Raw genomic sequence first — 57,671 nt, 5'->3', positions numbered from 1 at the left:
TTTCTCTGTTTGTGATATATTAAATTTTCAGTAACCGAAATAAATGCATGATCTCTATTTCTGTTAACTATAGCATAAGTTTAAGTTGTTTATCGATATCAGCATCTTCATTTATTTTATATTTTTATTGAAAATCTTTTGGGGATTTACCAAACATTTTTTTAAAGGAACGAAGAAAGCTAGAATAATCGTTAAATCCACAATTGGAACAAGCTTTTATAATAGGAGAACCATCTTTTATTAGTTCTTTTGCTATTAATAGTCTTTTTTGCAGAACATAATTATGAAGTGTGTAACCTGTTTCTTTTTTAAATTTGTGCATTAGATAATATTTGCTAATATAGAATTTCTGAGAAAGAAGCTCTAGAGAAAGTTTATTACATAAATTGTTATTTATATATTTTAAAATTTCTTCAATTTGTTTATCATACTTAAGAGATTCTTTATCGTCTATATACATGTTACCAAGATGTACTCTATTTAAGTAAACGAGAAGTTGAATGAATAAAGAATTACTTAGAAGTTTACTGCCAAAATCAGAAGAATCTAAAGATGATTCTAACATTTCTATAATTGCTTTTATCTTGTTTTGAAATTTAGCTTCAAGCCTAACGAGATTGAAGCTTTTTTCATTTGCTAGTTTAAAACATGTTGATAAGTCACAATTCTCATAATTATGTTTTTTTATAAAATCCGAATTAGCCCAAATAATTATTCTTTCATAAGTTTCAGAAGGATCAATAACAGGTTTATGAACGTTGTGATTGTTCACAAGTAGAATATCCCAAGGTTTTAGAAAATATGCTTTTCCTTCTATTAGATAGGTTACTTTTCCTGAAAGAAATATTATTATTTTATTAAATTCGTGGTAGTGAAATTCAAATTCTTGATTCTTTTTATCTCTTATATGAAATAATTGGAAGTCGTTATTTAAATATCCAGATTTTTTATTATGATATTTATCATCCATTGCTATATAATCCTTTCCAATTTTAGTTGAATGTATCTAAGTAAATCATATAGCACTTTTTACAACATATCAAGCAATATATGCACTATTTATAGCTAAAATGATGAGTATAATAGAAACATAAGACATCGCAAAAAGTTGTTTGGAGGTTTTTAAAATGAAGTTATATGATTTACTGGATAATATGGATTATATGATTGTAAATGGGCAGTTAGATAAAGAAATAGAAAGTATTAGTTATGATTCGAGAAAGATAATGAAAAATTCTTTATTTGTATGCATCAAAGGCAATCATGTTGATGGACATGATTTTATAAAAGAGGGGATAAAAAAAGGCGCTTTAGCAATAGTAGTAGATGAAGAAATTCAAATTAAGAATCGTGAGATTACAGTTATAAAAGTTGAAAATACAAAAATAGCATTAGCAAGTATAGCAAATACATTTTATAAATCACCATCTAATGAAATAGAATTAATTGGGGTTACAGGGACTAATGGTAAAACTACAGTTATACATTATATTAAAGATGTATTAGAGGGCTATGGAAGAAAAACAGGAATAATAGGTACTTTAGGATATGAACTTAAAGGTGAAGATATAAATATAGACAAAACAAATCCAACAACACCTGAGAGTTTGGAATTACAACAAGTATTTAGGGAGTTTATTAATAAAGGGGCTAAAGATATCGTTATGGAGGTAACGTCTTCAGCATTAGCTCAATATAGAGTTGATAATTGTGATTTTAATGTTGGAGTATTTACAAATTTCTCTCAAGATCACCTTGAAGAGCATGGAACTTTGGAAGCATATAAAAATGAAAAAATAAAGTTATTTAAAAGATGCAAAGTAGGGATTATTAATCTGGATGAGAAAATTTCTCGGGAAATAATCAGAAAATCAAATTGTGAGATTTTAACTTATGGAATTAAGAAGGACGCAGATATTAGAGCAACTCAAATTAGATATGATAATAATAAAGTAACTTTTAATGTTAAATTTAAAAATTTACGTGAAACTGTAAAAATAGATACTCCTGGAAAATTTACAGTTTATAACGCTTTAGCTGCCATAGGGGCTTGTTATGCATTAGGTATAGACATTAAAGAAATATTTAGATTGATACCCAATGTTAAACATGTTCCAGGACGAGTAGAAATACTAAAAAACAGTTTAAATAAAAATATAATAATTGATTATGCTCATACTCCTGATGCATTAGAAAAATTGTTGATGATGGCTAAGGATATAGCTAAAGGAAGAATTATTACTGTATTTGGTTGCGGGGGAGAAAGAGATAAAACAAAGAGACCAATAATGGGAATGATAGGTGGAATAATGTCAGATTATTGTATAGTAACATCTGATAATCCAAGAAGGGAAGATCCAGAATCTATAATTTGGGATATTGAAGAGGGAATGAAAATTATAAACTGTCATTATGAAAAGGTTGTTGATAGAAAAGAAGCAATAGTAAAAGCAATAAATATGTTAAAGGACGAGGATTTATTAATAATAGCAGGAAAAGGTCATGAAGATTATCAAGTTATAGGAGGCAAGAAGTTACATTTTGATGATAGAGAGGTAGTAAGACAATTTATATAAAATAATATTATAGGTTTAATAAAATGTAATTACTAAAAAGACTTGAAAAAAGTACATTAATTTTAATATTAATTTCAAGGAGGTAATAAATTTGAAGTTTATAAAAAATTATAAATCATCTTTAATTTTATTAGTTGCAATTATAATTGGAGGATGTATTGGACTTGTGATGGGGGAAAAAGCCAGTATATTTGAACCTCTTGGAAATTTATTTTTGAATTTAATATTTACAATTTTGATTCCAGTAGTATTTTTTAGTATATCATCAGCAATAGCTAATATGAATAGTTCAAGAAAGTTACGTAAAATATTAGGAGTGACTATAATTGTTTTTGGTGCTACAGCAATTGTATCAGGAATAATAGGAGTAATAAGTTTTAAATTATTTGATCCGACAAAGGGATTAAATCCTTCTGTTTTTAATGGAATAATGAGCGGATATAAACCAGAAGCAACGGAAAGTACAGGGATTTTAGAAAAGATAGTTTCAAGTATCACAGTGGGAGATTTTTCTCAATTATTGTCTAGAAGTAATTTGCTTGCATTGATATTATTTTCTATGTTAATAGGATTTGCTACTATGCTTTGCAAAGAACAAGGAGAATCATTTAAAGCTTTTTTAAATAGTGGGTGTGCAGTAACTATGAAGGTTATTACTATAATAATGTATTATGCGCCAATTGGGCTTGGAGCGTATTTTGCAAATGTTATTGGTAAATTGGGAGGACAATTATTAAGCGGATATATAAAGGTGTTCATGATATATATAGGTGTTTCTATAATATATTTCTTTGGATTTTTCACATTATATTCATATATAGCTAGAAGAAAACAAGGAGTAAAGATATTCTGGAAAAATGCTATGGAACCTTCAATAACAGCACTTGCAACATGTTCAAGTGCAGCTTGCATTCCAATCAATATAGAATCAGCTAAAAAAATGGGGGTATCTGATAATCTTGCAAAAATAATAATGCCTTTAGGTGTTAACATTCATAAAGATGGATCTGTTATTGGTGGGATATATAAGATAATGTTTTTGTTTGCTATATTCGGAAGAGATATGAATAGTCTGAGCTCATTATTAATAATATTATCCTGTGGATTATTAATTGGAGCTGTTGTAGGGGCAATACCAGGAGGCGGAGCTATAGGAGAAATGCTAATTTTAAGTATATTTGGATTTCCGCAAGGTTCTCTTGCTATAATGCTTGTAATAGCTACAATAATTGATGCACCAGCTACATTGCTCAATTCTGCTGGAAATACAGTTTGTACAATGTTAATATCAAAATTTGTAGAGCATAGTTAAATTATAGAAGCACATGATTAGGATATATAGAAATTGAATTTATATGATTAATTTATAAAGTGATTATAAAAGCTTTGATAATATTATTAGTAATGTTATCAAAGCTTTTTATTTGTAGAAGTAATAAATAAAAAAAATTCAAAAAATTGTGAGCATTTTAGCTTGTTAAATCATCTAATTATTGTAATACTTAGTCATATGAATTAAAAGGAGGAAAAAGATGGAGTTGATATCATTTTTACATTATAGAAAGAAATCAGCAGTATCTAAGGCCAAAAAGGGTAATAAAGAAGCTTTTTTGGCACTTATAGATGAAAATAGATTGAATCTTTATAGAGTAGCTAGGGGGATTTTAAAAGATAAAGAGGATATTGAAGATGCACTTCAGAATACGATAGCAAGTTCATTTCAAAAATTAAATTCATTAAAGAAAGATGAGTACTTTAGAACTTGGATAATAAGAATTTTGATTAATGAGTGCAATGAAATATTAAGAAGAAATAAAAAGACTATATCGTTAATTGAAAGCGAAGATCAGACAACATATAGTGATAGCTATGAAGATATGGATTTAACAACAGCAATAAATGAATTAAGTGAAGAACTAAGAATTACAACAGTATTATTTTATTTCGAAGATATGAGTATTAAGAGTATTGCGAGAATATTGGAAATTCCAGAGGGAACTGTGAGATCAAGACTTACGAGGGCACGAATAAAGCTTAGAGAAGTAATGAGTGAGGTGTAATATTAATGAAAATGAGTGATGATTTGTTTGATGATCAAATAAGAAAAAAATTAAAAGATGAAATTAACTGCGTTCCAGAAGATATCAATAAAAAAATTGATGAGGCAGTTAAAAGGATAGAAAAAAAGAAACTAAATTTCAAAAAAATCAGTAGTATATGTTCTATTTTAATAATTAGTACTTTATTGTTTGGAATTACAATACCAACTTATGCAAGTAATATTCCTATTATAGGTAGTATTTTTAAAATGTTTAATGATAAAGCTTATGAAAATTATGATAAATACACTTCAGATTTAAATATAACTAAAGAAAGCAATGGACTAAAAATGACAATTAATAAAGTTGTGTATGATGGATTTGAACTATCACTGCTTTACACTGTTGAAAGTCAAGAGGAAATTAAAGAAGAACCTAGATTTCCTGGGGCAGAATTAAAAATAAATGGAAAGAAAACAACTTCTGGAGGAGGAGGAACTGGCAAGTTTATAAATGATAATAAGACTTTTGTTGGTGTTATGGAATATGATGTAGGAGATAAGAATTATGGTGGAAAAGACGTAAAAGAAAAAAACGATTTAGGCGATTATGTGGAAATACCAGATAAATTTGTATTGAGTTTGAATATAAATGAGATTGGTGTAGAAAAACCAGTCAAAGGAGAATGGGATTTTAATATTCCAGTAAGTAGTGAGAAAGTTAATGGTAAAGTTAAGGAGACAGAATGCAATATAGATTTAATCGATGTCCCTGCTGGATATCATATAAATAAAATTATTACAACTCCATTGAATACATTAATACAGGGAATTAGAAAAAATGAAGAAGAGCAAAAATGTTATTTGAAATATGCTGTATTTGATAATAAAGGAAGATACATTGAACAAAAATCTGGATCAACCAGAGGAACGAAGGATGGTATGTATTTTAATGATACTTTCAAGGAAATATATGATGATACAGAGTCGCTAAGATTTATACCGTACAAACAAAAGTTTGATGGTGAATCAGAATCAGAGCATAGTGAGGATAAGATTGTTGCCAAACTTAATTTACAAGGAGAAACAAAATTATATTCTAGTGATGGAAAAGAATATGCTACAATTACTAAGATTGAATCTGAGGATGGAAAAACAAAAATATATTATAAGTCGGCATATGGAATTTGTATTGCTCCAATTAAAATTGTAAACAATAAAACTAATGAAGAAATGCTATCAATTGATGGAATAAAACAAAAAGAAGATGTTACTTATATTAATAGCAGTGATGAATATGTAATTAATTGTGATAAAGCAATTTCAGATGGAGACTTTTCAGTTATAGCTAGAGATGAATCAAAATCGATACAGCCTTATAACGAGGATAAATTTACAATAAAGATTAAATAAAAAATTATGATTAATCAAAGTGAAAAGTTAGGAATGTTGTACGAATAATGTACATTTTAATAATAATGCTGAGTTTAAATTAATGTAGTATAATGTATTTGATATAAAAAAATAATTTTCTATATATGGATAAACAAATTATGAACTAGATTTAAACTTTGAAATACATTCAATACTAGAAAGAAATGATGAGCTTTTGTGAAGTATTACATTGAGAAAAGAACGGTAAGATTTCTTTAGTAACCGGAACAACAGAACACCATTTTTTTCGGTAAGTTATAACATAAGTTTAAAATCTAAGTTGTTTATCTATAATTTAGTACAGTAATTTCAAAAAAAGGAGTACATTAATAATGAAAAAAGGCTTTAATATAGATAGATTTTTGTTAAAGTATCCATATACAAAAGAAGTGATTTTGAAAAATAATATTAGTACTGATAATCTCAAGGAAATATATGAGGATTATATAGAGTATGAAAATTCATACAAAAATCAAGCAGAGTTTATAGCTAATATATTACGTTCACAAAAGTCAGTTCATTCAGTTAAGTCGAGAATCAAAGATCCTGACAGATTAGTAGAAAAGGTTATAAGAAAAACAGAAGATAGAAAAAGAAAATATGGCGAAGATTTTGAATTTACGGTAAGCAATTATAAAAAGGAAATTAATGATTTAATAGGAATAAGAGTTATACATATATTTAAAGATCAATGGCAGGAGATACACGAATTTATTATAAAGACATGGAAAGTAATAGAGATAACTGCTAATGTTAGGGATGGAGACAACGTAAAGGTTTTTGAAGATCCACGAATTGAAGTGAGATCAAAGGCTTCTGGATATCGGTCAGTACATTATTTGGTGGAATTTTATCCTACTAATCAAAAAGTTATAGCAGAAATACAAGTTAGAACAATTTTTGAAGAGGGGTATGGAGAAATAGATCATAGGCTTAGGTATTCACATAACGAAATTCCTGAAATTCTTCAATCTAATTTACTATTATTTAATAGGATTGTAGGAAGTGCAGATGAAATGGCATCATTAATTAATAATCTTAGCAAGGAGTGGGCAGAAAAGGAAAAGAGTTATAAGAAGGTTATAGAAGAGCAGAAGTTAGAAATAGATAGATTAAAGAATAAATAATATTAATTCAATTATTAGTCAATTTAAGGGGGATTGTAAATTTAAGTTCTAAGATAGTTTAATTCTAGAATAAATATATACAAATTTGCAAAGATAATCTAGAAATGTAATTATTATCTTCATCTAGGATATAATTATTATATCCTAGATATTTTAGATTTACTTTCAACAATTATTTGAAAGTAGTTTTGGTAGAAGGCTCATCGCTTCCAAATGGACTTTTTTCATTTGCTTTATTTTTCATTTTTTTAGAATAATTTTGAGATGATGGGTCAGAATTAGGTGTTTCATGTGAGCTGTTATTATTATTGTTTTTCATTTAGAACCCTCCTTAATGTATGCATAGTTATGCTACTATAGTATTTTATCCATTTATTTTTTAAATATTAATATCTCAATTTTATTATAAATTTAATACTAAGAGTAATCATAAAGTGAAATAATTATTAGTATTTAGAGAAGGAAAGTATATTTCTAAATTAGTTAAGATAATAATTTAAAAATGTAATTTAAATTATTGTGATAAATATAACATATTATATACTATTTATAGTATATAATTAATTTAGCATTTGAATGAAATGATATTTTATTTAAAAATAATAAGAATAAAGGGGGAAAAATTAGTGGAGTTTGAGCAAAATCACTGCCACTAAAAAATGATATGAAAGAAAAAACAAGTACTATAATAAATGAGATGATTAGTTACTATGCGGGGGATGTAAGAAGGATAAATCATTTTTTGAAGGTATTTTCATTTGCAAAATCAATTGGAGAATTGGAAAGTCTAGAAGATGATACTCAATATATTTTAGAAATAGCTGCAATAATGCATGATATAGGAATAAAAGTTAGTGAAAAAAAATATAATTCATCTGCTGGAAATTATCAAGAAATTGAAGGACCACCAGTCGCTAAAAAAATTCTTACAAAATTGAATTTTGACGAAAATTTAATTGATAGAATATGCTTTTTAATTGGGCATCATCATACATATAATAATATTGATGGAATTGATTATCAGATATTAATTGAATCTGATTTTTTAGTTAATATTTACGAAGATGAAATAGAAGTAACTCAAGTTAAAACAATAAAAGATAAGTATTTTAAAACAAAAGCAGGAATTGAATTTTTAACAAATATGTATTTTAAAAAATAGATATTAGGTATATGGATTTTTTATTTTTGAATGTGCATTGTTACAAAGACATGGATTATAATGTAGAGTTTTGAAGATTATGATATATATTACAAAATCGAGATAAAAACTTTAGAAATAAGATTAATTTCTAAAGTTTTTTTATTATGCTGCTAATATTTAATAAAATCGTTGAAAATAATATTAAACTTTATTAAAATATAATGTGAGTTAAATTTTAGAAAAAAGACATATTATTTCAAACTTAATATATCTACATAAATTGATAAAAGTTTACAATTGAATCAAAATCAGGAGGTAATTAAATGGTTTTTGTGCCTCAATACAAATTAAAAAGTGGGATGAAAATAGCTTATGATATAAGATTAGATATTGACGGAAAATCAAAAGCGATTCTATTAACTAAAGGAAGTATTTTAACAAAAAATAATATTAAAAAATTAATAAAATTTCATGTGCCAGGAGCATATATTGATGATGGTGTAGAAAACATTATTTTAAATGAAAAAACAAGAAAAGAATCTCTTTCGGCAATTAAAAGAGCTTTTGATATGTGTGAAAATACTTGTGAAATTTTAGATGAAGACACTGTCAATCAAATACAAATTATCTCCAAAAATCTTGTTGATAACATATGTATGAATGATGAAATTACAGTGAGTATAAGTGATTTGCATTCATATGATGAAGATACATATTTACATTCATTAAGTGTTACACTTATATCAATTGCAATTGGAACATCATTAGGATTGAATAAAGAAAAGTTATGTAACTTAGGCGTTTGTGCTATGTTACATGATATAGGAAAAGTAGAAATTCCAATTGAAATAATATCAAAACCATCAAAGCTTACTGAAGAAGAATATAATATTGTAAAAAGACATCCGCAATTAGGTTTGAATTATATCAGATTAAGTAAGGTTATAAATAAAGATATATATTTAGGAATAGTTAGTCATCATGAAAAATTTGATGGAACAGGTTATCCAAATGGATTAAAAGGAGAAAAAATACATCTGTTTGGTAGAATAATTGCTGTTGCTGATGTTTATGATGCTTTAACTGGTAGAAGACCATATAGAGATCCGATAAAGCCATCGGAAGGAATAGAGTATATTATGGGTGGTATAGGAACTAGCTTTGATTACAATGTAGTTAAAGCATTTTTGGAGAAAATTGAACCATATCCTATTGGTTCTCATGTAATATTAAGTGATAAACGTCGTGGAATTATAATGAAAGGCAATATTGATAATCCATTAAGACCTATTATTAAAATTATAGGAGAAAATGAAGAGGTATTGGATCTTTATAATAATTTTAATCTGAAGAACATTGTAATATCAGGCATCGATTATAGTTATCTAAAAAATATGTAAAAAGGGCTATGCACATAGTCTTTTTTTGTTATAATAAATATAGAAATCAAAGTAAAGTTATAAGAAAAGTATATATTTGTGAAAAAACATTAGTATATATGCATATTTAATTCTTATATATTGTTTAAAAGAGGAGATAATTAATGGAAGTTTATTTTGATAATAGTTCAACAACAAAGCCTTATACTGCAGTTATTGATGAAGTGGTTTTTGGGCTTAAAGAATTTTATGGCAATCCTTCTTCGTTACATAATTTAGGCTTAAAAAGTGAAAAAAAATTAAGAGAATGCAGAGAAGTTATTGGAAAAACTATAAATGCAGAAGAAAATGAAATATATTTTAATGCTGGTGGTAGTGAAGGGAACAACTCAGTTCTTAAAGGAATTTTAAAACCAGGAAGTCATCTTGTTACAACACCATTTGAACATGCATCTATTTTAAATACAATAAAAGGATTGGAAACAAGTGGAGTAAAGGTTACATTTTTAAAATTAGATAAAAATGGAAAAATTGATTTAGAGCATTTAAAAAATTCCATTACTAAAGAAACAGTATTGGTTTCAATAATGCATGTAAATAATGAAATTGGTATAATTCAAGATTTAAAATCAATTAGTGAAATTATAAGAGAAAATAGTAATAGGGCTAAGTTTCATGTAGATGCAGTTCAAAGTTATGGAAAGCTTCATATAGATGTAAAGAAAATTAATATTGATTTTTTAACCGTAAGTGCGCATAAGTTTCATGGACCAAAGGGAGTTGGATTTATATATATAAAAAAACCTAATGTTTTGTTGCCACTAATAGAAGGTGGTGCTCAAGAATTCGGTTTAAGAGCTGGTACACAAAATATTGCAGGAATTATGGGACTTAAAACAGCTGCAAACATTGTTAATGATAATATAGATGAAAATTATCAAAAAGTTTTGGATATAAAAAATAAATTTATTGAAAAGTTAAAGGATATAAAAGATATAAGAATAAATAGCTTACCAACTGATGAATTCTCACCGTATATTTTAAATGTTTCATTTAGAGGAGTGCGAGGAGAAGTATTACTTCATTTCTTAGAGGAATCAGGAATATATGTATCAACAGGATCAGCTTGTTCATCAAAGGAAAGAGCAAAAATAGGTGGAAGCTATGTGTTAAAGTGTTTGGGATTATCAGCTGATGAAATTTCAGGTGGGATTAGATTTTCTTTTTCTGATGATAATAAAATAGAAGAAGTTGATTATGTAATACAAACTTTAGATAAAGGACTTAAATTTTTAAGGAGGATAAAAAAATAATGAAGGATTTAATATTAGTTAAATATGCACCAGAAATATTTTTAAAGGGATTAAATAGAGGTAAATTTGAAAGAAGATTAAGAGACAATATAGGAAAAAAACTTGAAGGTATAAAGGTTGAATTTATTCATGATAGTGGGAGATATTTTCTTAAAACTGATGAAATAGAAGAAAGTATAAAGCGAATTAGTAAAGTATTTGGAATTTTAGAAGTATGTTTAGTTAAAGAAGTTGAAATTGATATACATGAATTAGAACAAGTTGCTTTTGAAAAGGTAAAGGAAGCAGAAGGAAAAACATTTAAGATTGTAACTAACAGAGCAAATAAGAAGTTTGAACTAAATTCAATGGAAGTTTCAAGAAAAATAGGTGGATATGTTCTTCAAAATTATGAAGGAGATATAAATGTTGATGTTAAAAATCCAGACATATTGATAAATGTTGAAATAAGAAATAATTATGCTTACGTTTGGTCTAATGATGATATAACTAAGGGCGCAGCAGGTCTTCCTTATGGAATGAATGGAAGTACAATGCTTATGTTATCTGGTGGGATAGATTCCCCTGTAGCAGGTTACCTTATGGCTAAAAGAGGTGTAGAGGTGAATTGTGTTTATTATCACAGTCATCCATATACATCAGAAAGAGCTAAAGATAAAGTCAAGGAATTAGCTAAAATATTAGCACAATATACAGAAAAAATAAATTTATATATAGTTCCATTTACTGATATCCAAATGGAAATCATAGATAAGTGTAGAGAAGATGAGCTTACTATAATAATGAGAAGATTTATGATGAGAATAGCATGTAAGCTTGCAGATAAATATGGAATCAATTCAGTAAGCACAGGCGAAAGTATAGGTCAAGTTGCTAGTCAAACTATGGATGGTTTAATAGTAAGTGATGATTGTGCAGACAGACCTGCATTTAGACCATTAATTGCAATGGATAAAACAGACATTATGGATATAGCAAGAAAAATAGGTACATATGAAACATCAATTCTTCCTTATGAGGATTGTTGCACAATATTTGTTCCAAAGCATCCTAAAACTAATCCAAAACTAGATCCTATTAGAAAGCAAGAAGAAAAATTAGATATAGATGAACTTATCCAAAAATCAATTGAAAATATGGAAGTTGTAACATTTTAATCTGTTTTAGGCAAATTAAAATAAATAACAAGTCTGGCAAATGGACTTGTTATTTTTTGAATGTGCTTTATTTAAGGGGAATATGAAATGTAGTTACTGCATTTTATATTCCCTTTAATTCATAGTGATAAAAGTGTTATCATTATAAATTAAAGATTTTTTTAAAAATCAGAATTTCTAAATCTGAAATCATCTATGGTAAATAAAATAAGTGCTATAGTTAATATCATAGCTGCAAACCATATTGATTTCCCGCCTAGGCTCAAAGTTAGCATACCGCTTAGAGCACCACCAGTTATAAAAGAAAATACTATTTTTATATATCGATTTGCTTTTATTGTTAATTTCTTATCTTTTTTTCTAAATGCTGCATAAGCTGATTGACATGCAGATCTTAGATTAGCAGTACACATTGCTGTATTATAAGGTGAATCTACTAATTTTGTGAAAGAACATATTTGAACAGAGCAAACAAAGGAAATGACAACTGTAACAAATATATCTGGAACAGTATCAGGTAAAAAACCTATAGTGATAAGAACTATAATTTCTATAATTAAAATAATACGTTCTGAACCAGTAACTAAAGTAATTGAAGGTGAAGTCAACTCTTTTATAAATTCACAAACTATTGCCCCTAAAATAAATGCTAATATAGGTAAAAGTACCATAAATGCTTGTCTAAAGTTTCCCTTTGCAATATTTATTCCCAGGAGTACAATATTTCCTGTTTGAGCATTAGCGAAAACACCACCTCTGCATATGAAAGTATACGCATCTAAAAAACCTCCAACAGTAGCTAGAAGAATTCCAAGACGCATAGATTCAGCTGTTACAGTATGTACTTGTGTTTTGATTTTAGTGTTTTGGGATATACTTATGTCATTAGTAACCAAAGTAAAAATGTCTCCTTTCTTTTTAATATTCTTAAATATATATAAATTATTATAACAATAATTTATATATAAACTACCGTATATTATAGCATTAATTAATTTATATAGGGAATTATATAGGTATAATTCTTTATTATTTAATGTAAGGCACATGAAAATAAATAACGGGTTCAAAATTGTCATGAATATTTTTTATCACGCAAAGAGGCAAATTGCCCTCATAGTAGGCCTGTTAGGACAATTCACTCATGCAGGATGATAGAAAATAGTGTGGCAAATGGACTTGTTATTTTTTGAATATGCCTAAGATATTCATAAACTGTATGCAATTTATTGACAAACTATAAAAAATAATATATTATCAAGATAACGATAATTTAGCACGCTAAATTGATAAAACGATGTAGTAGTCAAGCAATAAATGATAGGCGGGTGTAAAATGAGTAAAAAGAATATACTTCCTGAGGGAACAAGAGATTTGATTTTAGATGAATGTATTATAAAAAGATTTTTAGAAAGAAATATAGATGGAATTTTTGAAAAGTGGGGCTATAAAGAAGTTATAACACCAACTCTAGAGTTTTATGAAACATTTAATTATAATTCTCAATCTTTAAAAGAAGAAGATATGTATAAGTTTTTTGATAATAGGGGACGTATTTTGGTATTAAGACCAGATATGACAATTCCAATAGCTAGAGTAGTAGAAACTAAACTTAAAGACTCAAAGATTCCAATTAAATTGAGATATACATCTAATGTGTTTAGAGTTCATGCAAGCCTTGGGGGGAAGAGAAATGAGTATACGGATTGTGGTGTTGAACTTATAGGACTTGAAGATAAAAAATCTGATTTGGAAGTATTAGTATTAGCGTTAGAAGCATTAAAGAAGTTAGAATTAAGAGATTTTAAACTTGAAATAGGTAATATAGGATTTTTTAATGGGGCATTTAAAAATTTAGATATTGATCAAGAATATAAAGAAAATATTGCACAATTTATAGAAGATAAAAACATGAAAAGCTTAGAAGACTATCTAGATACGCTAGATATCAAGGATGAGTATAAAAAATTTTTTAATAAATTACCTTGGATGTTTGGAGATAAGAAAATATTAGAGGATGCAAAAAATATAGCATTCAATGATGACATTAAGGAAAATTTGGAGTATTTAGAAGAGCTTTATGAGCAGTTAGATGAATTGGGTTATGGAGAAAATGTTACTTTTGATTTGGGGATGGTTCCAAGACTTAATTATTATACAGGAATTATTTTCAGAGGGTTTGGTGAAGGCGTAGGAAATACTGTTTTAAGGGGTGGAAGATATGACAGCTTGATACAAGCATCTAAAAAGTATATTCCAGCTATAGGTTTCTCAATAGATATTAATTCTGTAATTCCAAATGTAAATATTTATAATGATTTAAATAATGATGAAAATTTATGCAAAGTATTTTATGGGGCAGAAAATAGAATTGAAGCAATAAAAAAGAGCGAAGAACTTAGAAGAGAAGGGTTTATAGTAGAATTATTACCAACAGAAAATATAAACGAAATAAAAATCATTAAAGGTGGGGAAAAATAAAATGAGCATAAGCATAGCATTAACAAAGGGAAGACTAGAACAAGAGACAATTAAAGTTTTAGAAAAGGCTAACTTTGATCCATCAGAATTAAAGAATAAAGGAAGAAAACTTGTATTTAAAGATAAAGTAAAAGATATAAAATACTTTTTAGTAAAAGCAGCGGATTCAATAACTTATGTTGAACATGGGGTAGCGGATATTGGAGTAGTTGGTAAAGATACTATATTGGAAAGTGATAATAATTGCTATGAGGTATTAGATTTAGGGTTTGGGAAGTGTGGATTTATAGTAGCATCTCTACCACAAAATGATATTTTTAAAAAGGTTGGACATATAAAAATAGGAAGTAAATATCCACATGTTGCAAAAGAATATTTTAAAAAGAAAGATATGGATGTAGAAGTTATAAAAATAGAAGGATCAGTAGAGCTTGCACCAATTTTAGGACTTTGTGATGGAATTGTTGATATCATGGAAACTGGTACTACATTAAAAGAAAATGGATTAGTTGTCTTAGATAGAATTTGTGAAATAAGTGCAAGGTTAATTGTAAATAAGGCAAGTTTTAAAATGAAACAGAGGGAAATTGGACAGTTTATTGAAGAAATTAAAAAAGTGATTAATAATTGACAAAATTCGTAGAATGTTGATAATTATAAGTAAACTATTTTGAAAAAATAGCAATAAAATATAAAAAGATTTGATGAATTAATATTTATTAAGCAGAGCAAGGGGGCCATTTTATGTTGAACTTGATGGAAATTACAGAAAAGAATAAAAAAGTTTTAATTAATGAATTAAAAGAAAGAATTGGGGAAACAGAGCAAGAGGTAATTTTAAGTGTAACAAATATTTTATCAAATGTAAGAAAACAAGGAGATAAATCTCTGTTTGAATTTACTAAAAAATTTGATAATGTTGAGCTTAAAAGTTTAGAAGTCTCAAAAGCTGAGATAGATGATTGCTTTAATAAAGTTGAAGAAGATTTTATTAAAGCATTGGAGGAAGCAAAGACAAATATAGAAGATTATCATAAAAAGCAAAAAAGTAACGGATTTTTAATGGCTAAAGATAATGGGGTTTATTTAGGACAAAGAGTACTTCCTCTTGAAAGGGTTGGAGTTTATGTACCAGGTGGAACGGCTGCTTATCCGTCATCTGTTTTGATGAATGTAATACCTGCAAAGGTTGCAGGAGTAGATGAAATAATAATGGTTACACCACCAGATAAAGATGGTGGGATAAATCCATATATAGGAGTGGCAGCGAGAATTGCTGGAATAACTAAGATATATAAAGTTGGAGGAGCACAAGCTATTGGTGCATTAGCTTATGGTACAGAAACAATTGAAAAAGTAGATAAGATAGTAGGACCGGGAAATATTTTTGTAGCTATAGCTAAAAAGTTAGTTTTTGGTCAGGTAGATATAGACATGATTGCTGGACCTAGTGAAATTTTAGTGATTGCAGATGAAAAATCCGATCCAGCATTTATAGCAGCAGATTTGATGTCGCAAGCAGAACATGATAAATTAGCTTCATCTATATTAGTTACAACTTCTAAAGAATTATATGAAAAGGTAGAAATTGAATTAGAAAAACAAGTTAAAACTTTGGAGAGAGAAGATATAATAAGAACCTCACTTAAGGATTTTGGTAAAGCAATTATATGTGAAACTATAGAAGATTGTATTGATATTTCTAATACTATTGCACCTGAACATTTAGAAATTATGGTCGATGAACCTATGATGTATCTAGGACTTATTAAAAATGCCGGCTCAGTGTTTTTAGGAAGATATTGTCCTGAACCTATAGGTGATTATTTTGGAGGAACAAATCATGTATTGCCTACAAGTGGTACAGCAAGATTTTTTTCACCATTATCTGTAGATAGCTTTATAAAAAAATCATCATTTATTTATTATTCTAAAGAAGCTATTATGAAAAATGGCAAAAAAATAATAACATTGGCGAATAAAGAAGGACTAACTGCTCATGCTAATTCAGTAAAAGTGAGGTTAAATAATGAGTGCTTATAAGGAGTATATTAATATCTATGATGAATATAAAATAAATTTAGATAGCAATGAAATTTATATGGCTATGGATGAAAATATACTAATGAAAATGAGATCATGTTTAACTAATATACAATTACACAGGTATCCTGCCAATGATATGAAAATTATTAAAGAATTATATGCTAATTATGCGAAGACAGATGCTAAAAATATTATAGTAGGAAATGGTTCAGATGAAGTTCTTGAACTTGTAATAAGCAAGATTATTAAAAGTGGAAAAAAGGCATTGAGTTTAGGACCAGACTTCACAATGTATGATTTTTTTGTGTCTAGATTTGGTGGACAATTAAAAAACTATGATATTGGGAAAAGGATAGAATTTAATGTAGATGAATTTATAAAACTTGGGAAGAAAGAAAATGTAGATTTGATTATATTTTCAAATCCTAATAATCCTACAGGAATAGGAATAACTATAAAAGATATACTTAAAATATTAAATGAATTTAAAAATAAAACAATTTTGGTTGATGAAGCTTACTATGAATTTTATGGAGAAACAATGATTCCTTATATTAATAAGTATAAAAATTTAATAGTAACACGAACACTTTCAAAAGCATGGGGACTTGCAGCTTTAAGAATAGGTTTTTTGATAACTAATGAAGATAATGTAGAAGAATTATTAAACTATAAGGTGCCATATACAATAAGTACTTATTCTCAAAATCTTGCATCTATTGCTTTAAAGTATCCTGAAAGAGTTGTGAATAATGCAAAGCAAATAGTTGATCAAAGAGAAAAGCTATATGAAGCACTTAAACAAGTAGAAAAAAATGCTGCGATGAATATAGAATTCTATCCTTCTAAAGCAAATTTTATTTATGGTAGAACTAATCATAAAGAAGCATTGATTAATGGCCTTAAAGATAATGGGATTTCTATTAGAAATTTTAATGATGATACGTTTAGAATTACTGTTGGATCCCCCTTAGAAAATAGAAAAGTTGTAGAGGGGATTAAAAATATCTTCGTATATTAGAGGGAGTAAGTTTATGGTTGACAGATATTCAAAAAAAGAAAGAATAACTAAAGAAACTAGTGTTGAGCTAGAAATTAATTTAGATGGAAGCGGAAAAAGTGAAGTAAATACCCAAATAGGTTTTTTTGATCACATGTTAACATTGTTTTCTTTTCACAGTAAAATCGATTTGAAGATAAAGGCTAAGGGCGATTTGGAGGTATGTGATCATCATACTGTAGAAGATGTGGGAATAACTCTTGGAGAAGCTTTTAAAGAAGCAATTGGAAATAAGGAAGGTATAAATAGATATGGTACATTTTATGTACCTATGGATGAAACTTTAGCATTAGTATCATTAGATATTAGTAATAGACCTTTTTTAGTATTTGATTGTGATTTCAAGAGAGAAATGGTCGGAGAAATGGCAACAGAAATGGTTGTAGAATTTTTTAGAGCTTTTGCATTCAATGCAGGTATAACGCTTCATTTAAAAGTTTTATATGGTGAAAATGATCATCATAAAATAGAAGCTTTATTTAAAGCATTCGGTAGAGCACTTAAAGAAGCTAAATTTAGAAGTGAGGAAAATGGAATACCATCAACTAAAGGAAGTCTTTAACTAGTTAACTGAATTAAAGGGGTGTTTAAATGATAGTAATAATAGATTATGGAATGGGAAATCTGAAAAGTGTAAGAAATGCTCTTAACTTTCTTGGGCTTGATAATAAAATATCTTCAGACGAGGAAGATATAAAAAATGCAAAAGCGCTAATATTACCAGGAGTAGGAGCTTTCCCAGATGCCATGGATACTATTGAAAAATTATCTTTGGATAAGATAATAAAGGAAGAAGTTAGAAAAGGAAAACCTCTTCTTGGAATATGTTTAGGAATGCAGCTTTTATTTGAAAAAAGTTTTGAAGGAATTAAGAGAAATGGTCTTGGACTTCTTAAAGGTAATATTGTTAAGATGACAGATGATAAGGAGAATAACATTAAGGTTCCACATATTGGATGGAATAGTTTGATATATAACAAAAATGATGAATTAATTAGTTCAATAGATGAAGGAAACTTTGTTTATTATGTACATTCTTATTTTGCACAAGGCTATAATGATGAAGATTTAGTTACATATAGCGAATATGGAGAAAATAAAATTCCGGGAATAGTTAGATGTAAAAATATAATGGGTGCTCAATTCCATCCTGAGAAAAGTGGAACTGTTGGATTAAGCATTTTGAAAAATTTTGGGGAGTTGATTAAATGATAATTTTACCTGCGATTGATATAATGGATGGCAAGCCAGTAAGATTATATCAAGGGGATTATGACAAAAAGGAAATAGTTGCAGAAGATATATTTGAAACAGCAAAATCATTTGAAAGAGCAGGAGCTAAGTACTTACATTTAGTTGATTTAGATGGGGCTAAAAATGGCAGCAATCAAAATCATGAGTTAGTTATAAAAATTGCTGGCATGCTAAATATTCCTGTAGAATTAGGTGGTGGAATACGTTCCTTTGAGACCATAAAATATTTATTAGACAATGGTGTGTCAAGGGTAATTCTAGGAACTATAGCAATAGAGGATGAAGAATTATTAACAAAAGCTATAGAAGCATATGGAGAAAAAGTAGCTGTTGGAATTGATTGTAAAGATGGAAAAGTATATGGAAGAGGATGGCTTGCAGGAAGTAATTTAGATTACATAGATTTTGCAAGGAAAATGGAAAAGCTAGGAGTTAAAAATATAATAGTAACAGATATAAGTAAGGATGGAACCTTAGAAGGACCAAATGTAGAAATGCTTAGAAAATTAAAAGAAACAGTTAAAATTGATATTACAGCTTCTGGTGGAATTCGTGATATAGAAAATATAAAGGATTTGTTGGAAATAAATTTATATGGAGCTATAACAGGAAAAGCTATTTATGCTGGAACTTTATCATTAGAAGAAGCGATAAAAATGTCTGATAAGCAGGCATAAGAATTTGTATTTTGCTATCAAATATAAAATTATTGATATGATTTAAATTAAAATAGGTAATAAGAAGAAAGGGGCATTCCTTATGCACACAAAGAGAATAATCCCATGCCTTGATGTTAAAGAGGGAAGGGTTGTTAAAGGTATTAACTTTGAGGGGTTAGTTGATGTCGGAGATCCTGTTGCACTTGCAGAGTATTATAATAAACAAGGTGCTGATGAATTAGTTTTTTTAGACATAGGAGCAACTCATGAAAAAAGAGGCATTATGGAAAAAGTTGTTGAAAGAGTAGCTGAAAAGATTTTTATTCCGTTTACAGTAGGCGGAGGATTAAGAACATTAGATGATATAAAGTCAATACTTAGAGCAGGTGCAGACAAGGTTAGCTTAAATTCAGCTGCAGTTAAAAATAAGAATCTTATCAAAGAGGGAGCATTTTACTTTGGAAATCAATGCATAGTATTAGCTGTAGATGCAAAGAGAAGAAAAGATAATTCAGGATGGAATGTTGTAATAAATGGCGGAAGAATTGATACTGGAATGGATCTGTTAAAGTGGGTTGAAGAAGCAACTGACTTAGGAGCTGGGGAAATTCTTTTGACATCTATGGATGCGGATGGAACTAAAAAAGGATTTGATTTAGAATTGACCAAAGCTGTAAGTGATATGACAAATGTTCCTGTGATTGCATCAGGTGGATGTGGATGCTTAGAAGACTTTTATAAAGTATTTCAAAATAATATAGCAGATGCAGCTCTTGCAGCTTCATTATTTCATTATGGAGAATTAACAGTAGATGAAGTTAAAGAGTATTTAAAAGGTAAAAATATACCAGTTAGATTTTAAGGCACAATGAAAAAATAACAGGTCCACATGACAGCTTATTTTCAATCATTCTGCGTCGGTAAAATTCCATAATAGAATGGATATGATGGCATTTTACTTCCTTATCTGATAAAAAATAGTCATGGCAGTTTGGAAGTTGTTATTTTTTAATATGATATATTGGAGGAAATATATGGACATTACTGAAAAAGTAGAGCAAGTTGATTTTGAAAAGTGTAATGGATTGGTACCAGCAGTTGTTCAAGACTATAAAACAAAAGAAGTGCTAATGTTAGCTTACATGTCTAAAGAAAGCTTGACTAAAACAATAGAGAATAATGTTACTTGGTTTTATAGTAGGAGTAGAAAAGAACTCTGGAATAAAGGAGCAACATCAGGCCATTTTCAATATGTGAAGGAAATAAAAATAGATTGTGATAATGATACAATCTTAGTTGTTGTAGAGCAAAAAGGGGCTGCATGCCATACTGGGAATAAAAGCTGTTTCTATAGAGAATTATAGTAATTTGTTATAAGGCATATTCAAAAAAGAGCAAGTCCATTACTTAATGAAAAATATCGATGGTGGCTTTGAACTTGTTATTTATTTTCATATGATTAACATATAATTAATAATTCTAAAATAAATATACAGTACTAAATTAAGTTATATTTAACGAGTGTGTAGTAAAAATATTGGAGGGTGTAAAATGGAAGAAAATTTAAGTGCTTTATATGATGTTATTTTGCAAAGAAAAAACAATGGTGAAGAAGGATCTTATACAAACTATCTTTTTGAAAAGGGATTAGATAAAATATTAAAAAAAGTTGGAGAAGAATGCACTGAAGTAATAATTAGTTGCAAGGATGATAATAAAGAAGATCAGATTAATGAAATTTGTGATCTTACATATCATTTACTAGTTTTAATGGCTGAAATAGGTATATCTACGGAGGATATATCAAAGGAACTTGGAAATAGAAGAGCTAAAATTAATAATTTTAAAGGTGATAGGAAGCCTATAACAAATGTTTAAAAAATAATTATTACATTTTGATGTAAAATAAAAGATAACCTTTCTGATGTGATATAATATGAAATCAGAAAGGTTATTTTAATACAATTAATAAACGTCAATTTAAGAAATGGAATTATTTATGGAATATAAATTATAAAGAATGTGAAAGATAGAATTTAGGAGGGAGTTTATGATTAAAATAAAAAAAGAAGAATTATTAAAAGATACAATAGATTATGAAGATTATTCAGAAAATGTTTATAAACTTACAGTCGAAGAATTAAAGAAGGAAGGGCTATTACAATGTGGAGGATGTTGCACGAAAGATTCAAATAAAAATGATAAATGTAATGGATGTAATAAAAAAAATAACTGTAAAAAATAAAAATGTAAAATATATTGTGGATTTAAGGAAAAGAATAATATATAATAAGTTTGTTTAATTAAAATAAGTCACATTAAAAAATAATGGATCAGTATGTTTACGTATTTTATGTTTTACTGTTTTGGCAACTTGTGATGATAGTTTACTATAAAATAAAAGTTGTCTGGTTATTTGATGCAAAATATTCATATAACTTTGGTTTATTATTTTCTTTCATGTGTCTAAATTACAAAGATTTGGAGGGGACATCTTTGGGAAAACCAAGTATTTTTAGTAAAGAATATGAAAAGAAGATGAAGAGAAGAAAAAGAAATGTAATAATAGTTTCTTTAGGAATTATCGTATTCTTAGCAGCATTAATAGTTAAATTTGCTTATCACCCTATAGATTATTCTAATATTAAACAAAACATACAAGCGTGGATTGATAGTGATTCAACTAATGCTCCACAAGAAAACCAAACTGTAAGCAAAGAAGAAGTAACAAAAGAGGAACCAGTACAAGAGGAAAAACAAGAACCAGTAGAACAATCAATGGATATTAATTTGCTTAGTGGTAATGTTGCAAAAGCAATTTATATAGATGATAGTAATGGTGGGAAAATATTTAAAGAACTTAAAGATGCAGATACTGGTGTTAGTTATGATATAAGTTCATCAGGAAAGCAAATGATTGTAATGGATACTAATTCGGTAATAACTTTATACAATGTAGATGGAACTAATAAAGTAATATCAAAAGATCAATATGTGTCTACTAATGGTAGTGTATTTACAAAAGATTCAACATTGCAAAATCAACCTCAATATTTATGGAATGCAAGTCCTAAGTTTATTGGAGAAGATAAAATCATTTTTGTGACAAATAGACCATACTTTGGAACTAAAGCAGCAAAACAATATATTTGGATGAGTGATATTCAAAGTGGTCAAGATAAGGTGTGTTGGGAATTGGCTGGTACCAATATACAAATAGATGCAAAAGAAGAAAAAGGTGTAAAAATTACGATTGATGGTAAGGTATATTATATGAATGAAAGTGGTAATTGTGTTCAATAAAAGAGAAAATTAAAATTATTTGATAAAATTTAAAAGTTTATGGTATAATAACCTAGTTAAATTAGATGTAAACTATTTTAGGAGGAAAGAATAAAATGAAAGCTAAAGTGGAAAAAATAGAAACAAATGTGGTAAAGTTAGAAATAAAGGTTGAAGCAGAAAAATTTAATGCTGCAATAACTAAAGCATATAACAAAAATAAGAGTAGATATAATATACCAGGTTTTAGAAAAGGAAAAGTTCCAATGGCAATGGTTAAAAAATTCTATGGAGTAGAAGTATTCTATGATGATGCTATTAATTTTGCTATTGATGAATCATATGGCTTAGCGTTAACTGAACAAAATATAAGACCTGTAGATTATCCAAAGGTTGACATAGTTGATTTAGGAGAAGGAAAAGAATTTGTTTATACAGCAACAGTTACAGTTTATCCAGAAGTTGAACTTGGAGAATATAAAGGTTTAGATATAAAGAAACCTACATATGAAGCAGATGATGCAGAAGTAGAAAAACAAATTAAAGAAATGCAAGAACAAAATGCTAGAGTAGAAGTTAAATCTGAAGGAAAAATAGAAAAGGGAAATATTGCTGTTATCGACTTTAAGGGATATGTAGATGGAACTGCATTCGAAGGTGGAGAAGGAACAGATTATGCATTAGAAATTGGTTCAGGTACTTTTATCGATAATTTTGAAGATCAATTAATCGGATTAAGTGTTGGCGATAAAAAAGATGTTAATGTTACATTCCCAGAAACTTATGGAAAAGAAGAATTAAATGGAAAAGCTGCAAAATTCGAAGTTGAAATTAAAGCAATAAAAGTTAAAGAATTACCAGAATTAGATGATGAATTTGCTAAAGATGTAGCAGCAGTTGATACATTTGCAGAATTAAAAGAAAATATTAAGAAAACTTTAGAAAAGAATAATGATCAAAAGGCTGAAAGAGAATTTGAAGAAGCAATAATAACTGCTATAATTGAAAATACAAAGATGGATGTTCCTGAAGTTATGATAAGCAAAGAAATAGATGCTATGATGAAAGATCTTGAAGGAAGATTACAATATCAAGGTTTAAGCTTAGATCAATACATGGAATTCACAGGAAATACAACTGAAAAAATGAGAGACTTCATGAAAGAAAACGCTGAAAGAAAAGTTAAAGCAGATTTAGTTCTTGAAGCAGTTGCTAAAGCAGAAGATATAAAAGCTACTGAAGAACAAGTAAATGAAAGAGCGTTAGAATTAGGAAAAATGTATGGACCTAAGGATCCAGAAAAGATGGCTAATATTTTAGTTAAATCTCAAAAAGGCATGATTGAAAAAGACATAATAATTGAAAACACTCTTAAATTTATAAAAGAAAATTGCAAATAATAAAATTTGAGATATAATATAAAATAGGATGTTAAATAATTGCCAGAAAAAGAATTTTTTCTGGCAATTATTTCAAACAATAATTAACAAATTATAAAAAAAAATATATAATTAAAATAACGTTAAATAAAAATTATAACGGTGAAAAGGGAGGATTAGTATGAGTTTAGTTCCAATGGTTGTAGAACAAACAAGTAGAGGAGAACGTTCTTACGATATATTTTCAAGACTATTAAAAGAAAGAATAATTATGCTAAGTGGAGAAGTTAATGATGATACTGCTAACTTAATAGTAGCACAATTATTATTTTTGGATAGTGAAGATCCAGATAAAGATATTTCATTATATATAAATAGTCCAGGAGGATCAATAACAGCAGGAATGGCTATTTATGATACTATGCAACACATTAATGCAGATGTATCAACAATATGCATAGGTATGGCAGCTTCAATGGGAGCATTCTTGCTTTCATGTGGAGAAAAAGGAAAGAGATATGTTCTTCCACATGCAGAAGTAATGATACATCAACCTTTAGGCGGTTTCCAAGGTCAAGCAACTGACTTTGAAATACATGCTAAGAGAATATTACAAATAAAGGATTCTTTAAATAAAATTTTAAGTGACAATACTGGTCAGCCACTAGAAAAAATAAAAGAAGATGTTGAAAGAGACAATTTCATGACTGCAGAAGAAGCTAAAGCTTATGGATTAGTGGATGAAATAATAGTTAAATCTAAAACTAAAAAAGAAAATAAATAAGAAGTTATAATTTATATTTTTTAAGCGAGGTGAATATATGGCTAAATATGATGAAAAGAAACAGTTAAAGTGTTCATTCTGTGGAAAGACTCAAGAGCAAGTAAAAAGATTAATTGCTGGGCCTGGAGTATACATTTGTGATGAATGTATTGATTTATGTGCTGAAATTATAGCAGATGAATTCCAAGAAACTGTTGATTTCGATCCAAAAAGTGTACCAAAACCATTTGAGATTAAAGAATATTTAGACTCTTATGTAATAGGTCAAGACAGAGCAAAAAAATCTCTTTCAGTTGCTGTTTATAACCATTACAAAAGAATTAATACTAATAAAGAAGATATGGATGTTGAATTATCAAAGAGTAATATTTTATTATTAGGACCAACTGGTTCTGGTAAAACATTACTTGCTCAAACATTAGCAAGATTTCTAAATGTACCATTTGCAATAGCTGATGCTACAACATTAACAGAAGCAGGGTATGTTGGAGAAGATGTTGAAAATATTCTTCTTAAGTTAATTCAAAATGCAGACTATGATGTAGAAAAAGCTGAAAGAGGAATAATTTATATAGATGAAATTGATAAGATTGCAAGAAAATCTGAAAATCCATCTATCACTAGAGATGTTTCAGGTGAAGGTGTGCAACAAGCATTACTTAAAATATTAGAAGGTACTGTTGCATCAGTACCACCACAAGGTGGAAGAAAACATCCACATCAAGAATTTATCCAAATAAATACTTCTAATATATTATTTATTTGCGGTGGAGCTTTTGATGGAGTTGATAAGATAATAGAAAATAGAACAAGAAAGAGTTCTATGGGATTTGGAGCAGAAATTCAATCTAAACATGAGAAAGATATAGGAAGTTTATTCAAAGAAATTATGCCAGCTGATTTATTAAAATTTGGTTTAATTCCAGAATTTGTTGGAAGACTTCCAATACTTGTTACATTAGAATCTTTAGATAAAGATGCTCTTATAGAAATTTTAACTAAACCTAAAAATGCTCTTGTAAAACAATATAAGAAATTATTTGAGCTAGATGATGTTAAGTTAGAATTTAATGATGAAGCTTTAATTGCAATTGCTAAAGAAGCTATTAGCAGAGAAACTGGAGCCAGAGGATTAAGAGCAATCATTGAAGATATAATGAATGAAGTTATGTACGAAATACCTTCTGATAATACAATAACTAAAGTTATAATAACTGAAGAATGTATTAAAGATAAAAAACAACCTATTATTGAAAAGGTAGAAGAAGGAAAAGTTAGACCAACTTTAGTAAAGGCAAGAACAAAAAAAGATATTGAATCTGCTTAGATTATATGAACCTAATTTTAATAACTTAATAGTTATTAAAATTAGGTTTTTTTAATGCTTGCAAAAGTATAAAAATTTTGATTTTTGGACTTTCTCTCTGAGCTTAAACATTAACCATTTATTTTCAGCATTCATCATTAATTAAATGTGGTGCAGCCATTTGTTATATTTAAGATTGCTTTAAATGAATAAAATTATTTAGTAATTTAGAATATATTTGTAACATTAAGTAAATAATACTAATAGAAAGAATGGAAGGAGGAAAAATATATTTACACTGTTACAAGAGAATTAAACAACAATAATCTAAATAAAAATGTAAATATATTTATGGATTATGGAAAATATATTAATGATTTTACAAGTAATAGTTTTAATTCTTATGGTTTATGTATTATGTAATGTTAATAATAAGTCTCAAAAAGTTAGAAGTATTGTAATTGACAAAGAGAATACAAAAGAACTAAATAATTTAAAAAAACTTCGTCAAATAACTTTATCCGAACCATTAACTGAAAAAAGCAGACCAAGTACTTTTGATGAAATAATAGGACAGGAAAAGGGTATAAAAGCTTTAAAGGCTGCACTATGTGGTCCTAATCCTCAACATGTTATAATATATGGTCCACCAGGGGTAGGTAAGACTGCAGCTGCAAGACTAGTTTTAGAAGAAGCCAAAAAATCAACAGTATCGCCATTTGTAGATAACTCTAAATTTGTTGAATTAGATGCAACCACTTTAAGATTTGATGAAAGAGGAATAGCAGATCCGTTAATAGGCTGTGTACATGATCCAATTTATCAAGGTGCAGGTTCTTTGGGAGTTGCAGGAATACCTCAACCAAAGCCAGGAGCAGTTACTAAAGCACATGGAGGGGTTCTGTTTTTAGATGAGATAGGAGAACTTCATCCGATAGAATTAAATAAACTTTTAAAAGTATTAGAAGATAGAAAAGTATTTTTAGATAGTTCTTATTATAGTCCGGAAGATCCTAATATGCCAAAGTATATCAAAGAAATATTTGATAATGGTCTTCCAGCAGATTTCAGATTAATAGGTGCAACAACAAGGTCGCCGGAAGAAATAATTCCAGCAATAAGATCAAGATGTGTGGAAATATTTTTCAGAGCATTATTGCCAGAGGAAATAAAAAAGATTGCTATAAATGCTGTTAATAAGGTAGGATTAAAAATAGATAGTAAAGCAGTAGAAGAAGTTAGTCGTTATTGTACCAATGGCAGAGAAGTTATAAATTTAATACAATTAGCTTCAGGGATTACCATTAATGAGCAGAGAGAAGAAATAAAATTAGATGATGTAAAGTGGGTATTGGAAAATGGTCAGTATACTAAGATAATAATGAACAAAATTCCAGACCAATCAAAAGTTGGGGTTGTTAACGGATTAGCTGTGTATGGAGCTAATATAGGAATGATTATGCCACTTGAAGTTAGTTGCAAGAAAGTAAAAGATAGAAGAGGAGAAGTTAAAATAACTGGAATAGTTGAAGAAGAAGAGATAACTAACAATAAGAAAAAAATAAAAATGAAGAGCACTGCTTATGCATCGGTTCAAAATGTACTTACTGTTCTAGATAATTTATTTGATTTATATACAGATAACTACAATATACATATTAATATACCTGGTGGAATACCAGTAGATGGACCTTCAGCTGGGATAAGTATTGCAACAGCTATATATAGTGCAATAAAGCAGAAAAAGGTAAATAGATTTGTTGCAATGACAGGTGAAATAAGCATATTAGGATCTGTAAAACCAATTGGTGGAGTAAAGGCTAAAATATCCGCAGCAATTAAAGGTGGAGCACAGAAAGTAATTATTCCACAAGATAATTATGATGACTCTTTAAGTGAAATAGGAGAAATAGAAATTATTCCGGTAACAAATTTTAAAGATGTTATTAAAATTGCAATTGAGAGTGATGAGGAAATGGCCCATAATAATAAAGAAATATTATCCGCTCAAGGTGGTAATGTATTATAAAAAATAATTTCAGAAATAAATAAAGTTGAATTTTAATTTATAAAAATATATAATTTAATTTAATATAAGATAAAGGGTGAAGATAATAAGTTTTTTTAGCTTCATACCTTTTTCTTTGAACAGCATTATATTAATAATAATTCAATATGTAAAGAAATTTTAAATACTTGCATAAAATATGCGCTATAATAGTAATCTTTTTATATACAGAATGATTGAAAAAGTTATGTATTATGTGTATACTAGATAATGCATATTTAGAAATAATATAAAAGTATTATTTTATTATTATTTTAAAATTAAAATAAATAATGTAATTATAATGGGGGGAAATAGTACTATGAAAAAGTTGTATACAATTCCGCTAATTCCTTTAAGAGGATTGACTGTTTTTCCTAATGTAGTAGTACATTTTGATGTAGGAAGAGAAAAATCTACAGAAGCTATCGAACAAGCTATGTTAGATAATCAAGAAATCTTTCTTGTAGGTCAAAAAGATTCTAGAGTAGAAGAACCATGTCAAGATGAAATCTACTCGATTGGAACTATATGTAAAATAAAACAAATCCTTAAAATGTCGGATAATACTATTAGAGTTCTTGTTGAAGGAAAAGAGAGAGCTGAGATAGTTGAATATATGGAAGAGGAAAAATATATAAAGGTTTCAGTAACAACAATGAATAATCAATCAGCTAAAAGTGATGAAGTAGATGCTTATGTAAAATTTTTAGACAAGGAGTTCATAAAATTACTTAAACTTGCCGAAGATAATTATTCAGAGATTATAAAATCAATAGATATTTCAAAAGATCCAGAAAGTTTTGTTGATATGGTAGCTTCTTATGCAATAACAGATGAAGAAATAAAACAACAAGTTCTAGAAAGTTCTGATATAATTGAAAGAATCCAAAAGGTTTTAGAGAGAATTAAAACAGAGATTTCTATAGCAAAAATTCAGAAAAAAATTGCTAATAAAGTGAAGAATATAGTTACTAAAGAACAAAAGGAATTCTACTTAAGAGAACAGTTAAAAGCGATTCAAGAAGAACTAGGCGAAGATGATGAATATAAAAAGGAAATAGCAAAATACGAGGAAAAAATATCTAAAGCAAAATTAAGCAAAGAAGTTAAAGAAAAAGTTAATTACGAATTATCAAGATTGAAAAATATGAATTCAACATCATCAGAAGGTAATGTAATAAAAGCTTATTTAGATTGGATGTTAAACATTCCTTGGGGAAAATATACGAAGGAAAGTATAGATATTATTAAGGCTAGGAATGTTCTAGATAAAGAGCATTATGGTTTAGATGATGTTAAAGATAGAATAATAGAATATCTATCTGTAAAGCAATTTAGTAAGTCACCAAAAGGTCCTATTTTATGTTTAGTCGGACCTCCAGGTGTAGGAAAAACATCTATAGCAAGATCTATAGCTCATGCTATAAATAGAAAATATACAAGGATTTCTTTGGGTGGATTAAAGGATGAAGCGGAAATTAGAGGTCATAGAAAGACTTATGTTGGAGCTATTCCAGGTAGAATTGTTTATGCAATGAAAGATGCTAAATCAATGAATCCACTAATGTTATTTGATGAGATAGACAAGATAAATTCTTCTTATAAGGGAGACCCATCTGATGCTCTGTTAGAGATTTTAGATAGTGAACAAAACAAGGAATTTAGAGATAGTTATTTAGAAGTTCCTATGAATTTATCTAAAGTAATGTTTATAGCTACAGCAAATACCTTAGAAACTATACCAAGACCACTTTTAGATAGAATGGAAGTCATTGAAGTCTCTGGATATACTTATGAAGAAAAGTTTAATATTGCTAAGAATCATTTGCTAGTTAAAATATTTAAGGAATTAGATATTCCAAAGGATACAATAAAGGTAGAAGATTCTGCGATTACAGAAATTATAGAGGGATATACAAGAGAATCTGGAGTTCGTGGACTTGAAAGAAAAGTAGGCTCAGCTATAAGAAAAGGATTGGCAGAAATGCTAAAGAAAAATCAAAAAGAACTTATAATTGATAAAAAGATGGTTGAAACACTTTTGGGAAAAAGACTATTTGATTTTGATAAAATTGATGAGTTCGATAAAGTGGGAGTAGTAAATGGAATGGCATGGACAGCTTATGGCGGAGATACACTTCCTATAGAAGCTACTGCCATGACTGGATCAGGAAAACTTCAACTTACAGGAAAGCTTGGAGAGGTTATGCAAGAGTCAGCTAAAACAGCATATAGTTATGTAAGAGCAAATGCTGCTAAGTTTGGTATTAATGAAACTTTCTATAAAGAAAAGGATATCCATATACATGCACCAGAGGGCGCAGTACCTAAGGATGGTCCGTCAGCAGGTGTTACTATGGTAACAGCACTTGTATCAGCATTATCTGGTAAGAAAGTTAAGCATAATGTTGCAATGACTGGAGAAGTTACACTAACAGGTAGAGTACTTCCAATTGGTGGATTGAAGGAAAAATCATTAGCAGCATTTAGAGCAGGTGTAGATACTATAATAATTCCAAAGGAAAATGAAAAAGATATAGATAAGATACCGGCTTCAATCAGAAGTAGTTTAAATATTATTTCAGCTAAAGAAGTAAATGAGGTATTGAAAAATGCGTTAATTGGGGAGGATACTAATGAGAATTAAACAATCAGAATTTATTATTTCTGCAGTGAAAAGAAATCAATATCCTTCGGATAATAGGGCAGAAGTTGCTTTTGTTGGAAGATCGAACGTTGGAAAGAGTTCTTTGATAAATTCTTTGACTAACAGGAAGAAATTGGCTAAGGTTAGTCAAACACCAGGAAAAACACGATTAGTAAATTTTTTCCTTATTAATAATGATTTTTATTTAGTTGATTTACCTGGATATGGATATGCTAAAGTATCTAAGTCTGAAAAGGATACCTGGGGAAAGACTATAGAAACATATTTAACTGATAGAGATGAATTGAAAAGAATAGTGCTACTTGTAGATTCGAGACATAAGCCAACTGGCGATGATATAATGATGTATGAATGGGCTAAGCATTTTAATTATAATGTTGTAGTAGTTGCAACAAAAAGTGATAAGCTTAAAAACTCTGAATTCAAAAAAAGTGAAAAATTAATAAGAGAAACATTACAGTTAAATAAAGATGATAAATTATATTTTTATTCATCTTTAAAGAAAAATGGAACAGAAGAGTTAGTTAATAATCTTTTTTTAGAATTTGCAACTGATATTGATTAATAAGGCATAATCAAAAAATAACAAGTCTATTTTTCATAAGCATAATATAATAATAGGTTCGCTATGAGACCAATCTGCTTACTTGTCTGATGAAAATAATCATGGCATTTTGGACTTGTTATTTTATGTGTCTAAATAATATTTGAAATTTCCCGTAAAGTTATACTTTACGGGTTTTTTGATTAAAAAAACATTTAAGTAATTTATCTATAAGTATAATTTTAAGAAAAGCAGTGTCAAAAATTCTCGTTGAGAATAGTATATAGTATAAAAAAGAAAAAATATTTCCAAGGAGGAATAAATATGGAGATGAATGACATCCTAAATGGCTTAAATTCATGCGATGATAGTGGCTGTGAATCAATGTCTAATAACAACTGCTGTTGTGAAGGACCTGGTATTGGAGGACCTAGCTTCGGTGGAAATTGTGGATTTGGTGGCTTTAATGGTTGTGGTTGTGGATTGAATAGCTGGATTTGGATATTATTGATATTATTTTATTGCGGTTGTGGTAGAAGTGGATTAACAGGTGGCTATGGTGGAAATAATAATGCTTGCTGCTGTGAAAGAAAACATGATGATTGCTGCGGTTGTGGTGGAAATTATGGAGGTGGATTATTAAATAGTGGATTGTTAAATAATTGTACTGCATATCTATTCTTATTAGTAATCTTATTCCTTTGTAATGGATTCGGTAGAAACGTAGGTGGCTGCGGAGGTTTTGGTAATATAGGCGGTCTAAATTGTTGTGGAAATAGCAATTTTAGTTGTTAGAATTCTTAATTTTTAGGAAGGAGAGATAAATATGTCTAAAAAGAAGAATAAATGTTGCTGCGAAAAGAAATGCTGCTGTGAAAGAAAAGAGCAGGATGTATGCTGTTGTGAACACAGTAATCCGGGTATGGGATTTTTAGGAGGCGGATGTGGTCTTGCACCAATCATTTTCTTATTAATTGCATGTGGATCAGGATTATTAAATTGTAGTTCATCATATTTAATTATTTTACTATTTATACTATTCGGCGGATGCTTATGCGGTTCTGGAAAAGGAATGGGAAGCTGTTGCTGCTAAAATAGTGGATGGAGGGCTTTTAAGCCCTCCAAAAAAATGTTTAAAAATATAAACATTTTTAAATTCAAGTACATATATTAAAAAGAGGTAATTTAATTGGGAGGATTTTTAATGGCTAAGCATAAACATAGAGAACAAGAGCCGGTTATGAATGATGTTAATGCTAAAAGTAGTAATAATATCAATAATAATCCTTTTGGTATAGATCCAATGCAGTTAATTGGATTGCTTGGGGGAAATTTTGATATGAATAATATGGGAAATATGTTAGCTTCAATGAATACAAATGGATTCAATTTAAATAACTTAGGACCATTAGCTCAAATGGTAGGTTTAAATTTAGATAATAATTTTATGCAAGGAAATAATAAAAATAATTCGAATAATGACATGAATTCAAATGTGAATTCTAATTTTAATCCCAACATGAATCCATATCCTAATAACAGTAACAATATAAATAATAATTCTAATATGAATACTAATATGAATACTAGTAATATAAATAATAAAAATGAAAATAAGAATAAGAATATTAAAAATACGAATACTAATAATTTAGGTAAAAAGGCTGATAGCAAAAATGATAAAAAGAGTACTAATATTAAAAATGATAAGAAGAATGATGCTGATTTACAATTTTTAATGTCTTTAAGGTGTTATGTTCATCCTGATAAAATAAAATTTATAGATAAAATAATAGAATTGTATAATTCTGGAGCATTTAAAGATGTTTAAAAAACTAAAAAGTTTTGATTATGAAAAATTTCAATATGGTGTATAGAAAAAGAAATTTTGGTAAGAATATTAATGTAATGGAGAAAGCATTCTCCTACAAGCTTAATGAAATAAATTTTTATTTCATTAAGCACCCCCCATCCCCCTTTTAGGCCGCATATGCGGCCTTTGTATTTTTACAGACTATTTAGATTTTTGTATAGAAGAAATTTTATAGGATGAATTACTTTTTACCACATCTACTAATATAACAAATTCACTTTTATCATTTATAGAGCCTTTAAGTTTATTTTTTTCGAATGATAATCTCCATTTTATAGCTGTTGGTTCTCCTGAGTTATTCCATTCATAATCATAGAAAAAAGCATTTTGAAAAGTATAGGAAAAGTTATCTTTATCTAAATTCCAAAGTAAAGATAATTCATCGCTATTTATGCTAGTAGTAAATATATCAGGAGTTTCGTCAAGGTTATAAGGTATTTCAATTAAATTAATAAAACTTGTAACAGAGTCTAAGGAAGGAACTGTAGGATTCTCAGATGTTGTATCTAATATATTATCATTAATAAGCATGAAGCTATTTAATGAACTTATACCTTCACTAGAAGATATTGAGTAACACTGAGGTGTTTTTGTGTTTTTACAATCTAATATACCTAAAATATTTTTATTAGTTGAAGATATTAAGGAAAATTTTTTCTTATCCCAGCTAAATATATAGTTTACACTTTTATTATTTTTTGAACCTTGAATAATAATTTCTGGTATAGAATCTCTAGAAATATCATGAATAAAAACTTTAGGTGACCAATGATTATTAATAGTAAAAAGTATTTTATTATTAATTTGTTTAGATAGATAATAGTCTTTGTCAAGAGATTTTATATTAAAATCAATTTGGTTTTGACCATCTATAGTTTCTATAGTATCTTTAACACCATCACCTGTAAGATCATATTGAATATCTTTAGAAAAATTTAAGGGATAAATAGTCTGGATTGAAGTAAATTTACTTGAAGTTAAGTAAAATACTACAAGGAATAAAAACAGTAGGCATGTTATAACAATTATATTTATTATAATTTTTTTCTTTAATATTAATATTTTCATTGCATATCACCTCAATAAATTATATGTGAATAATGAGGTGTATATTATGCAAAAAGGCTATAATTTAAATAATAAAAAATATATTATTTAAATTATAGCCAAAATTAAATGTTATTGACAATTTTTACAATAGCCATAGAAATAAACTTTATTAGAGACTATTTCATAGTCAGTATGTTCCTGTGCTAAAGAATTAAGATTGTCAAGTGAAAAATTATTAAAATCATCAACTTTCCCACAAGTCAAACACTGTAGGTGGAGATGAGGAGTTGGATTTCCATCATATCTAAAATTACCTTCTCCAACGTTTAGTTCTTGAATTAACCCTACTTCTACTAATGTCTTTAATGCTTTATAAACTGTAGCTAAGCTCATAGTTGGGTATTGAACATGAATATCTGTATAAATAGTATCTGCAGAAGGATGAGCAGTAGTATTTATTAGATAGTTATATACAGCAAGTCTTTGTGGGGTTAATTTTAGCTTTTTTTTATTAAAAATTGAAGCTATATGTTCCATTGTTAAATACCTCACTTATTATATTTTCATACAAAATTATATCATAAAAATGTATATATAGTCAATGATATTAATTAGTATTATTGTTAGATAATCATTATTAATTGGCGAATGTTATTTATGAAAAGAATAAATAATATATATAATGAGAAAACTAAAGTAAATTATAGATTAAATGTAGATTTAAAAGTGGTATTAAAAAAATTATTGTATCTCAAGGTAAAGTTTGTTAAAATGTAAATAAGAAAATTACTAATTAATTATTAAGTTAGTAAAAAAGTAGTTTAAATACTAGTTAATTTATACATTGAGAGATGTTATATAATGAGTAGTTTTACTACATTTATTAGATGACGTTACTGATTATAAAATAAGTGACTAATCATTTAAATTAGGAGGCGTATTTATATGGGTAAGTATAAAGTTGGAGAAGAATTAATAATTGTTAATGATCCAAGTAAGGATAATGAAAAATTAAAAGATTTAACCACTTTGAATGTTGAGGGTGATTTTGCTCAAATTTCATGGGGAATAAAGATTTTGGAAGTAGAGTATGATAAGCCAAATGTTACTTTAACTTATAAAAATGTTAAAGGACAAAAAAATAAAGTTTTTGCAGAATGTAAGGATATAGCAAACTTTGATAAAGAAAAAGTTTTAGAAAAAGCATTACTTAAAGCATTCCAAAATGAAATTATAAATATTACTGTTACAAAGAATATATAATAAAAAAGATTTTAAAGGAACAATCAAGGATGGTTGTTCCTTTTTTTTGTAGAAAAATATATTTATGTAAAATGTTTACTTTTTATGACTTGTGTAATATAATGAATTCATAAATTACGGATTTATGAGTTATTAAAGTATGAGAGTCAATTGAGAAAAGGGTGGGGTTTATGAGTAATAAGTGTCCATTTTGGTCGACACAAAAGCAAACAGTAAAATGTTATGGAGAATGTCCTATGTTATGTGGAGAATTAGTACAAGAGCAAGAAGGAGAACAATGTATTTTTTGTGAATGTACAGGAACATCGTTAAATAATATAAATTTTAACGCAAGAAAGTCACAAGAATATAGTTTTTTTAATTTTTCAATTTATGATGATGAGAAAAAAACAAATATTAATTACTAAGGCACATGAAAAAATGATATACCAAACGCGACGTATATTTGATGGTAGACAAGGAAACCAATTCTATTCATAGTTTGAGCTATTAGTAAAACTCTATGAAGCAGTATGATGCGAAATTAACAAGTGTACTGGCCTATTATTTTTTGAGTGTACCTAAATAAAAAGAGATTAGAATAAAGCTTAATGATGTTTTATTCTAAATCTCTTTTTTGTTAATTATTTTTTTGGGTTAAATAATTCTAAGATTCATATGAATCAGTATATTTATGAAGCAATGATTGTTTTAATGACCAAAGATTTTGGGATAAATCTACATAATACGTATGTGGATTTTCAAATCTTAATACTTCAGGCCACAATTTATTTGTTTCATTTTTTGCAAATTCCTTGATTTCTAAAACGCTAGGAGATTCATATACACATTTTCCATTTTCAAATATTTGAACTTGTAGATCTTTAGTATAATAATTTGTGATTTTTTTTCTTTTCCAAGTATGAACAGGATTAAACAGTATTAATGGTTCGTCTTCATTAATTTTTTCATCTCTTAAAGTAATTAAATCAGCTAATGCTTTATGAGATGATTTATCAAAAATTCTTACTATTTTTTTGAATCCTGGATTAGTTATTTTTTCATCATTTTCGCTTATTTTAATTTTAGGGATTATATCACTATTGCCTTCTAATGCAACTAGTTTATATACACCACCAAAAACTGGTTCGGATTTCGCTGTAATAAGTCTTTCACCAACACCAAATGAGTCAATGCAAGCACCTTGGTCTAATACATCTTTTATGATATGTTCATCAAGAGAATTAGAAATTACTATGCTACAATCTTCATAACCAGCTTCATCAAGCATAGATCTACATTTTTTTGTTAGATAAGTAATATCACCAGAATCAATTCTAACTCCGAGAGGTCTCTTTCCAAGAGGCTTTAAAATTTCATCAAATACTTTAATCGCATTTGGAATACCAGATTTTATAACATTATATGTATCAATTAATAATACACAATCATCTGGATAAATTTCAGCCCAGGCTTTAAAAGCTTCAAATTCAGTATCATATAGTTGTACCCAGCTATGAGCCATAGTACCTACGGCTGGTATATTAAACATCCTATCAGATAAAGTACAAGCTGTTGAATTACATCCACCTATAATAGCAGCTCTAGCACCATATATAGCACCATCATATCCTTGAGCTCTTCTAGAACCAAATTCCATTACAGGACGACCATCAGCTGCACTACAAATTCTGTGAGCTTTTGTAGCAATTAAAGTTTGATGATTTATAGTTAAAAGAATCATTGTTTCAACAAATTGTGCTTGAATTACAGGTCCACGAACTGTTACAAGTGGTTCGTTAGGAAATACAGGATTACCTTCTGGTACAGCCCAAACATCACAAGTAAATTCAAAGTTTTTCAAATAATCAAGAAATTCTTCAGAAAAAGTATTTTTATTTCTTAAGTATTCGATATCATTATCAGTAAACTTTAAATTACTAAGATAGTGTATTAATTGCTCAACACCAGCCATTATACAGTATCCGCCTTCATCTGGAATTCTTCTGAAAAACATATCGAAATAAGCTATTTTATCTTTAAGTCCTTTATCAAAATATCCATTGCCCATAGTTAATTCATAAAAATCAACTAGCATTGTTAAATTTCTTTCGTCTTTTACGTTGAAATGTGATTTATTATTCATAATAATCTCCTTTTTAAATACACAAAGTAATTAAATTATATAACATTAGTTTCTGAAATACATCTATTTCAAATGTATATATAAAACTATTTTACATCTATAATAGCTTGATTACAATATATTTACCTACCACTTGATTTTGAATATGCCTTAAATTTTATAGAATATGAAAATAAAATAAAAGAACATGATTGTTACTATATGAAATGTTATAATTATTAATTATATAAAAAATAGATATGGATACAATTAAAAATACAATTGTTTAGAAAGAAGGATTAAATAGTGGGGTATAACCTTGATAAATATCAGATGAGTGCAATAAAATGTGAAGACAGAAATGCTTTGATAGTTGCTGCACCAGGATCTGGGAAAACGACAGTTATAATAAATAAAGTAGATCATTTAGTAAGTGATAAAAAAGTTTCTAATGGAAATATAATAATAATTACATTTACAAAAGCAGCAGCAGAAAATATGAAAAAAAGATACGCGCAGATAGTTAGTGAAAAAAGATTTTTACAAATGTCTAATGTAAATAGGTCACCGTTTTTTGGAACATTTCATGGATTATTTTACAAAATGCTTCTAAAGTGTGGGAAAAAGATAGATATAATTGATGGTGGCATTGCTCATAAAATAGTAAGCAATGTCTTGAGTAAATATTTTGATGATGTTAATGATGATAAGGTAAAAGAAGCTATAAATAATATATCATTATATAAAACTTCAAGAGCGGATATATCTACATTCAAGCCATCTCTTGCAAAGGAGATTTTTGAGAAATGTCTTGAGAAATATGAGGAGTATAAAAGAGAATATAATAAATATGATTTTGATGATTTAGCTATAGAAGTATTGGATTTACTTAGAAAAAATAAAAACATACTTTTAGGTTACAGAAAATTATTTAAGTATATACTAGTTGATGAATTTCAAGATTGTGATGAAATGCAGATAGATTTTTTGAAATTGATTAATGATGGTGATAATAATTCACTTTTTGCGGTTGGAGATGAAGATCAATGTATTTACTCATTTAGAGGTTCTAAGCCGGAATATATGGTTAGCTTTCAAAAAATATTTAATGAAGGTAAAAAGTATTATTTATCTGTTAATTATAGAAGCAGGATGAATATAGTAAATAAATCAAAGGATGTAATAAAGTTTAATAAGGAAAGAAATAATAAGGAAATAAAATCTAACAAAGATAGTGAGGGGATCATTAGGTGGTTTAATTCATATAATGAAAAAATGCAAGCTGAGAGTTTAGTTGATATTATTATGCAAAATAAGAATTTAAATATACCTTATGAGGATAATGCTGTATTGTATAGAACAAATGTAGAATCTATGACAGTGATAGATGTCTTAACTAAGCGTAAAATTCCTTTTACATTATTAGATAGGGAATACAATTTTTTTGAGCATTTTATATGTAGAGATTTGATTGCGTACTTAAGATTGGCAATCAATCAATTTGATAGAGAAAGTTTTCTTAAAATAATAAATAAACCATTTAGGTATATAAGTAAAAGCAATTTAAGCTTTATAAAAAATTATGTTAAGGAAGAAAATCCTTTTGACATAATAATGGGAAAGGAAGACATGCCACCATTTCAAAGGAAAAAGCTGGATGAGTTGAAGAAAGATATTAATTATTTAAACAAGATTTCATTATCATCAGCAATTGCATATATAATTATGGATTTAGGATATATAGATTATTTAAAAAGCTATGCTGAAAAATCTAAACAAAGCTTGGATGATTTTGAGGATGTAATAGAAGAATTTAAATTAGCAGCAGAAGGGTATAAAACTATATTTGAGTTTTTAGGACATATTGAAGAGGTAAAGCAAAGTATAGAAGAAAGTAAGTCAAAGACTAAAAAAGAAGGGGTAATACTTAGCACAATCCATGGAGTAAAAGGTATGGAATTTAAAAATGTCTATATTATTAATTGTGTTGAAGAAACAATACCACATGCAAATAGTATAAAAGAAAATCTTGAAGAAGAACGTAGATTATTTTATGTTGCAATAACAAGAGCAATAGATAATTTATATTTATTTTCTCCAAGAAGCAGAAAAGGCCAGTTTAAGGATATTTCAAGATTTATCATAGAAGGAAAGCTAAATGATATGCCAGTTGATACATATGGATATGAAGTTGGTGATAAAGTAGCTCATAGAACTTATGGAATTGGAGAAATAGAAGAATTTAATGAAGAAGATAAGGATAAGATTAAACTTAAGTTTAGTGATGGAACTTTTAGGAGTTTTTCTTTGAAAGTTTTGATTGATAATAATTTGATACAAAAGGTTGAGTAATAAAAAAGATATGAATCCTAAATTTATACAACTGAATAGAAAAATAATGGATTAAGCTAACGTTTAGATTACTATTATATACTTAACTCAAATAATAAACTTAAATATATTTTGGAGGTATAGATATGGTATCTAAAAAAATCAAAAAATTAATTTGTATATGTTCAATAATTTCAATTATAGGAGGTGGATTTACAAATTTTACTGTAGCTAATGCAGCTACGGATAATTATGCAACTCCTTATTATGAAAATGTACAATCATCGAATTCTACTTCTACACAAAATAATTCTGATAATGGAATTCCACCAGAAATGCCTACAAACGGTCAAGGTGGAGAAATGCCATCGGGAGGATTTAGTGTGGATAAAGGAAGTGAAGTAAAAACTACGGGAGTACTGTTGGTTGATGGAACAACAGAAACAAAGAATGATCAAGATATTATTTCTTCAGAATCAAATGAATCTACAGTTAAAGTTACAAATAGTGGATCATTAACTCTTTCTGATTCTACTTTAAATAAAAAATCTGGAGATATGACTGTAGAAGAAGCAAGTGACTTCTTTGGCGCTAATTCAGGATTCCTTGCTGATTCAGGTTCTACTGCGTCTATTAAAGATACTGAAATAAGTACAACAGTATCAGGTGGAAATGCAGTATTTGCAACAGGCGAAGGTACAAAGATAAATTTACAAAATGTAAAAATAAACACAACAGGAGATCATTCAAGAGGATTAGATGCAACGTATACAGGAGAAATTGATGCGGATAATGTAACAATAAATACAGCAGGAGCACACTGCGCAGCGGTTGCTACAGATAGAGGAGAAGGTACTGTAACAGTTAAAAATAGTACTCTTAATACAAGTGGAAATGGATCTCCATGTATATATTCAACAGGAGATATCAATGTCTCGGATACAACAGGTTTATCAAAAGGTTCATCTATTGCAGTTATAGAAGGTAAAAATTCAATAGAATTAAATAAATGTGATTTAACTGGATATGCAATTGGACGTGGTACAGGCGGTGTTGATGATACAGGAGTTATGATATATCAAAGCATGTCTGGAGATGCAGATAATGGAAATGGTACATTTTCAGCAACAGATTCAAAATTAACTATATCATCAGATTCAAACAAATATGAAACAGCACCTATGTTTTTTGTAACTAATACTAATGGAGTAATTAATCTTTCTAATACAGAACTTTCATTTGGAAGTGGTGTTCTTTTAAATGTTGCAGGTAATGATGGAGAATGGAGTCAAAAAGGCTCAAATGGTGGTAATTTAAAATTTAATGCGGATAATCAAACATTAGATGGTGATATTACAGTAGATAATATCAGTACACTAGAACTTAATTTAAAATCAAGTACTTTGAAAGCTACAGTAAATAATAGCAATACTGCAAAAGAATTAAATATATCATTAGATGAAAATAGTACTTGGGATGTAACTGGTACATCATATGTTTCAAGTATAGCTGATGCAGATAGTTCACTTGAAAATATCAAAGATAATGGTAATACAATATATTATGATAATACTAAGGGTAATAATTCATGGCTTAATGGACAAATAATTACATTAAGTGATGGAGGAGTATTAGCTCCTTCAAAATAGTAAAAAATATATATTCTAATTGCAAATTACAATTTATACTTATTTATAACTAAGCGAAAGAGCACCATTTCTTTCTGGTTTAGAATATATAGATATCTAATTTAAGAACGAAGCCACTGAAAAAGTCCTTTTATTATGAATTAGCCATGAAATGTTGCTACTAATATTTCATGGCTTTTATGATATAATTATAGTATTAAATGTAAGTAGGTGTTTTTATTGATTAAGCAACAACAAACTATGATTTTAAGTCCGTATTCAGGTATATATGACATAGTAGTTCCTAATGATAATTTATTAAGAAAAATAAATGAATTAATTGATTTTTCATTTATTTATGACGAACTTTTGGACAAGTATTGTTTAGATAATGGAAGAAATGCTATCGCTCCGACACGTATGTTTAAATATCTTTTGTTAAAAACTATATTTGATTTATCAGATATAGATATTGTTGAGCGCTCTAAATATGATATGTCATTCAAATATTTTCTTGATATGGCACCTGAAGATGATGTTATTGATGCAAGCTCATTAACAAAGTTCCGTAAGCTTAGACTAAAAGACCTAAATCTTTTAGACATGTTAATAAATAAAACTGTAACAGTTGCATTAGAAAAAGGAATCATAAAATCAAAATCAGTTATTGTTGACGCTACGCATACTAAGGCTCGTTATAATCAAAAATCACCTCGCGAAATATTACAAGAACGTTCTAAAAAGTTAAGAAAATCAGTTTATGAAATAGATGAGACAATGAAAGATATATTTCCAGTAAAAAACACAGTTGATAAATTAGAAGAAGAAATTGTTTATTGCCAAAAATTAATTAAAGCAATAGAAAGCAATGAACTTTTGGCTTCATTTCCAAAGGTTAAAGAAAAATTAAATTTACTGTCTGAAACTTTAGATGATGATATTGAGCGTCTTAATATTTCGTCCGATGCGGATGCTAAAATAGGGCATAAAACAGCAGACTCATCATTTTTTGGATATAAAACACATATAGCAATGAGCGAAGAAAGAATTATTACTGCTGCAGCTATAACAACTGGTGAAAAAAGCGATGGAAAAGAATTAAAGGCACTAATAAATAAAACTATGGACTCAGGTTTTAAAATTGATACTATTATTGGAGATGCTGCATATTCTGAAAAGGGAAATATTGAATTTGCAAATGAGAATGGTATACAACTTGTTTCAAAGCTTAACACTGCTGTAACGCAGGGACATAGAAGAAAAGAAGATGAGTTTGAATTTAATAAAGATGCTGGAATGTATGTGTGTAAAGCTGGCCACATGGCCTTTCGTAAAGTAAATCAAATTAGAAAAAATAAAAACTTAAATAAAGCTGTTTCATATTATTTTGATATAGATAAATGTAAATATTGCTCTTACAAGGAAGGATGCTATAAAGAGGGCTCAAAAAGCAAAACTTATACCGTAACAATAAAAAGTGATGTACATAAAGCACAGATGGATTTTGAAAAAAGTGAATACTTTAAAGAAAAATCTAAAGAACGCTATAAAATCGAAGCAAAGAATAGTGAGTTAAAACACAGACATGGGTATGATGTTGCATCATCTTCAGGTCTAGTTGGCATGCAATTGCAAGGTGCCGTCGCAATATTTGCTGTCAATTTGAAAAGAATAATAAAACTAATTGGGGGAAAATAAGCCCCCTAAATAACTAAAATACTCAAAAAATAGTATTAATAAAATCAATTTGAATTTTGTTAATACTATTTTTGAATATTTTAAAAGTTTCTACTAAAAAACGATAGTTTTTCAGTGGCTTCTTTAAGAACGCAACTTATACATGATTTCGGTGAGTTACCACATAAATATAATTTTTGATTTGGATATCTATAAATTATATTTAAAACAAATTCTTCAAATCATTGTATCAAATTAGCTTATAATATATAATTTATAGTAGATTTAGGCACATGAAAAAAATAACAAGTCCAAAGTTGTCAGGAATATTTTTTATCAGGTAATGAGGAAAATTGTCCTCATTGTGGGCCTATTAGGTCAATTAGAATGTGCCTTATATGGCAAATAATATGTTGAAATATGCAATAAAGGTTGTGTTTATATGGAATTAAAGAGATTTAATCAAAAAGATATAATTTTTTCATTAGATATAGGAACTAGATCTATAATTGGAACAGTAGGTATAATAAAAGATAAAAAGTTTCAAGTAGTATGTGAAAAATATTTAGAGCATGAAGAAAGAGCTATGGTGGATGGGCAAATTCATGATATAAATTTAGTTGCTTCTGTAGTTGGAAAAGTTAAAGCAGCTATTGAAGATGAAATTGGAATACAATTAAATGAAGTATCTATTGCAGCAGCCGGTAGATTTTTAAGAACAGTGAATGCAAGAGCAGATATTGAGCTAAATGAGGATGAAGAAGTAAATAAGGAAATTGTAAGAAGCCTTGAATTAAGTGCAGTTAAGAAAGCAGAAGAAGAAGTTAATAATACAACTGAAGGAAAACTATATTGTGTAGGGTATTCAGTTAAAAGTTTTTATCTAAATGGATATTTGATATCTAACTTAATTGGACATAAGGGTGATAATATTGGAGCAGAAGTAATTTCAACATTTTTACCAAGATCTGTAGTTGATTCACTTTATTCAGTAATGAACAAAGTAAATTTAAAGGTTGTTAATTTAACACTGGAACCAATAGCAGCAATGGAAGCAGCTGTGCCTAAGAATTTGAGATTATTAAATATAGCGCTGGTAGATATAGGGGCAGGAACTTCGGATATAGCAATAAGTTCTAATGAAAGTATTTCAGCTTATGGAATGGTGCCAATGGCTGGAGATGAAGTTACAGAAACTATTGTTCAAGAATATTTAGTTGATTTTAATACTGCTGAAAAAATAAAAAGGTCAATAAACACTGAAAAAGAAATTACATATGTGGATGTATTAGGTATAGAAAATACAGTGTTAGCAGAGAATGTATTTAAGTTAATAAATAATATTGTAAAAAAGAGTGCAGAAGAAATTTCTAAAAAAGTTTTAGAGTTAAATGGTAATAAATCTCCTAGTGCTGTGTTTTTAGTTGGAGGTGGAGCTCATACACCAGGTATATTGGAGGAAGTTGCTAATAACTTAAATTTACCACCTCAAAGAATAGCAGTAAAAGATAGAAAAGCTATAACAGAGTGTGTTTCAGATAATGAACTGGGATCAGCAGGGGTAACTGTTCTTGGAATAGCTTTGATTGCTATAAGAAGTTTGGGAAATGATTTTATAGATGTAATATTAAATAATGAACCAATAAGTTTATTTAATTCACATAAACATACAATCATGGACGTTTTACTTCAAGCAGGAATAAATCCATCTCTTCTTATTAGTAAAAATGGAAAAAGTGTCAGATTTACTTATAATGGATGTAAGAGAATTGTTTTTGGAGAATATGGAGTTAATGCTAAAATTACAATTAATAATGAAGAAGGTGCACTTGAAACAGAAGTTACAGCAAATGATAATATAATTTTAGAATATGCTCAAAATGGTAATGATGCAGCACCAAAATTATCAGATCATATCGTAAATATAAATTCAATTTCTATTTATATAGATGATGAAATAATAAATATTGATCCAATAACTTGCGCTAATGGAGAGATTGTAGATTTAGATTATATAATTAAAAATGGAGATCAAATTGAAGTATTTTTACCATGTAAGTGTGCACAGTTAAAGAAATATGTATTGAAAGACAACGTGAATCTAATTAAAGATGGATTTATGTTAGAGGATGATTACGAAATTTCAGAAGGAGAAAGAATTACTAGAGAAGTTAAAGAAATAACAGAAGATGAAGTTGGAACAACTAATACAGTTGAAAAAGAGATATTAGAAGAGCAAGCAGAAAAAAATGTTGATCAAAATTATATAAAAGATAATAATATAGAAGAATTTACTGAAGAAAAAATTAATCCTGTAGTTAGAAGTGATGAAAATGCAAGTATAACAGTTGATATAAATGGAAAAAGTTATGTGCTTAGTGGAAAATCTCAATATGTGATTGTAGATGTATTTAACTATATAGATTTTGATTTAACAATACCAAAAGGAATAATAAATTTAATTCTAAATGGAGAAAAAGCATCATATACAGCAAACATAAAAGATGGTGATAAGATAGAAGTTTTTTGGACTAATTAAGGTACAATAAAAATAACATACGAGTATATTTTATTACATAATTAATTTTAAATGTGGAGGAGAAAGAATGATAGATTTTAGGAAAGAAGCTAATAATATAAAAGAAGAATTAGTAGAGATAAGACGAGATTTACATGAACATCCAGAAACAGGATTTGAAGAATATAGAACATCTAAAGTAATTAAGGATTTTTTGAGTGCTAATGATATTCCTTATATTGAAGTTGCAAAGACTGGAGTATGTGGAATTATAAAAGGAACAAAAGAAGGTAAAAATAAAACTATAGCATTGAGGGGAGATATAGATGCTCTTCCTATTCAAGATATGAAAACATGTGAATTTAAATCAAAAGTAGATGGAAAGATGCATGCTTGTGGTCATGATGCACATACAACAATATTAATGGGAGCAGCAAAGTTATTAAATGAGCACAAGAATGAGTTTTCAGGAACAGTAAAATTATTATTTGAACCAGCAGAAGAAACCACAGGAGGGGCACCAGACATGATAACACAGGGCGTATTAGAAAATCCACGTGTTGATTGTGTACTTGGTCTTCATGTTGATGAAGAAACAGAATGTGGAACTATAAAAATTAAAAAGGGAGTAGTTAATGCGGCTTCAAATCCATTTAGCATAAAAATAACAGGCCAAGGCGGACATGGAGCATCACCACATACTACCGTTGATCCAGTTGTTATTGCAAGTCATATTGTAATAGCATTACAAACAGTGGTAAGCAGGGAGATAGCACCAGTTAATCCAGCAGTTATAACTGTAGGAACTTTACATGCAGGAACAGCCCAAAACATTATTCCAGGAGAAGCTACTTTAAGTGGAATGATAAGAACTATGACAAAGGAAGATAGAGCATTTGCAATACAAAGATTAAATGAAATCGTAAATGGAATAGCTACAATGTCGAGAGCAAAGGCAGAGATAAAGGTAGATGAAAGTTATCCTTGTCTTTATAATAATGATGAAAATGTAGATTTAATAACTGAAAGTGCAAGTTTAGTTTTAGGAAAAGAAAATGTCTTAGAACAAAGAGCTCCTAAAATGGGAGTAGAAAGTTTTGCATATTTTGCAAATGAAAGACCAAGTGCATTTTATTTCTTAGGTTCAGGCAATAAAGAAAAGAAGACAACAGAACCTGCACATAGTAATTTATTTAACATAGATGAAGATTGTCTTCCAATTGGAGTAGCAATTCAAGCTGATGCTGCATTTAACTATTTAATTAAGTAAATTATATTTTGAAAGAATAACAAGGAAGTATGGCGGAATTTATGAAGCTCTCTGACTTGTTATTTTACTTAGTGATATAGATGATTAAACAAAAGTTGCAATAATGTGATTGACAATATGGCAAAAAAACTAGATAATGCTAAGAGTGTGAATGTAATTGCATACGTTAGATTTTTGTATTTTACATAAGGAACATGAAAGAAAATAACAAGTCCAAAATGTCATGATTATTTTTCATCGGGCAATGAAGTGTAGTTGTTGCATAGCATGCTATTAGTGGAATCTGTTAACGACGCATGAGAAAATGGGTATGGCAGATTGAATGTTATTTTTTGAAGGTACCTAAAGACTTTTAAGTTAAAAATGGAGGGATTATATTTGAAAATAGAAATAGGTCCAAATGAAGCGGGTCAGAGATTAGATAAATTCTTAAGAAAGTTATTAAAGGATGTACCATTAAGTGCTATATTTAAAGCGCTAAGAAAAAAGGATATAAGAGTTAATGGTAAAAAGCAAAATGAAAAGTACTTCTTAGAAGAAGGAGACATAGTAGAAATTAAATACATACAAAGTAAAAAAGAAGATAAGACGAAAAAATTCATAAAGGTTGATCCTAAAGGAATGAAAATCGCTTATGAAGATGAGAATATGTTAATTGTTGAAAAATGGCCTGATATATTAGTTCATTCAGATAGTAATGAAAGTGAAGAACCAACACTTACAGATTATGTTCTTTCATATTTAAATGATAAGGGTGATTATGTACCAGAAAATGAATTAACATTTACTCCAGCAGCATGTAATAGATTAGATAGAAATACATGCGGAATGGTCATTTTTGGAAAAAGTTTTGATGGATTAAAATGTATAAATGAAGCTATTAGAGAAGATGAAATTAGAAAATATTACTATACTCTAGCAAAGGGGAAAATAAAAGATGGACTTTATGAAGCATACATCTTAAAGAATCCTAATAACAATGTATCAAAGATATATGACACTCCAGTTGATAATGCTAAAAAAATAGCAATGAAAATAACAACTGTAGAAAGTAATGGAGCATATTCCCTTATAGACATAAATTTAATTACTGGCAGAAGCCATCAAATAAGAGCTCATTTATCACATTTAGGAAATCCTATAATTGGTGATAATAAATATGGTGATAAACAATTAAATTCATTTTTTGAGAATAAGTATGGTTTAAACTATCAATATTTATATGCGTATAAATTAAATTTCAGAAGAATTAATGGTAAACTAGAATATTTAACAAATAAAACTATAGCAGTAGCTTTACCTCCAATGTTCAAAAAAATAAAACAAGATGTATTTAAGTTTTCACTTAGATAGGAGGTAAATATGGAAGAGAGATCAGCCAATAAGGGCTTTTTAATTCTTTCGATAGCAGGAATTTTAACGAAAGTAATATCTGTCTTTTATATTCCACTTCTTCAAAGAATAATAGGTATAGATGGATATGGAATATATCAAAATTGCTATGAAGTATTTTTATTTGTATATGCGGTAACTAATTTAGGAACTCAACCAGCAATTGCAAAGGTTGTTGCAGAACTTATAGCACTTGGTAAACCAGATGATGCAGTAAGAACACTTAAAATAGCCAGAAATATTTTATGCATAGTTGGTGGAATATTATCTATATTTTTAATGATATTTGCATTTCCTATTGGTGATGCGATTAAGAATCCAGCAGCATCTTATGGTATTTTAATGTTGGCACCAAGTATATTTGTTACATCGCTATTATCATCATATAGAGGATATTTCCAGGGAAGAAATAGCATGACTGCAATTGCAATATCTCAAGTATTAGAGCAGATTATAAATATAGTAATAAGCTTGGTATGTGCATTTTTATTAGTAAAAATAAGTGTTGAATATGGTAGTGCTGGAGGTACAATTGGAACTTCAGTAGGAGCTTTTGTAGCTTTTTTATATATGATATATATATATCAAAAGAAAAACTATGAAGAGGATGCTATTGAAGCTCAAGGAAATACAAAGCAAGTAAATACTAAACACATAATAAAGAAATTAATAAAATATGGATTGCCAATTACACTAAGTTCTGGTCTTCAAAACTTTGGAAGCCTTGTGGATATGGTAAATGTAAATAGTAGACTTGCAGCAGCTGGGTTTACTTTGCAGGAAGCTCAAGTTCTGTATGGATTACTAGGAAGATATAAAACTCTCTTATCTGTTCCACTTATAATTGTAACAGCACTTGGAACAACTGTATTACCAGCAGTTGCGGCAGCAATGGCTATAAAAGATAAGAAGGAAATAAGAAGAAAAACTAATTTCGCTTTTAGAATAACATTTATAATAACAATACCAGCAGCAATAGGGCTTTCATGTTTAGGTCAAGAAGTATTTGCATTGTTATATGGAACTGATCAAGGATATGGATTAATGGTAATTGGTTCAGTCGTATTGATTCTTATGGCATTTGTACAAATACAAACTATAATATTACAAAGTATGAATAAACTTTATTTTGTACTTGGAAGCTTTTGTATAGGTATTGTTGCTAAAATAATTGCTAATTATATTTTAGTAGGTATACCAGATATAAATATTTTAGGTGTAGTAGCAGGTAATTTTTTATGGTTTGTAATTCCAGCTATACTCAACCAAAGAAAGCTTAAAAGGGCATTAAAAGTAAAAATACCGATGTTAAGAAATATAACAAAACCGCTTATTTCATCAGCAGCAATGGCTGGTGCAATTTGGTTATTAAAACAGCCAGCCTCAATTTTAATAAATATAACAAATGGTGGGGGATTATTAAAAGGAATAACAACACTTATTATAATTTCAGTAGGAGGATTTGTTTATTTATATTTGATGATAATGTTAGGTGGACTTAGAAAGGCTGATATAAATAGTATATCACCTAAAATTATTAGTTTATTACCTAGATTTTTAAGGCGGAAATTAAAATAAATCATATAAAATAGCACAAAGAGGTGTTTGGAAAAACTTATTTTCAAGTACACCAATATTAACAACGTTAAAAATTAAAAAATCATTTGCTTTAAAGGTATCAAAGACAAGCCTGTAGCAAATGATTTTTTGTTTATTATAAAGCGTATTAAGGAAGTGAGAATATCATTTTTAAATATTTATTATACAGCTTTTTATTATATTTGTTATTAAAAAATAATATAAAATTAGATTTCAGATTCACCAAATTTGCCAAGATACATGAATAATGAAAAGGTTAGTGCACTAATTACAAAATTATTTATCAGTGGAGTGTTTATGAGTAAATGCTTTGATAATATATTTAGAACTAAGAATGTTAAAAATCCTAATAATAAATATATTATGATATTTGATATATTTAAACTTATATCTATGTGTTTGTTAACTTCGTGTATATTAAGTATAAGACCTATGCCACAGCATATGAACATTGTAATGCTATATCCAAATATATTAATCGAAGGTATAGCTGTAAAAATGTATAAACATACTAACTCAAGTAATGCTTCAATTAAAGAATTTCTTAATATTATCCCTTGTCTATTTAAACCATTCAATATTCCAAACATAGTTAAGGAAGTAAAGAAAATAGGGGCTGGAATTGAAGCAAATCTAATGTAGGGTCCCAAGTCATTTCGGCCATAAAACATTTCTCCTAAAGAATTTGGAATTATATTGCAAATAATAGTGGTAGATATTCCAAGTAGAAAAGCTAATTTAATTACTTTATGAATTCTAAGAGAAGCTTTATATTGTTTTCCTTCACTTAAAGTTTGAGAAAGATCTGGTATAAGTAATGTATTTATAGTAGATACAACTATTAAGGGAATCGTTATTAAAGTCATTGCCATTCCATTGTATTTACCGATTATACTTAAAGCTTCAGTATGTGAGAAACCTGCAATAATCAAACGTCTAGGTACGAGTAAAGTTGCAAGAGTACCTAAAATATTAGTTAAAAATCCATTCACACATAGTGGTATGCATATGATTATAACATCAAAGAGAAGCTGAAATCCACTTTCAGGCTTTTTAGTGGATGGTGGAATTTTATTTATAGAATATTTATAGTAAATATATAAGCATATTAGACTTTGTAATTCTCCAATACATAATGCTACGGTAGCTAATGTTACCATACCCTCAAGTGTTTTGGCTTGAGTTAGAAATATAAGTAAGCTTACAGTTATTACTCTCATGGCTTTTTCAAGGATATCAATAATAGCAGGAACTATAATTTTAGAAGTTCCATAAAAGTATCCTTTAAATATGTTTGAAATTGCAATACATACCATAGCAGGACATATAACTCGAATAGCTTTTATTGTTCTTGTATCGTTAACTCCATACGTCCCAATAAATGAAGAGCTGAAAAAAACAATAATTCCTATCAAAAGTGCCCAAGATATATTAAATATAGCAACAACTTTAATAGTCTTTGCTATATTATTATATTCACCTTTTTGAGTATAAATTGCAGCGATTTTAGAAATAGATGCAACTACACCTGCAGCCATAAGACATATGAATAAATTGTAAATTGGCATTACCAAATTATAAAGTCCCATTCCTTCAGGACCTAATATTTTAGAAAGATATATTGAAAATATAAAACTAAGAATACCAGTAGTTATGTTTGAAGCTGTTAGTAAAAAGGTATTTTTAAAAAAATTATCCTTATCTTTATTCAAAGTATATTCACTCCTTTAAATGTGCCTTAATTAAAGAATATTCTAAATAAGATGTAAATATGAATTGTAGATAAACAACTTAGATTTATGATGTAATTTACCGAAACAAATGCATGACCTATATTTTGGTTACTCACCACATAATTCTAAGTCACAAGTTGTTTATCTATAATTAAGGTACAAATAAGATTTTTAAATAAAGGTCTTATTTTTGTATTTTTAAAATATAAATTAACATAGGTATTATATTTTATACAAAGGTATGTTTGGATAGTTATTTTTTCAAATGCCAAATTGAAGCAGTAAGGGGAGAGTGAAGTGAAAAGGTTTCTGAAATTTTTGATTATTTCTGTTGTAATTGTTGTAGGAGCATTTGGAGTATTTAAATTTTCTAATCAATATAGAATGAACATTTTAAAGAATAATATAAGTTGGAGTGTAGCATATAGGAATTGTAAAGACTCTGTAGCTTTTGATGAAGATGAAAATAAAAATTTTTATATAGCTTATGAAAATTATATAAAGGTTATTAAAGAGGATGGAAGAGAAGAAAATTTAATTCAAGATAAGTCCTTAAAAATAGAAAATATGATTTTTTATAATAATAAATTATATTTTATTTCTAAATCAAACTTGTATGAGTATGACTTAGAAAGTAAGAATTTAAAATCTATATTGAAAGATATTCCTTGTGAAGGCAAATATTTAGATAGAAATCTAATTGTAAAAGATTCAAAACTTCTTTTATCAATTGGATCAGCTACAAACTCAGGTATAGCTTCCCCTGACAATAATTATCCATTAGATAAAATTCCTTATGATAAAAGTTCAATAGATGTAACATTAAATGGCTATAATTATGGAGAAAAGAAAACTGGTGCTTTCATGGCATATGGAAATTCATCAGAAGATGGACAAAAGATAAAAGCGCAAGAGATTGCAAATTCTTGTGTGTTAGAAATAAACTTAGACAATAATAAGGTATCATTATATGCTTCAGGTATAAGAAATATTAAAGGCTGGGATCTTGATAGTGAAGGAACATTAGTTGGAATAGTTGGAGGAATGGAGAATATAGGAGAAAGACCTATAAATAGAGATTTTGATTATCTGTATAAGATAGATAAAGGAAAATGGTATGGTTGGCCAGATTTTAGTGGAGGCGATCCTATAAGTTCACCTAGATTTAAAGGTGAAAAAACAGTTCCACCTCTTATTTCGAATCCGCCTAATAAAATTGTAGCTGCACCTATGTATCAATATTCTGATGTTGGAATTATAAGATATTTGGCGATAGATAAAGAAGGAAAAATATTAGATAAGGATACAAAGGTATATTTTGATAGCAAAGAAAATAATGTGTCATCTATAAGTAAAGAGAATGTTGTATCAAATTTATTAAGTTTAAGAACTGAAAGTAAGATAAATGGAATAAAATACTTTGAAGGAGATATTTATATATTAGATAGTGGAATAGGGTGTATTTATAAACTTCAGACAAGCAATTCAAGTTTAGTATTTAGCTTACCAAAACCAGTTTTGATATTTATTTTTGTATTATTATTTGTATTACTATGTTTATGGATAGCTAGAATAAATAAAAACATAAATAAATAATTTGGGATTTAGACTTGTGATATAAATTACCGAAAGTAAGGGAACTCTTTTGCTCGATTGCTATAGAATATTGCTATGGATTTCTACCAGTAAAAGTTTGTTCCATTTCTGCATAATCCTCAGATGAAACTGAGGACAAGCAAAAATAGAACAATTTTTACTGAAGAAATACCTATAGGAATATTCTAAATGCAATGCTCTGAAAAAGAGTTCCCTTATTTTCTAGTTATGATATATTTCAAAGTTTAATTCTAGTTCGTAGTTTATTTATCTATAAGAGGCTGTGAAAGTTAATGAGAGATTGTCAATTCTTGCTTATCCTTAACTTGCTTAATGAGCATGCAGGAATGAGGCGATATCTCATTTAGAAACTTTCAACTAATTTTTATAGTTATGTGGAACAAAATGTGTTTGATCTCCGTTAACCGTTACATAAGTCTAAGATTTAATTTGATATTTATAAAAGATATGAAAAGTATATATTTTAAAATATGTAAAAAAATGTTAAAATGTTTATATATCTTGAGGAGGTAAATAAGTATGACGAAAACATTAGTAATTAATTTAGAGGATATTAATTTACAAGGAGACATATTAGATGTTGGAGAAAAGAATTCTGGTATTATATACAATATATCTAAGGAAGTTGAAGAGGAATTGAGTTTAGATTATGTATGTGAAGATACAAAAATAGAGTTAAAAAACAGACAATATGATGCATGTACTTTTTTCTTTGAGTTAAATAAAATATGGACAAATACTCAAAAGGAAAGATTAATAAGTGAAGTAAGTAATTATGTAAAAGAAGATGGTGAAATTTATATTTGGGATATAAATAAAGAACGAGGAAAAGTATTTAATAATAAGATAAGAGTTATATTACCTAATAATAAGATAAAAGAGTTTGCATTTAAAAATTTAAATATATTATCGCATTCAAATATTGAGGAAATAAAAAAAATTCTCAAAAAGCATTTTAAAGTAGAAGTAACTAAAGTATGGGAGGATATTTTTTTTATACGAGGAAGAAAAACACAAATAAAACAAAAAGAAGCGGAGAATTTTAAATATGAAGGTGCTAATTATAGTGATTAACTAACGATAACGTGTGTCAATATGTAATTGAAGGAGAAAAAACTTATAGAGATTTTATTTAATATAAATTATGTCAAGTGGATAGAGACACAATATTTGTTTATGAGCAGAATGATTTTTAGTGGAGGGGATTAATTTGCAAAGAGTTATTTGTGTTGGCATAGGAGGAGGTATAGGCGCAATAATTAGGTATTTGATTACAAAACAATCAGCAGGTTTATTTAATTGCAATATTCCTTTAGGAACATTAATAGTAAATGTACTTGGTGGTTTTTTAATAGGAATGATAATGGAATTAAGTGTATCTACAGATTTTATATCCCCAAACTTAAAGCTTTTTTTAACTACAGGGATTATGGGAGGACTTACAACATTTTCTACATTTAGTTATGAAACAATTACTCTAATGAATGATGGAAGATATCTATTAGGGTTTAGTAATATATTTCTAAATTTATTTTTGAGCTTAGGAGGCGTTATTTTATCAACATTATTATGCAAGGTTATTTTTTAAGTAGGTTAAAGAAATATTTAAATATGTTTGTTTTTGTGAATATATTACAAAAACTCAAGTGATTTAATTATCGTGCTCACTTGAGTTTTTATTTAAATAAATTTATGCATTTTTCTTTTTTCTATAAGAAGCAAGAGTTGATTCCTTAGGGACTTTAATTAATCTGCTTTTACTTATACCAATCTTTTGAGATGTATAAATTCCAGAATGTCCAGAAAATAAATAACTTATAGCACAAGTCATAAACATAAATTCCATACCTGTTGAACCAAACATTTCTAAGCCTAAAATAAAAGAAGTTATAGGTGCATTTGTAGCTCCTGCAAATACTCCTATAAGACCTAAAGCTGCTAAAAATGATGGTGAAACATTAAGAATACTTGCTAAAGCATTTCCAAAGGTTGAACCAATTACAAATAATGGAGTAACTTCACCACCTTGAAAGCCTGTACCTAAAGTAAATGAAGTAAATATGATTTTTAATAAAAATGCAAATGGGCTAACATGTCCAATAAATGAATCTGACATTAATGGAAGACTAAGCCCAAGATAATCTCTTGTTCCAACTATGTACGTAAAAGCGATTATTATAATTCCACCAATGAAGCTTTTTATTGCAGCATTTTCAAAGCTAGAAGAAAAAACTTCTTTTAATTTATGAGTTAACTCACTAAATAATTTACTAGCTAATCCAAATAGAATTGCAGCAATGATAACTTTCAATACTATAATATATGTAATATCTGGTATTTGTAATATAGAATAGTGAGCATGATGAACATTAAATGATTCTGTTACAAGATTTCCAATAAAAGCTGAAAAGAAACAAGGAATCAAGCTAATATAGTTCATAGTTCCAAGAGCGGCTACTTCTAGTCCAAATATTGTCCCGGCAAGAGGAGTACCAAATATAGAACCAAATCCACTACTAATACCACACATTAAAATAATTTTAGTGTCCATTTTATCTAATTTTAATAACTTTCCAATACTTTCAGCTATGCTTGAACCAATTTGTACACCAGTACCTTCTCTACCAGCGGAACCTCCGAATAAGTGAGTGATAAAAGTTCCAAGAAAAACCAAAGGTGCCATACGTAAAGGAATATGATCTTTACTAGTATTAATTTTATCAATAATTAAATTATTACCTTTTGATGAGTTTTTTCCATATTTAGAATATAGAAAACTAACCAAAGCACCTCCAATTGGTAAAAGAAACAATATCCAAGGATTATCGGTTCTGAAGTCTGTAGCGAATTCTAGACTTTTTAAAAATAAAGCCATAATAGAGCCTGTAAGAGAACCAACAACTGCACTTATAAGAAACCATTTTAAAAATGATATTCCTAAAATTGCACTTATATTTAAGTTTCTGATAAATAAGATTGATCTTAAGATTTTTGAATTACTTTTTTGCATTATGTTTCTCCTTTTCTTATTTTAATTGTAAATAGGATTTTGTAAGTATAATTACTGCATTTATTTGGAAAATTTAAAATGACTCCTACAAAAAAGCGGATTACCGCTATTTTGTAGGAGTCATTAGCATTACGCAGTTAAAGGCGAACTCCATCACCTGAAATATATTTTTGATGATAACATAATTAATACATGTTTAACAATGTGAACGTTAGCTAATAATTTTGAATGTATCAAATTAAATACAGTATTAAACGATATCATTACATATTTCAACAATAAATCTTTTATAATTTATTTTCTTAAGTACATTTTCAACAATACTAAAATTTAAATAGGTATTGTTAAGATTTTTAATTAGTTATTCATTTTTTACAAAATAATGATGTTAAAATAAATAATTTAGTAAAGATTATGAAGCATATACTCATTAGTTTATACAAAAGAATACTTAATTCATATTATAACAGGTTTTATAGTTTCAGTTCTAGAAGCAGTAGCAATTCCTGCATTACTTTCAAAAGATTTTCGGTATCAGCAGGAATAAGTGGTCTATTTATGTAATTATAGGGGAAAATTTGAATTTAATGTGATTTTAATTTAACAGTAATATAATTACTATGGGGTTAAATGTAAGTGTGATTAGAGTTAGAAATGAGGCGTGTTTATGAAAAATAAGAAAATTATATATATTATAGGAGTAGTAATTATAGGAGCATTAACTTCTGGATATTTTATAGAACATTATTATAATATTACTAAGAAAACAGATATAAAAACTGAAGGTATGCAAAATAGCAAAATAAATCTTGTAATAGACACGGAAAATAAAGATGTGTTACCAAAAAATTTTAGAACTACAAAAGATGAAATTAATAGTGAAAAATTAGGGGATACTAGTTTGTTAGGACTTTCAGATCTAAAT

At 28.1% G+C, this 57,671-nt stretch carries 52 protein-coding genes and 1 riboswitch (1 of these 53 cut by a window edge); of the genes, 44 read left to right on the top strand and 8 right to left on the bottom strand.

What is annotated here, in order from left to right; translation table 11 throughout:
• Nucleotides 1-124: 124 nt before the first annotated feature.
• The gene (locus tag CLSA_RS15100; protein WP_022747257.1) at nucleotides 125-970 is read right to left on the bottom strand and encodes an AraC family transcriptional regulator; all 846 of its coding nucleotides are present in this window, start codon (nucleotides 968-970) and stop codon (nucleotides 125-127) included.
• A 157-nt stretch (nucleotides 971-1,127) separates the two neighbouring features.
• Between CLSA_RS15100 and CLSA_RS15095 the strand changes: the two genes are divergently transcribed.
• The 5 genes from CLSA_RS15095 (at nucleotide 1,128) to CLSA_RS15075 (ending at nucleotide 7,175) form a co-directional block, all read left to right on the top strand.
• The gene (locus CLSA_RS15095; protein WP_022747256.1) at nucleotides 1,128-2,576 is read left to right on the top strand and encodes a UDP-N-acetylmuramoyl-L-alanyl-D-glutamate--2,6-diaminopimelate ligase; all 1,449 of its coding nucleotides are present in this window, start codon (nucleotides 1,128-1,130) and stop codon (nucleotides 2,574-2,576) included.
• A gap of 91 nt (nucleotides 2,577-2,667) precedes the next feature.
• Nucleotides 2,668-3,888, top strand: a complete 1,221-nt coding sequence (locus tag CLSA_RS15090; RefSeq protein WP_022747255.1) for a dicarboxylate/amino acid:cation symporter — start codon at nucleotides 2,668-2,670, stop codon at nucleotides 3,886-3,888.
• A 220-nt stretch (nucleotides 3,889-4,108) separates the two neighbouring features.
• On the top strand, nucleotides 4,109-4,636 hold the full coding sequence (locus tag CLSA_RS15085) for a sigma-70 family RNA polymerase sigma factor (RefSeq protein WP_022747254.1): 528 nt from the start codon (nucleotides 4,109-4,111) through the stop codon (nucleotides 4,634-4,636).
• Between the two features lie 5 nt (nucleotides 4,637-4,641).
• Nucleotides 4,642-6,027 carry a DUF4179 domain-containing protein gene (locus tag CLSA_RS15080; protein ID WP_022747253.1) on the top strand — a complete coding sequence of 462 codons (1,386 nt, stop codon included), beginning with the start codon at nucleotides 4,642-4,644 and terminating at the stop codon, nucleotides 6,025-6,027.
• A 353-nt stretch (nucleotides 6,028-6,380) separates the two neighbouring features.
• On the top strand, nucleotides 6,381-7,175 hold the full coding sequence (locus tag CLSA_RS15075) for a RelA/SpoT domain-containing protein (protein WP_022747252.1): 795 nt from the start codon (nucleotides 6,381-6,383) through the stop codon (nucleotides 7,173-7,175).
• Between the two features lie 172 nt (nucleotides 7,176-7,347).
• On the opposite strand, the gene CLSA_RS23500 is transcribed toward CLSA_RS15075, so the two are convergent.
• Nucleotides 7,348-7,494, bottom strand: coding sequence for a hypothetical protein (locus tag CLSA_RS23500; RefSeq protein WP_022747251.1), 147 nt, complete (start codon nucleotides 7,492-7,494; stop codon nucleotides 7,348-7,350).
• A 345-nt stretch (nucleotides 7,495-7,839) separates the two neighbouring features.
• On the opposite strand from CLSA_RS23500, the gene CLSA_RS15070 reads away from it, so the two are divergent.
• From CLSA_RS15070 to thiI, 4 genes are all read left to right on the top strand, one after another.
• Entirely contained in the window at nucleotides 7,840-8,337 is a 498-nt protein-coding gene (locus tag CLSA_RS15070; RefSeq protein WP_022747250.1) for an HD domain-containing protein, read from the top strand.
• A gap of 305 nt (nucleotides 8,338-8,642) precedes the next feature.
• Nucleotides 8,643-9,719, top strand: a complete 1,077-nt coding sequence (locus CLSA_RS15065; protein WP_022747249.1) for an HD-GYP domain-containing protein — start codon at nucleotides 8,643-8,645, stop codon at nucleotides 9,717-9,719.
• Nucleotides 9,720-9,862: 143 nt separating this feature from the next.
• Nucleotides 9,863-11,011 carry a cysteine desulfurase family protein gene (locus tag CLSA_RS15060; protein WP_022747248.1) on the top strand — a complete coding sequence of 383 codons (1,149 nt, stop codon included), beginning with the start codon at nucleotides 9,863-9,865 and terminating at the stop codon, nucleotides 11,009-11,011.
• Nucleotides 11,011-12,168 (top strand): tRNA uracil 4-sulfurtransferase ThiI, encoded by a 1,158-nt coding sequence (thiI, locus tag CLSA_RS15055; RefSeq protein ID WP_022747247.1) that lies wholly within the window; start codon nucleotides 11,011-11,013, stop codon nucleotides 12,166-12,168. The genes CLSA_RS15060 and thiI overlap by 1 nt, the downstream gene beginning before the upstream one ends.
• A gap of 161 nt (nucleotides 12,169-12,329) precedes the next feature.
• Here the strand turns inward: thiI and CLSA_RS15050 are convergent, their stop codons facing one another.
• Nucleotides 12,330-13,064 (bottom strand): YoaK family protein, encoded by a 735-nt coding sequence (locus tag CLSA_RS15050; RefSeq protein WP_041716296.1) that lies wholly within the window; start codon nucleotides 13,062-13,064, stop codon nucleotides 12,330-12,332.
• Nucleotides 13,065-13,503: 439 nt separating this feature from the next.
• On the opposite strand from CLSA_RS15050, the gene hisZ reads away from it, so the two are divergent.
• The 21 genes from hisZ to CLSA_RS14945 all read left to right on the top strand — a co-directional run bounded on the left by hisZ (nucleotide 13,504) and on the right by CLSA_RS14945 (nucleotide 33,512).
• Nucleotides 13,504-14,649, top strand: a complete 1,146-nt coding sequence (gene hisZ / locus CLSA_RS15045) for an ATP phosphoribosyltransferase regulatory subunit (RefSeq protein ID WP_022747245.1) — start codon at nucleotides 13,504-13,506, stop codon at nucleotides 14,647-14,649.
• A gap of 1 nt (nucleotide 14,650) precedes the next feature.
• Nucleotides 14,651-15,280 carry an ATP phosphoribosyltransferase gene (gene hisG / locus CLSA_RS15040; protein ID WP_022747244.1) on the top strand — a complete coding sequence of 210 codons (630 nt, stop codon included), beginning with the start codon at nucleotides 14,651-14,653 and terminating at the stop codon, nucleotides 15,278-15,280.
• 113 nt (nucleotides 15,281-15,393) lie between these two features.
• Entirely contained in the window at nucleotides 15,394-16,692 is a 1,299-nt protein-coding gene (gene hisD, locus CLSA_RS15035) for a histidinol dehydrogenase (protein ID WP_022747243.1), read from the top strand.
• Complete coding sequence (locus CLSA_RS15030) at nucleotides 16,679-17,716, top strand: pyridoxal phosphate-dependent aminotransferase (protein WP_022747242.1); 1,038 nt, start codon at nucleotides 16,679-16,681, stop codon at nucleotides 17,714-17,716. The genes hisD and CLSA_RS15030 overlap by 14 nt, the downstream gene beginning before the upstream one ends.
• A 13-nt stretch (nucleotides 17,717-17,729) precedes the next feature.
• Nucleotides 17,730-18,317 carry an imidazoleglycerol-phosphate dehydratase HisB gene (hisB, locus tag CLSA_RS15025; RefSeq protein ID WP_022747241.1) on the top strand — a complete coding sequence of 196 codons (588 nt, stop codon included), beginning with the start codon at nucleotides 17,730-17,732 and terminating at the stop codon, nucleotides 18,315-18,317.
• A 29-nt stretch (nucleotides 18,318-18,346) separates the two neighbouring features.
• Nucleotides 18,347-18,967 (top strand): imidazole glycerol phosphate synthase subunit HisH, encoded by a 621-nt coding sequence (gene hisH / locus CLSA_RS15020; RefSeq protein ID WP_022747240.1) that lies wholly within the window; start codon nucleotides 18,347-18,349, stop codon nucleotides 18,965-18,967.
• Complete coding sequence (gene hisA, locus CLSA_RS15015; protein WP_022747239.1) at nucleotides 18,964-19,686, top strand: 1-(5-phosphoribosyl)-5-[(5-phosphoribosylamino)methylideneamino]imidazole-4-carboxamide isomerase; 723 nt, start codon at nucleotides 18,964-18,966, stop codon at nucleotides 19,684-19,686. The genes hisH and hisA overlap by 4 nt, the downstream gene beginning before the upstream one ends.
• A gap of 82 nt (nucleotides 19,687-19,768) precedes the next feature.
• Entirely contained in the window at nucleotides 19,769-20,530 is a 762-nt protein-coding gene (gene hisF / locus CLSA_RS15010) for an imidazole glycerol phosphate synthase subunit HisF (RefSeq protein WP_022747238.1), read from the top strand.
• A gap of 172 nt (nucleotides 20,531-20,702) precedes the next feature.
• Nucleotides 20,703-21,032: a phosphoribosyl-AMP cyclohydrolase gene (hisI, locus tag CLSA_RS15005; RefSeq protein ID WP_022747237.1), complete on the top strand. Its 330-nt coding sequence runs from the start codon at nucleotides 20,703-20,705 to the stop codon at nucleotides 21,030-21,032.
• Nucleotides 21,033-21,219: 187 nt separating this feature from the next.
• Nucleotides 21,220-21,546 (top strand): phosphoribosyl-ATP diphosphatase, encoded by a 327-nt coding sequence (hisE, locus tag CLSA_RS15000; RefSeq protein WP_022747236.1) that lies wholly within the window; start codon nucleotides 21,220-21,222, stop codon nucleotides 21,544-21,546.
• 172 nt (nucleotides 21,547-21,718) lie between these two features.
• On the top strand, nucleotides 21,719-21,913 hold the full coding sequence (locus CLSA_RS14995; RefSeq protein WP_022747235.1) for a hypothetical protein: 195 nt from the start codon (nucleotides 21,719-21,721) through the stop codon (nucleotides 21,911-21,913).
• A 251-nt stretch (nucleotides 21,914-22,164) separates the two neighbouring features.
• A complete protein-coding gene (locus CLSA_RS14990; protein ID WP_022747234.1) occupies nucleotides 22,165-22,971 on the top strand; it encodes a hypothetical protein in 807 nt (268 codons plus the stop codon).
• A 95-nt stretch (nucleotides 22,972-23,066) separates the two neighbouring features.
• On the top strand, nucleotides 23,067-24,350 hold the full coding sequence (gene tig / locus CLSA_RS14985; protein WP_022747233.1) for a trigger factor: 1,284 nt from the start codon (nucleotides 23,067-23,069) through the stop codon (nucleotides 24,348-24,350).
• Between the two features lie 160 nt (nucleotides 24,351-24,510).
• Nucleotides 24,511-25,113: an ATP-dependent Clp endopeptidase proteolytic subunit ClpP gene (clpP, locus tag CLSA_RS14980; protein WP_022747232.1), complete on the top strand. Its 603-nt coding sequence runs from the start codon at nucleotides 24,511-24,513 to the stop codon at nucleotides 25,111-25,113.
• A 37-nt stretch (nucleotides 25,114-25,150) separates the two neighbouring features.
• The gene (gene clpX, locus CLSA_RS14975) at nucleotides 25,151-26,440 is read left to right on the top strand and encodes an ATP-dependent Clp protease ATP-binding subunit ClpX (RefSeq protein WP_022747231.1); all 1,290 of its coding nucleotides are present in this window, start codon (nucleotides 25,151-25,153) and stop codon (nucleotides 26,438-26,440) included.
• 337 nt (nucleotides 26,441-26,777) lie between these two features.
• On the top strand, nucleotides 26,778-28,448 hold the full coding sequence (gene lonB / locus CLSA_RS14970) for an ATP-dependent protease LonB (RefSeq protein WP_022747230.1): 1,671 nt from the start codon (nucleotides 26,778-26,780) through the stop codon (nucleotides 28,446-28,448).
• Nucleotides 28,449-28,788: 340 nt separating this feature from the next.
• On the top strand, nucleotides 28,789-31,116 hold the full coding sequence (lon, locus tag CLSA_RS14965) for an endopeptidase La (protein WP_022747229.1): 2,328 nt from the start codon (nucleotides 28,789-28,791) through the stop codon (nucleotides 31,114-31,116).
• Entirely contained in the window at nucleotides 31,106-31,702 is a 597-nt protein-coding gene (yihA, locus tag CLSA_RS14960; RefSeq protein WP_022747228.1) for a ribosome biogenesis GTP-binding protein YihA/YsxC, read from the top strand. Before lon ends, yihA begins: the two co-directional genes overlap by 11 nt.
• A gap of 303 nt (nucleotides 31,703-32,005) precedes the next feature.
• Nucleotides 32,006-32,476 (top strand): hypothetical protein, encoded by a 471-nt coding sequence (locus CLSA_RS14955; RefSeq protein ID WP_022747227.1) that lies wholly within the window; start codon nucleotides 32,006-32,008, stop codon nucleotides 32,474-32,476.
• A gap of 31 nt (nucleotides 32,477-32,507) precedes the next feature.
• A complete protein-coding gene (locus CLSA_RS14950; RefSeq protein WP_022747226.1) occupies nucleotides 32,508-32,774 on the top strand; it encodes a hypothetical protein in 267 nt (88 codons plus the stop codon).
• A gap of 111 nt (nucleotides 32,775-32,885) precedes the next feature.
• Nucleotides 32,886-33,512, top strand: coding sequence for a hypothetical protein (locus CLSA_RS14945; protein ID WP_022747225.1), 627 nt, complete (start codon nucleotides 32,886-32,888; stop codon nucleotides 33,510-33,512).
• Between the two features lie 183 nt (nucleotides 33,513-33,695).
• Here CLSA_RS14945 and CLSA_RS14940 read toward each other — a convergent pair whose 3' ends face one another.
• Both CLSA_RS14940 and perR read right to left on the bottom strand, forming a co-directional pair.
• Entirely contained in the window at nucleotides 33,696-34,622 is a 927-nt protein-coding gene (locus CLSA_RS14940; RefSeq protein ID WP_022747224.1) for a hypothetical protein, read from the bottom strand.
• A 111-nt stretch (nucleotides 34,623-34,733) separates the two neighbouring features.
• On the bottom strand, nucleotides 34,734-35,141 hold the full coding sequence (gene perR, locus CLSA_RS14935) for a transcriptional regulator PerR (protein ID WP_022747223.1): 408 nt from the start codon (nucleotides 35,139-35,141) through the stop codon (nucleotides 34,734-34,736).
• Nucleotides 35,142-35,549: 408 nt separating this feature from the next.
• Between perR and CLSA_RS14930 the strand changes: the two genes are divergently transcribed.
• Together CLSA_RS14930 and CLSA_RS14925 are read left to right on the top strand one after the other, a co-directional pair.
• Complete coding sequence (locus CLSA_RS14930; RefSeq protein WP_022747221.1) at nucleotides 35,550-35,867, top strand: hypothetical protein; 318 nt, start codon at nucleotides 35,550-35,552, stop codon at nucleotides 35,865-35,867.
• Between the two features lie 170 nt (nucleotides 35,868-36,037).
• Entirely contained in the window at nucleotides 36,038-36,274 is a 237-nt protein-coding gene (locus tag CLSA_RS14925; RefSeq protein ID WP_022747220.1) for a hypothetical protein, read from the top strand.
• A gap of 239 nt (nucleotides 36,275-36,513) precedes the next feature.
• On the opposite strand, the gene CLSA_RS14920 is transcribed toward CLSA_RS14925, so the two are convergent.
• A complete protein-coding gene (locus CLSA_RS14920) occupies nucleotides 36,514-37,992 on the bottom strand; it encodes a nicotinate phosphoribosyltransferase (protein ID WP_022747219.1) in 1,479 nt (492 codons plus the stop codon).
• Between the two features lie 285 nt (nucleotides 37,993-38,277).
• Between CLSA_RS14920 and CLSA_RS14915 the strand changes: the two genes are divergently transcribed.
• The 7 genes from CLSA_RS14915 (at nucleotide 38,278) to CLSA_RS14885 (ending at nucleotide 50,365) form a co-directional block, all read left to right on the top strand.
• On the top strand, nucleotides 38,278-40,323 hold the full coding sequence (locus CLSA_RS14915; protein ID WP_022747218.1) for a UvrD-helicase domain-containing protein: 2,046 nt from the start codon (nucleotides 38,278-38,280) through the stop codon (nucleotides 40,321-40,323).
• 125 nt (nucleotides 40,324-40,448) lie between these two features.
• Nucleotides 40,449-41,951: a hypothetical protein gene (locus tag CLSA_RS14910; protein WP_022747217.1), complete on the top strand. Its 1,503-nt coding sequence runs from the start codon at nucleotides 40,449-40,451 to the stop codon at nucleotides 41,949-41,951.
• A gap of 219 nt (nucleotides 41,952-42,170) precedes the next feature.
• Nucleotides 42,171-43,628 (top strand): IS1182 family transposase, encoded by a 1,458-nt coding sequence (locus CLSA_RS14905; RefSeq protein ID WP_022747216.1) that lies wholly within the window; start codon nucleotides 42,171-42,173, stop codon nucleotides 43,626-43,628.
• A gap of 421 nt (nucleotides 43,629-44,049) precedes the next feature.
• The gene (locus CLSA_RS14900; RefSeq protein ID WP_022747215.1) at nucleotides 44,050-46,146 is read left to right on the top strand and encodes a cell division protein FtsA; all 2,097 of its coding nucleotides are present in this window, start codon (nucleotides 44,050-44,052) and stop codon (nucleotides 46,144-46,146) included.
• Between the two features lie 67 nt (nucleotides 46,147-46,213).
• Entirely contained in the window at nucleotides 46,214-47,395 is a 1,182-nt protein-coding gene (locus tag CLSA_RS14895) for a M20 metallopeptidase family protein (RefSeq protein WP_022747214.1), read from the top strand.
• Between the two features lie 378 nt (nucleotides 47,396-47,773).
• Nucleotides 47,774-48,748, top strand: coding sequence for a pseudouridine synthase (locus CLSA_RS14890; RefSeq protein ID WP_022747213.1), 975 nt, complete (start codon nucleotides 47,774-47,776; stop codon nucleotides 48,746-48,748).
• 9 nt (nucleotides 48,749-48,757) lie between these two features.
• Nucleotides 48,758-50,365 carry a putative polysaccharide biosynthesis protein gene (locus CLSA_RS14885; RefSeq protein ID WP_022747212.1) on the top strand — a complete coding sequence of 536 codons (1,608 nt, stop codon included), beginning with the start codon at nucleotides 48,758-48,760 and terminating at the stop codon, nucleotides 50,363-50,365.
• 227 nt (nucleotides 50,366-50,592) lie between these two features.
• Here the strand turns inward: CLSA_RS14885 and spoVB are convergent, their stop codons facing one another.
• A complete protein-coding gene (gene spoVB, locus CLSA_RS14880; protein ID WP_022747211.1) occupies nucleotides 50,593-52,098 on the bottom strand; it encodes a stage V sporulation protein B in 1,506 nt (501 codons plus the stop codon).
• A 318-nt stretch (nucleotides 52,099-52,416) separates the two neighbouring features.
• Here spoVB and CLSA_RS14875 point away from each other — a divergent pair, with 318 nt between their 5' ends.
• From CLSA_RS14875 to crcB, 3 genes are all read left to right on the top strand, one after another.
• The gene (locus CLSA_RS14875) at nucleotides 52,417-53,715 is read left to right on the top strand and encodes a PQQ-dependent sugar dehydrogenase family protein (protein WP_022747210.1); all 1,299 of its coding nucleotides are present in this window, start codon (nucleotides 52,417-52,419) and stop codon (nucleotides 53,713-53,715) included.
• Between the two features lie 540 nt (nucleotides 53,716-54,255).
• Nucleotides 54,256-54,810 carry a hypothetical protein gene (locus CLSA_RS14870; protein ID WP_022747209.1) on the top strand — a complete coding sequence of 185 codons (555 nt, stop codon included), beginning with the start codon at nucleotides 54,256-54,258 and terminating at the stop codon, nucleotides 54,808-54,810.
• Between the two features lie 136 nt (nucleotides 54,811-54,946).
• A complete protein-coding gene (gene crcB, locus CLSA_RS14865; protein ID WP_022747208.1) occupies nucleotides 54,947-55,324 on the top strand; it encodes a fluoride efflux transporter CrcB in 378 nt (125 codons plus the stop codon).
• 102 nt (nucleotides 55,325-55,426) lie between these two features.
• Here the strand turns inward: crcB and CLSA_RS14860 are convergent, their stop codons facing one another.
• Nucleotides 55,427-56,746, bottom strand: coding sequence for a voltage-gated chloride channel family protein (locus CLSA_RS14860; protein WP_022747207.1), 1,320 nt, complete (start codon nucleotides 56,744-56,746; stop codon nucleotides 55,427-55,429).
• 107 nt (nucleotides 56,747-56,853) lie between these two features.
• Nucleotides 56,854-56,913, bottom strand: a riboswitch (Fluoride riboswitch).
• Between the two features lie 254 nt (nucleotides 56,914-57,167).
• Between CLSA_RS14860 and CLSA_RS24605 the strand changes: the two genes are divergently transcribed.
• Together CLSA_RS24605 and CLSA_RS14855 are read left to right on the top strand one after the other, a co-directional pair.
• Nucleotides 57,168-57,293 carry a YIEGIA domain-containing protein gene (locus tag CLSA_RS24605; protein ID WP_144079388.1) on the top strand — a complete coding sequence of 42 codons (126 nt, stop codon included), beginning with the start codon at nucleotides 57,168-57,170 and terminating at the stop codon, nucleotides 57,291-57,293.
• Between the two features lie 120 nt (nucleotides 57,294-57,413).
• Nucleotides 57,414-57,671, top strand: partial view of a phosphatase domain-containing putative toxin gene (locus CLSA_RS14855; RefSeq protein WP_022747206.1) — the 5' end (the start) only. The gene runs 708 nt beyond the window's last position; only the first 258 of its 966 coding nucleotides appear in the window; the start codon lies at nucleotides 57,414-57,416; its stop codon lies off the right edge, out of view.

The sequence above is a fragment of the Clostridium saccharobutylicum DSM 13864 genome (assembly GCF_000473995.1).
GTDB lineage: Bacteria > Bacillota > Clostridia > Clostridiales > Clostridiaceae > Clostridium > Clostridium saccharobutylicum.
Note: the sequence above shows the minus strand (reverse complement) of the source record. Positions and strands in the feature narration are given on the sequence as shown.

What these genes read in the sequence shown, in the direction of transcription:
- CLSA_RS15100 (WP_022747257.1), bottom strand. Translation starts at nt 970, where the DNA reads ATGGATGATAAATATCATAATAAAAAATCTGGATATTTAAATAACGAC.
- CLSA_RS15095 (WP_022747256.1), top strand. Translation starts at nt 1,128, where the DNA reads ATGAAGTTATATGATTTACTGGATAATATGGATTATATGATTGTAAAT.
- CLSA_RS15085 (WP_022747254.1), top strand. Translation starts at nt 4,109, where the DNA reads ATGGAGTTGATATCATTTTTACATTATAGAAAGAAATCAGCAGTATCT.
- CLSA_RS15080 (WP_022747253.1), top strand. Translation starts at nt 4,642, where the DNA reads ATGAAAATGAGTGATGATTTGTTTGATGATCAAATAAGAAAAAAATTA.
- CLSA_RS15075 (WP_022747252.1), top strand. Translation starts at nt 6,381, where the DNA reads ATGAAAAAAGGCTTTAATATAGATAGATTTTTGTTAAAGTATCCATAT.
- CLSA_RS23500 (WP_022747251.1), bottom strand. Translation starts at nt 7,494, where the DNA reads ATGAAAAACAATAATAATAACAGCTCACATGAAACACCTAATTCTGAC.
- CLSA_RS15070 (WP_022747250.1), top strand. Translation starts at nt 7,840, where the DNA reads ATGAAAGAAAAAACAAGTACTATAATAAATGAGATGATTAGTTACTAT.
- CLSA_RS15065 (WP_022747249.1), top strand. Translation starts at nt 8,643, where the DNA reads ATGGTTTTTGTGCCTCAATACAAATTAAAAAGTGGGATGAAAATAGCT.
- CLSA_RS15060 (WP_022747248.1), top strand. Translation starts at nt 9,863, where the DNA reads ATGGAAGTTTATTTTGATAATAGTTCAACAACAAAGCCTTATACTGCA.
- thiI (WP_022747247.1), top strand. Translation starts at nt 11,011, where the DNA reads ATGAAGGATTTAATATTAGTTAAATATGCACCAGAAATATTTTTAAAG.
- hisZ (WP_022747245.1), top strand. Translation starts at nt 13,504, where the DNA reads ATGAGTAAAAAGAATATACTTCCTGAGGGAACAAGAGATTTGATTTTA.
- hisG (WP_022747244.1), top strand. Translation starts at nt 14,651, where the DNA reads ATGAGCATAAGCATAGCATTAACAAAGGGAAGACTAGAACAAGAGACA.
- hisD (WP_022747243.1), top strand. Translation starts at nt 15,394, where the DNA reads ATGTTGAACTTGATGGAAATTACAGAAAAGAATAAAAAAGTTTTAATT.
- CLSA_RS15030 (WP_022747242.1), top strand. Translation starts at nt 16,679, where the DNA reads ATGAGTGCTTATAAGGAGTATATTAATATCTATGATGAATATAAAATA.
- hisB (WP_022747241.1), top strand. Translation starts at nt 17,730, where the DNA reads ATGGTTGACAGATATTCAAAAAAAGAAAGAATAACTAAAGAAACTAGT.
- hisH (WP_022747240.1), top strand. Translation starts at nt 18,347, where the DNA reads ATGATAGTAATAATAGATTATGGAATGGGAAATCTGAAAAGTGTAAGA.
- hisA (WP_022747239.1), top strand. Translation starts at nt 18,964, where the DNA reads ATGATAATTTTACCTGCGATTGATATAATGGATGGCAAGCCAGTAAGA.
- hisF (WP_022747238.1), top strand. Translation starts at nt 19,769, where the DNA reads ATGCACACAAAGAGAATAATCCCATGCCTTGATGTTAAAGAGGGAAGG.
- hisI (WP_022747237.1), top strand. Translation starts at nt 20,703, where the DNA reads ATGGACATTACTGAAAAAGTAGAGCAAGTTGATTTTGAAAAGTGTAAT.
- hisE (WP_022747236.1), top strand. Translation starts at nt 21,220, where the DNA reads ATGGAAGAAAATTTAAGTGCTTTATATGATGTTATTTTGCAAAGAAAA.
- CLSA_RS14995 (WP_022747235.1), top strand. Translation starts at nt 21,719, where the DNA reads ATGATTAAAATAAAAAAAGAAGAATTATTAAAAGATACAATAGATTAT.
- tig (WP_022747233.1), top strand. Translation starts at nt 23,067, where the DNA reads ATGAAAGCTAAAGTGGAAAAAATAGAAACAAATGTGGTAAAGTTAGAA.
- clpP (WP_022747232.1), top strand. Translation starts at nt 24,511, where the DNA reads ATGAGTTTAGTTCCAATGGTTGTAGAACAAACAAGTAGAGGAGAACGT.
- clpX (WP_022747231.1), top strand. Translation starts at nt 25,151, where the DNA reads ATGGCTAAATATGATGAAAAGAAACAGTTAAAGTGTTCATTCTGTGGA.
- lonB (WP_022747230.1), top strand. Translation starts at nt 26,778, where the DNA reads ATGGAAAATATATTAATGATTTTACAAGTAATAGTTTTAATTCTTATG.
- lon (WP_022747229.1), top strand. Translation starts at nt 28,789, where the DNA reads ATGAAAAAGTTGTATACAATTCCGCTAATTCCTTTAAGAGGATTGACT.
- yihA (WP_022747228.1), top strand. Translation starts at nt 31,106, where the DNA reads ATGAGAATTAAACAATCAGAATTTATTATTTCTGCAGTGAAAAGAAAT.
- CLSA_RS14955 (WP_022747227.1), top strand. Translation starts at nt 32,006, where the DNA reads ATGGAGATGAATGACATCCTAAATGGCTTAAATTCATGCGATGATAGT.
- CLSA_RS14950 (WP_022747226.1), top strand. Translation starts at nt 32,508, where the DNA reads ATGTCTAAAAAGAAGAATAAATGTTGCTGCGAAAAGAAATGCTGCTGT.
- CLSA_RS14945 (WP_022747225.1), top strand. Translation starts at nt 32,886, where the DNA reads ATGGCTAAGCATAAACATAGAGAACAAGAGCCGGTTATGAATGATGTT.
- CLSA_RS14940 (WP_022747224.1), bottom strand. Translation starts at nt 34,622, where the DNA reads ATGAAAATATTAATATTAAAGAAAAAAATTATAATAAATATAATTGTT.
- perR (WP_022747223.1), bottom strand. Translation starts at nt 35,141, where the DNA reads ATGGAACATATAGCTTCAATTTTTAATAAAAAAAAGCTAAAATTAACC.
- CLSA_RS14930 (WP_022747221.1), top strand. Translation starts at nt 35,550, where the DNA reads ATGGGTAAGTATAAAGTTGGAGAAGAATTAATAATTGTTAATGATCCA.
- CLSA_RS14925 (WP_022747220.1), top strand. Translation starts at nt 36,038, where the DNA reads ATGAGTAATAAGTGTCCATTTTGGTCGACACAAAAGCAAACAGTAAAA.
- CLSA_RS14920 (WP_022747219.1), bottom strand. Translation starts at nt 37,992, where the DNA reads ATGAATAATAAATCACATTTCAACGTAAAAGACGAAAGAAATTTAACA.
- CLSA_RS14910 (WP_022747217.1), top strand. Translation starts at nt 40,449, where the DNA reads ATGGTATCTAAAAAAATCAAAAAATTAATTTGTATATGTTCAATAATT.
- CLSA_RS14900 (WP_022747215.1), top strand. Translation starts at nt 44,050, where the DNA reads ATGGAATTAAAGAGATTTAATCAAAAAGATATAATTTTTTCATTAGAT.
- CLSA_RS14895 (WP_022747214.1), top strand. Translation starts at nt 46,214, where the DNA reads ATGATAGATTTTAGGAAAGAAGCTAATAATATAAAAGAAGAATTAGTA.
- CLSA_RS14885 (WP_022747212.1), top strand. Translation starts at nt 48,758, where the DNA reads ATGGAAGAGAGATCAGCCAATAAGGGCTTTTTAATTCTTTCGATAGCA.
- CLSA_RS14870 (WP_022747209.1), top strand. Translation starts at nt 54,256, where the DNA reads ATGACGAAAACATTAGTAATTAATTTAGAGGATATTAATTTACAAGGA.
- CLSA_RS14860 (WP_022747207.1), bottom strand. Translation starts at nt 56,746, where the DNA reads ATGCAAAAAAGTAATTCAAAAATCTTAAGATCAATCTTATTTATCAGA.